The organism is Mesorhizobium sp. M8A.F.Ca.ET.202.01.1.1 (genome assembly GCF_004791595.1).
Lineage (GTDB): Bacteria > Pseudomonadota > Alphaproteobacteria > Rhizobiales > Rhizobiaceae > Mesorhizobium.
In genome coordinates, this window is sequence record NZ_SRUN01000005.1 from 230,687 (window position 1) to 286,549 (window position 55,863).

The window sequence follows — 55,863 nt, forward strand, 5'->3', positions numbered from 1 at the left end:
TGCCGAATTCGGGATGGGCTGTCTCATCGCTGCAAAGGCGCAGACAGTACCAGGCGGTCGCCTGGTTGCTGGTCACCACCGGGCGGCCGATCGCCTGTTCCATGCCGGTGACCGCGAGCGCAGCGCGCAGCGCCGTGCAGGACACGAACAGCGCATCGGCCTGCGGATGCATTGCCTGGCGTGCGAGGTCGACAAGCGCTGCCGGGGCAATGCGCGCCATCTCGCGGTCATCCTCGAAGCCGAGACAGGTAAAGCCTAGGATGTCGAAGCCGCGTTCGGCGAAATAGGTCGCCATCGGCCTGGCGGTTTCCATGGTGTAGGGCGTGAGGATGCTGATCCAGCGCACGCCGAACGCGTTCAGCCCGCGCACGCCGGCCATTGTTGGCGTGACGACGGGCACGCCTGGCTTGGCGGCCTGGATCGCCGTCTCGATCTCGGCATCGCCAATCACCACCGAGGCCGACGTGCAAGAATAGCAGACGGCGTCGAGCGGCTCGTCAGGCAGGATCAAGGCCGCGCCCGCCGTCAGCGCCGGCTGCATCTTGCGCAAGTTCTCAGGCGTCGTCGGATTGGCATAGGGGATGCGCGCGACATAGACGCCAATCCGTTCGCTCGCCACCATGCGGCGAAAATCCGGCTCGGTCGTATGGTCCGTGGCAAGGATGATGAGGCCGACGCGCCGCTCCAGCGGACGCTCATCGAGCGCTGGCCGGTTGGGCACAAGCTTGATCTGCGGCAAGGGCTTCATCTTTTATCTTTCGATCTTGCCGTAACGGCGTTCCAGCCAGCGCAGCAGCACGACCGAGATCAGGCTGATGGCGAGGAAGAAGGCGCCGACAAGCGTGATCGGCTCAAGGTAGCGATAATAGGTGTTGGCGACGCTTTTTGCCTGGTTCATCAGTTCCAGCACGGTGATCGCCGAGAGCAGCGGCGTCTCCTTGAACATGGCGATGAAGTAGTTGGCCAATGCCGGGATCATCGGCGGAATGGCCTGCGGGATGATGATGTGGGACCAGGTCTGCCGGGCGCTGAGATTGCACGCCTTGGCGGCTTCCCACTGGCCACGCGGCACATTGTCGATGCCGGCGCGGTAGACCTCCGCCGTGTAGGTGCCGTAATGCAGCCCGAGCCCGATGACGCCGGCGACCAGCGGCGGCAGCAGGATGCCGATGTCGGGCAGCACATAGAAGATGAAATAGAGCTGCACCAGGAGCGGTGTGCCGCGGATGAATTCGGCCACCCAGCCGACAGTGCGCGACACCGCCTTGTTGGGCGAGCGGCGCGCCAGCGCGATGCCCAAGCCGACGATCGCCGCCAGCACCGAACCGAGCAACGTCGCCAGGATGGTGATCTTCACCCCCTGGATCAACGTCGGCAGGATCTGCCGGACAAAATCCCAATCCCAATCCATCAGCGGACCCAATTCATCAGGAATGCGCTGGCCATCAGACGCGCACTCCGTCGAGGCCGCGCGCCATGCGGCGTTCCAGCGAGCGCACACCCCACGAGATGAGCAACGCCAGGATGAAATAGATGACGAGAATGGTGGTGAATGGCACCATAGTGTTGCCGGTCTGGGCGCGCACCACCTGCGCCTGGAAGGTCAGGTCGGCGAGCGAGATCAGCGAGACGACCGATGTCGCCTTGAGCAGCTCGATCGCATTGTTGCCGAAGGTCGGCAGCATCACCAGAAACGCTTGCGGCAGGATGACATGGCGCATGCCTTGCCAGCGGCCCAGATTGAGCGCGATGCAGGCCTCATGCTGTTCGCCGCCGATCGATTGCACGGCGCCGCGCACCACCTCCGCGGCATAGGCGCCGACATTCAAGCCCAGCGCCAAGACGCCGGCCTGCAGCGGGGTCAGCTCGAAACCCACCAGCGGCAACACGAAATAGGCGAAAAACAGCTGCACGAAGATCGAGGTGCCACGGAAGAATTCGATATAGGCCGTTGCCAGGGCCCGCAGCACGAAGAAGCGCGATAGGCGCCCCATGCCAGCGAGAAAGGCCATGATCAGGGCAAGCACCGACCCCATCAGCGTCAGCTCGATGGTGACAAGCGCTCCCTGCAATATCAGGCCGAAATAGCCGGACCACTGGGTCATCTGGGTTCCAACGTTGGCGGTTAGCTTCCTTCTCCCCGTTCAACGGGGAGAAGATGCCGACAGGCAGATGAGGGGCAGTGCCAGCGTAAGCAAAGCTTGTGCTGCCCCTCATCCGGCCCTTCGGGCCACCTTCTCCCCGTTCACGGGGAGAAGGAAAAAGGAAGCGCTACTTCGCGGCGCAGAGCTTGTCGCGTGTGGTCGACATCGCCGCCGCCGCGGAGAAACCGTAGGGCTCGATGATCTTGGCGAACTCGCCCGACTTCTTCATCTTGGCGAGTTCGACGTCGAAGGCGTCGCGCATCGCCTCGTCGCCCTTCTTGAAGGCGGCGCCGTCGCAATAGACCGGCGCACCCTGCACCGGGGCGATGACTTCGAGGTTCGGATCGGCGGCCTTCTTCATCAGATCATTGATCGAGAGCACGGGCAGCGAATAGGCGTCGATACGGCCGTCCTGCACCATCTTCAGGCCGCTCTGGCCGTCCGGCACGACGATGACACGTTCACGCGGCACGCCGGCGTTGAGCGCCAGCTTCTCCTCGGTGCCGCCGCCCGGCGCGCCTATGGTGGCGGACGTGTCCTTGGCGACATCCTCGTAGCTCTTGAAGCCTTTCGGATTGCCTTTCTTCACCAGCATCGCCTCGGCGTCGCACAGAACCGGCTCCGAATAGGCAACCGCCGCGCAGCGCTCCGGCTTCATGAACAGGCCGGCGGTGACGACGTCGAAGCGGCCGGCCTGCAAGCCGGGGATCATGGCGCCGTATTCCGAGATCGAGGCGACGACGTCGGCGACGCCAAGCCGCTTGAAGATTTCGCGCGCCACATCGGGCGCGGCACCCGAAACCTTGCCGTCGGCGGCGACCGCCGTATAGGGCGGCTCATTGGCGATGGCGAGGCGGGCGAAGCCCTGCGACTTTAGCTGCTCGAGCTTCTTGTCCGCGGCCGAGCCTACGCTCGATGTCGCGAGCACCGCCGCAATTGCAAGGCCGGCGACGCCAGCCAAAATGCCAAGTTTCTTCATTGTTCCCAACTCCTTGTTTCTCTTCTTGGTTTGCCTGTGGGCGGTTCGCACGCCCCGCATGGCGGTCAGACACGGTGTCCGGCCGCGATGATCTTCTTCAGGAACCCTTGCGTGCGTTCCTGCTTGGGATTGCGGAAAATCTCGTCGGGCTTGCCTTCCTCGACTATTCGGCCGCGATCGAAGAACAGCACCCGGTCGGCGAAGTCGTGGGCGAAACCCATCTCGTGGGTGACCAGCAGCATGGTCATGTCTGTCTCGGCGCAGAGCCGCCACAAGACGTTGAGCACTTCCTCGACCAGTTCCGGGTCGAGTGCCGATGTCACCTCGTCGAACAGCATGATCTTCGGCTGCAAAGCGAGCGCGCGGGCGATCGCCACGCGCTGCTTCTGGCCGCCTGATAGCTTCGCCGGCATCGCCTTGGCCTTGTCGGCCATGCCGACCATGTCGAGCAGTTCCATCGCGCGTTTTTCGGCGGCGGCGCGCGGTGTGCCCTTGGTCAGCATCGGGGCCAGCGTCACATTGTCGATGACGCTCTTGTGCGGAAACAGGTTGAACAGCTGGAAGACCATGCCGGTCTTCTGGCGCATTTTTGCCAGATGCCGCTCGTCGGCCGGCAGCAGCTGGCCGTTGCGCTCCATGTGGTAGAGCTGCTCGCCGTCGATCTGGATGTGGCCGCCGTCGATGCGCTCCAGCGTCATCAGGATGCGCAGGATCGTGGTCTTGCCCGAGCCAGAGGGGCCGATCAGCGCCAGCTTCTCGCGCGGCATGACCTGCATGGACAAGCCGTCCAGCACCTTGAAGGCGCCGAAGCTCTTCGAGATGGCGTCGACCTTGATGATGGGCGCGGTTGCGGACAAATGAATTTCCCCGTGCTGGAGAAGCCTGTGCCCTTAACGATGGGGAACACGCCAAATCATGTCAATTGGTAAAATAATATCATGACAATTATTCTGATTGCGCACATTTTCCGGTCAATCGCAGCTGGCTTTTTGGGCACCGTTGCCCCAGAACCACCTGGCGATAGTGATTGGCGCGCTCAGATTGCGAGCAGCAGATGCTCCGGATCGCCAAGCAAGAGCTTGGTGACAACGCCGAGACCGGCGCGCAGTTCCCCTTCGGTGGTCGAACCCAGCGAGATGCGCACTGCCGGATGCCAGGGCGCATCCGATATGCGGAACGAGGTGCCCGGGGCTATGGCCACGCCTTGCAACCGAGCTTGGGCGACAAAGCTCTCCTCGGAACGGTCGGCCGGCAGTTGCAGCCAGATATGCAATCCGTCGCGACGGGCACGGTAGTCGACGCCGGCCAGTACCTCGCCAGCGATATCCTGCCGGCGACGCAACGCCGCGCGCTGCCAGCGCACCAGCTCCATCGCGGTGCCGTCGGTTACCCATTTGGTGGCGATCTCGGCCACCATTGGTGTCGCCATCCAGTTCGAGACGAGATGCCGGTTGGCGACGGCCGCAACGTAACGGTCGGGCGCGGCGAGATAACCTATGCGCAGGCCGGGCACGGTGATCTTGGTGAAGGAGGTGACGTAGAGCGTCCGCTCCGGCGCGAAAGCAGCGACCGGCGGCGGTCGATCCTCGACCAGGGGACCGAGCACATCGTTCTCGATGATGGCGATGTCATGCTTGCGCGCCACCGCCGCGATCTGCTCACGGCGCGCCCCATCCATGAGCGTTGCCGTGGGATTGATCACCGAAGGCTGCACGAATACGGCGCGGATATCGGACAGCCGGCAGGCCTCGTCCAGCGCTTCCGGAATCAGGCCGTTTTCGTCGATCGGCAGGCCTTCGAGGTTGAAACCGAGATAGCGGGCGAGCGGCACCAGCGTGTGATGGCCTATCGCCTCGGTGGCAACGGTGGAGCCCGGTGGCGCGACGCTCATCAGCGCCACCGTCATGCCGGCGGTGGCGCCATTGGTCAGGCTGATGTTCTGCGCGGAGGCTTCGAGGCCGCACAGTTTCAGCCATTCGACCGCCACGGCGCGGTGGCGCGGGAACACCATGTTTGGCCGGAACGACAGTGCCGAACTCGACGGCAGGTTTTCGGCAAGCCAGCCCAGCGCCTGCTTCATCCGCTCCAGGTGCATCGGCTCGCAGACCGGTTTCAGGATCGAGAGGTCGATGACCTCACCGAGGCGCTCGGGCAGATAGGGCGGGTCCGGCTCGCGGCGCTGTGTCTGGACGAAGCTGCCGCGCCCGATCTCGCCCGAAATCAGGCCGCGGCGGATCAATTCCTCATAGGCCCGGCTGACCGTTTGCACCGAGAGCTTGAGATCGTCCGCCAGCCGGCGATGCGTCGGCAGCCTCGCGCCATTGGCCAGGCGTCCGTCATGGATGGCGCGCGCGAACTGGTCGGCCAATGATTGATAGGCTGGCCGGCGGATAAGCGCGGGATCGGGTTGCCACAATGTCATGACTTATTAGAGATCGAAATCAGTGCAATTGACAATCGAAATAATGCGCCCTCATGGTAGGATGGACGAAAAAGTGGGCGCTGATGACTGCTGCGAAACTCGACCCGATCGATCTCAAAATCCTCGACGCCATCCAGCGTGACGGACGCATCACCAAGCTGGCGCTGGCCGAGCAGGTCGGGCTGTCGCCGACGCCGTGCTGGATGCGGCTGCGCAAGCTGGAAAAAGCCGGCATCGTCTCGGGCTATCACGCCCGCATCGCCATGCGCGTCGTGGCGCCTGTCGCCACAGTGCTGATGGAGGTGACGCTGGCCAGCCACCGTCAGGCCGATTTCGACCGCTTCGAGCGCGTCATCCGCGATATCCCCGAGATCGTCGCCTGCTGGTCGGTGGGTGGCGGCGTTGACTATGTGCTGAAGGTGATGGCGCGCGACATCGACGCCTATCAGCGGCTGGTCGACGGCTTGCTCGATCGCGAGATCGGCATCGACCGCTACTTCACCTACATCGTCATCAAGACGGTGAAGGATGATATCGCTCTGCCCATTGCGGACCTGTTGCCGGCATCGGCATAGCGCCGGAGAAACGGGCTGCCCTCACGGCGCAATAGAGAGATTCTCTCTCTGATCAGGCGCCCAAACAGCCTCTCTGTCTGCCGGTGAAGGATAGTCTCCTCGCATCAAACCGACCGGGAGGCTTCGACCATGTCCGCGCATTTCGCCCGCTCGCATCGCCACGAAGCGCTCGACCGGCTCGCCGACCGCCGGCTGCTGCGCGAACTCGCTTACGTCGACGGCCATTGGACGGCGAGCGATGCGGCCGAGAGTTTCGAGGTCACCGATCCGGCGACCGGCACCACCGTCGCCTTCGTCGCAGCACTCGACAGCCGTCAGACGACAAAGGCCATTGACGCCGCGGCGCGCGCCTTTCCGGCCTGGCGGACGCTGTTGCCGCAGGAGCGCTCGAAAATCCTGCGAAAATGGTTCGAGCTGATCATCGCCGCCAAGGCTGATCTGGCTCTGCTGATGACGCTTGAGCAGGGCAAGCCGGTCAAAGAGTCGCTCGGCGAAATCGACTACGCCGCCTCCTTCATCGAATGGTATGCCGAGGAAGCGAAGCGCCTCAACGCCGAGAGCGTCACCAGCCATCTGCCGAACGCGGAAATGATGGTGCGGCGCGAACCGCTCGGTGTCGTCGGCGTGGTCACGCCGTGGAATTTTCCGTCGGCCATGTTGACCCGCAAGGCGGCGGCGGCGCTTGCCGCCGGCTGCACCATCGTCGCGCATCCCTCCTCGGAGACGCCACTTTCGGCGCTGGCGCTGGCCGAACTCGGCGAGCGCGCCGGGTTGCCGGCCGGCGTCTTCAACATCGTCACAGGCAAGGCCGCGACGATCGTTGGACGCATGTGCGAAGATCCGCGCGTGCGGGCCATGAGTTTTACGGGCTCGACCGAGATCGGCCGGCTGATCGCCGCGCAAAGTGCGCCGACGATGAAGCGGCTGGTCATGGAACTCGGCGGCCACGCGCCGCTGATCGTCTTTGCCGATGCCGATATCGACAAAGCGGTGACCATTGCCGTCGACGCCAAATTCGCCACATCAGGCCAGGATTGCCTGGCCGCCAACCGCATCTATGTCCAGCGTCCGCTCTACGACCGCTTCTGCGCCGCATTTGCCAAGCGCATAGACGCGCTGCGGACCGGCAATGGCCTCGGCGATGACATCGACATCGGGCCGCTAATGCATGAGCGTGCTGTCAAGAAGGTCGAAGAGCAGGTCGCTGACGCCATGGCTCTTGGCGCGCGCTGCCTTGCCGGCTGCAAGCGGCATCAGGCCGGGCCGCTGTTCTACCAGCCGACACTGCTCGCCGACGTCGCCGACGAAGCGCTGATCATGCGCGAGGAGACCTTTGGTCCGGTCGCCGCCGTCACATCCTTCGACGACGAGGACGAGGTGATCGCCCGCGCCAATGCGACCGAATATGGCCTCGTCGCCTATGTCGTGACCGAGAATGGCGCGCGTCAGCAGCGCATGGGTCGCGCGCTCGACTACGGCATGGTCGCCATCAACCGTGTGAAGATCACCGGCGCGCCGATCCCCTTCGGCGGCGTCAAGCAGTCCGGCATCGGCCGCGAAGGCTCGCGCCACGGCTTGGAGGCCTTCACTGATCTCAAATATCTATGCCTCGACGTGGCTTAGGCCACCCTGGAATTTTCAAGGAGTAAAAGAATGCTCGATCAGTCCAACGAACTCGCCGCCTGGGATCGCGACCATTTCTTCCATCCCTCGACCCACATGGGCACGCACGCTCGCGGTGAATCGCCGACAAGGATCATGGCCGGCGGCGAAGGCGTCACCGTCTGGGACAACAACGGCAGGAAGAGCATCGATGCCTTCGCCGGCCTCTATTGCGTCAATGTCGGCTATGGCCGCCAGAAGATCGCTGACGCCATCGCCACGCAGGCAAAGAACCTCGCCTATTACCACGCCTATGTCGGGCACGGCACCGAGGCCTCGATCACATTGGCGAAGATGATCATCGACCGCGCGCCGAAGGGCATGTCGAGGGTCTATTTCGGCCTGTCCGGTTCGGATGCCAACGAAACCAACATCAAGCTGATCTGGTACTACAACAATGTGCTGGGCCGGCCGGAGAAGAAGAAGATCATCTCGCGCTGGCGCGGCTATCACGGCTCGGGCGTGATGACGGGATCGCTGACGGGGCTGGACCTCTTCCACAATGCCTTCGACCTGCCCCGCGCGCCGATCCTGCACACCGAGGCGCCCTATTATTTCCGCCGCGCCGACCGCTCGATGAGCGAGGAACAGTTCTCGCAGCATTGCGCCGACAAGCTGGAGGAGATGATCCTCGCCGAAGGGCCTGAAACCGTCGCCGCCTTCATCGGCGAGCCAATCCTCGGCACTGGCGGCATCGTGCCGCCGCCTGCCGGCTATTGGGAGAAAATCCAGGCGGTGCTGAAAAAGTACGACGTGCTGCTGGTCGCCGACGAAGTGGTGACGGGCTTCGGCCGGTTGGGCACCATGTTCGGCTCCGACCATTACGGCATCAAGCCCGACCTGATCACCATCGCCAAGGGCCTGACCTCGGCCTACGCGCCGCTATCGGGCGTCATCGTCGCCGACAAGATGTGGCAGGTTCTGGTGCAGGGTTCCGACAAGCTCGGCTCGCTTGGCCATGGCTGGACCTATTCGGCGCATCCGATCTGCGTCGCAGCCGGCGTCGCCAATCTCGAGCTAATCGATGAGATGGACCTGGTGCGGAATGCCGGCGAGACCGGCGCTTATTTCCGTGCCGAACTGGCCAAGGCCGTCGGCGGCCACAAACACGTCGGCGAGGTGCGCGGCGACGGTATGCTGGCGGCGGTGGAATTCGTCAGGGATCGCGACGACCGTGTCTTCTTCGATCCTTCGCTCAAGATCGGACCGCAGGTCGCCACGGCCCTTGCCGCCAGCGGCGTCATCGGCCGCGCCATGCCGCAGGGCGACATACTTGGCTTCGCGCCGCCGCTGTGCCTGACCCGCGAGGAGGCCGACATCGTGGTGGCCAAGACCGCCGATGCCGTGAACAGCGTATTCGCCAATCTCTGAGACCGACCCATGAATGCCATGACCAAAACCCTCCCCGCCACCATGGCCGCCGTGCTGCTCACCGGGCATGGCGGACCTGAAAAACTCGTCTACCGCACCGATGTCAAAGTGCCTGCCCCCGCTTCAGGTGAAGTGCTCATAAGGGTCAGCGCTTGCGGGATGAACAACACCGATGTCTGGGTGCGCCAGGGCGCCTATGGTACCGAGGAGGATGCGGGCGCGGTGTCGACCTGGCGAAGGCAGGGCAATACGCTGACCTTCCCGCGCATCCAGGGCACCGACACTGTCGGCACCATCGCCGCCGTCGGCGAAGGTGTATCACCGGACCGTATCGGCGAACGGGTGATGGTCGATTTCTCCATCTACAACCGCGACGACGATTCACTCGCCGACATCGACTATATGGGCCACGGCCGCGATGGCGGTTATGCCGAGTATCAGGCCGTGCCAGCCGACAACGCGCATGTCGTCGACACGGAGATGAGCGACGTCGAACTCGCCACCTTCTGCTGCGCTTATCTCACCGGCGAACAGATGCTGGAACGCGCCGGCTTGAAGGCTGGCGAGCGCGTGCTGGTCACCGGCGCCTCGGGCGGCGTCGGTTCCGGCATCGTGCAACTGGCGCGGGCGCGTGGCGCCATTCCCTATGCGGTCGCCGGCAAGGGCAAGGAACAGGCCGTACTCGACATCGGCGCCGAGGCGGTCATCACCCGTGGCGTCGCGGACCTGCCGCAAGCCGTGACCGAAGCGACCGGCGGCCAGCCGATCGACGTGGTCGCCGATCTCGTCGGCGGCGCGATCTTCAACGACCTGCTGCGCATCCTGCGACCCGAGGGCCGCTATACCACGGCCGGCGCGATTGCAGGCCCGGTCGTCCAGCTCGACCTCAGGACCATGTATCTCAAGCAGCTGCAACTGCATGGTTCGAGCCAGGGCACGCGTGCCGATTTCCGTCGCATCGTTCGCTACATCGAGGGGGGCAGGATCAGACCGTTGGTCGGTGGCGTCTACAAGCTCTCCGATTTCCACCACGCGCAGGCCGATTTCGTCGCAAAGGATTTTGTCGGCAAGCTGGTGGTGGTGCCGGACGCTGTCGCAGAGCGATCGGCGTAATCGCAAAATCCTGGTCCCTTCGCCTGCCTTCTCATCGCTGCCATAATGGGAATGGCTTGCAGTCCAGCCGGCATGCCGCCACAAATGGTGACGCCCGCCGCGCCGCTGGTCCGGGCCTCTGGTCACGGGATACAGGCGAGACATGACAGCCCGAATGATACTGCTCGACGCCAAGCCGCTTGGCGCGGCTGACGTCGCCGAGATCTCGCGGCGCAATGCGCGGCTGATGCTGGGCGAGGAGGCGATGCGGCGCATCCGGGCGAGCCGCGCGCTGATCGAGCACCTCACCGGGCTCGGCAAGCCGATGTACGGCGTCACGACAGGCCTCGGCGCCTGTGTCGACACGCCGCTCGCGCAGGCCGATCTCATCGCCTTCCAGCACAGCGTGCCGCTCAGCCACAGCATGGGCATCGGCCCTGCCCTTCCGACCGAGGCGGTGCGGGCGCTGATGACCGCGCGCATTTCGGGCATGGCCGCCGGCGGCACCGGCACTTCCGAACGCGTGGTGATGGGCCTTGTGGCGGCGCTCAACGCCGGCGTCCATCCGGTGATCCCCACCTGGGGATCGATCGGCGCGGCGGACCTTGCCCATCTTGGCCACATGGCGCGAGCGCTGCGCGGCGACGGCGAGACGGAGTTCCAAGGCAGGATCATGCCGTCGGGCGAGGCGCTGGCGCTGGCCGGGCTCGAACCGCTTGACCTGCGCGAGAAGGACGGCCACGCCATCATCGTCGCCAACAGCCTGTCGACGGGCACCGCGTGCCTGTGTCTCGAGGATGTCGCGCATCTCATCGATTGGGCGCTGGCCGCGGTGGCGCTCAACTATGAGGCGTTCCGTTCTTCGCTGACCGCGATCGACGAGGATGCCCTGGCCGCGCGGCCGGCTTTCGGCCAGCGCGAGATCGGCGCACGGCTGCGCGCGGAACTCGCGGGAAGCGGCCTGTGGAAGGACAGAGCGGCGCGGCGGCTTCAGGATCCGCTTAGCTATCGCTGTGTGCCGCAAGTCTGGGGCGGCCTGCTCAACGCGTTCGAACAGGCGAAGCTCGCGACGGAGATCGAACTCACCCATTCCGGCGACAACCCGGTGATCCTGCCCGAAGACGAACGCGTCGTCTCGAACGGCAATTTCGACCTCACTGCCATGACGCTGGCCTGGGAACAGCTCGGCCAGGCGCTCGCGCATTGCGCGGTGGGCACCGCCAACCGCTGCATGAAGCTGATGTCGCCGACAATTGCCGAGCTGCCGCGCTTCCTGTCGGCCAGGGGCGGCAGCCGCCAGGGCTATGCGGAACTGCAGAAGCCGCTCGCCGCGCTGGAAGCCGAAATCCGGCATCTCGCCAATCCGATGTCGCTCAGCCCGCTGGCCGTGTCGGACGGCATCGAGGACCAGTCGTCGATGGCGCCGCGCGTGGTGGCCAAGACCGCCGAGATCGTCGACCGCCTGCGCTATCTCGTTGCGATGGAACTGATCTTCGCGGCGACGGGCGTGGAGTTGCGCGGCGTCGTCGACAGCATGGGCGAAGGACCCCAGCGCACCTTTGCTGCGGTGCGTGCGCTCGTCAGCCCGCTCGACGACGATCGTGAGATGAGCGCCGACATGACGCGGGTCGCCCGTATGGTGGCCGGTCCCCGGGACTGAGAACTCCGGACTATTTCTGAAAAGGTCCCCTCAGATTGAGGTTCTCGGCCAGAAGGCAGAAGCGGTCGATCAACCGGACAAGCTCGTCGCCCTGTTCGACGACAATCGCGCCTCGCTCTGCAGACGGGGTATCGGAGAGAGCCTTCCACAGACGGCCTTGCCGATCGCAGAGATCCGCCAATTCGGCGCAGTCGCTGGAGGTCAGTTTCAAAAGGTGGTCCGCCGTCACAGGTCCAATGCCTGGAGGCGTGGTGGCGCCAAGGGAAAGGTAGCCTTGCGGCACTGTGCCTTTCGCATTCGTTACCGATTTGCGGCAGATGACATCGAATATCTGGTCGACAGCCTGCTTGGCGCCTGCGACGCGCGACGGATGGTCCGTATCGGCGGCAGCGTGCGGCAGGAGCTCAAGCCTGGCGCCATGCTTCTCGACGAGGCCGAGATAAGGCAGCATCGGCCCGGACAGGCGGCCAGTCGAGGCATCCCTGAACAGATCGGCATCGATGGCGGCGTGGCGTAGCCGGCCTGTATTCAGAGCTCCATCAAGAGCCTCGATGTCGACAAGTTCACCGCGATCGTAGTTGACCAGCACCGCGCCCTTGTTCATGCGGGACAAGACGTCCGCGCCAATGAGCCCGGCATTGGCGTAGCGCCCGGTCTGCGCATCCTGCTTGCCCAGGCCAACGTGAACGCTGAGCACATCGGCGCCTCCGGCCGCCTCGACAAGGTCCGCGGCAAAGGCAAAGCCCTCGGCTTCTATCCAGTCGCGGTGCCGTGGCCGCGCGTGGATCACCACGCGCATGCCGAAGGCGCGGGCAAGCTTGGCCACCTCGCGGCCGATATTGCCGTAGCCGATGATCGCGATGGTCTTGCCTTCGAGCTTTTCGGTGGGGAAATCGCGCAGGTCCCTGCCGGTGTCGAAAGCACCACGCGCCACACGGCTATGAAGCGTGTCGACCGGGAGATCCGGCAGCACTTTCAGGATCGCCTTCATCACCATCTGCGCCGTGGCCCGGCTGTTGATGCCCGGCGTGTTCATCAGCACCGCGGTGCCGCCCTCGCCACTGCCGCCACCCCAGGAGCGCGAGCCCATATTGCCGGTGCCGGCGCCGATGCGCACGCCCGCGAGCGGAAAGACGGTTTCGGCGGGCAGGAAGGTCGCGGCGGCAATGACGGCATCATAGCGTCCGTCGCTGGCGGCTTCGATCAGCTCTTCGTGAGTGCTGAGATCCGGCTGGTAGAAGAAATGAACGCGCCCGCGTTCGAGAGCGGCCTTGTCGCCAAGGGCGGCCGCATGAAAGCGGCCGCCCTTGGCTTCGATATGGGCCCGCACCTCCGAAGGGTCCGGTTTTCCGTCAGCGTCGAAGCGCAGGCCGATCAGATCGCAGACCAGGACGGCGTAGGCGCGTTGCGGATCGATCGACTCAACGGCGTGTGTGTCTGTGGTCGCGGTCACGTCGTTCCCCTCATGCAGGACGGAAGGCCCGCGGGTAGAGCAGGCGCTGAACACTCCGACCCTATCCGCCCGGAACGGCGTGAGATCGATCACCGGCGGCAGACCAGCAGCGAGTTGCGACACGATCTTGCCGGTGACCGCGCCGCCGATCAGGCCCTGATGGCCATGGCCGAGAAGGCACGCGGCACCCCTTTCAGGTACAGTGCGATGTGCCATTGGCCCCTTGTACGGGCAAGCTGGACGCGCGTAAAATCCGGCTATCTGATTGAGTCTGCTACATTCGTTCGGGCTAATGTCCGGATCGGTCTGGGTATTTTCCTTGCACACGGATGCAACCAGCGCGGCCAGGCGCGGCAAATCATTTGCCCATGTGGCGGAAGCCTCCTGGGGCAAGGGCCTCAGCACCTTGCTGCGCATCGTGCGCATGACGCTGCGCCATCCCTGGCAGGTTGCCATCACCCTCGTCTCGACCTTTATCGCTGCGACGCTGCAGCTCTTCATTCCGCGCCTCCTTGGGCGCGCCATCGATCAGGCGCAAGGCGTGATGGCCGCGGGGGCCGGCACCGCGGCCGAGCAGGCGCTCTGGAATACGGCCCTGACACTGCTGGCCGTCAGCATCCTGCGCGGCCTCTTCACCATGGCGCAGAACTACTATGGCGAGGCCGTCGGCCATCAGACCGGCTATGAGCTGCGGCTCGCCTTCTACGAGAAGATCCAGCGGCTCAGCTTTTCCTTCCACGACAAGGTCCATACCGGCGATCTCATCACACTCGGACTGCTCGACCTCGACGGCGTGCGCATGTTCTTTTCCACCGGCATCCTGCGCGTGGTGCTGCTCGGCGTGCTGATCGGCGTCGGCGCCTATCTGTTGATCAGCACCGATCTCGTGCTCGGGTTGTTGAGCCTCAGCTTCGTGCCGTTCGTCGCCTGGCGCTCTTCGGTGACGCAACTCCGACTGCGCAGCACCTGGCTGACGCTGCAGGAGCGGCTGTCCGTGCTGAGCCGGGTGATGGATGAGAATCTCGGCGGCATCCGTGTCGTGCGCGCCTTCGCGGCGCAGCGGCATGAGCTGGCAAAATTCGACCGCGCCAAGCAGGATGCGCTGGAACTCGCCAATGAGCGCGTCGACATCCGCGTCTCGAACACCAGCGCCATGAACTTTTCCTTCCTGGCCGCCATGGGCCTGGTTCTCTGGTTCGGCGGCCAGAAGGTGATCGCGGGGCAGATCAGCGTCGGCGCACTGGCCCAGTTTCTCACCTTCATGACCATATTGCAGATGCCGGTGCGCCAGCTCGGCCTGATGGTCAACTCCTTCGCGCGCGCCTCGACCTGTGGCACGCGGCTGTTCGAACTGCTCGATGCCGAACTCGACATCAAGGACGCGCCCGACGCCAGGGAGCTCGTCATCACCGACGGCGTACTGCGCTTCGACAATGTCGGTTTCCGCTATGAGGGCGCGGGCGAGCGTCCGACGCTTTCGGGCGTTTCGTTCGAAGCCAGGCCGGGCGAGACCGTCGGTATCGTCGGCCCGCCGGGCAGCGGCAAGTCGACCATCGCGCATCTGATCCCGCGCTTCTACGACGTGACGTCGGGCGCGATCACCATAGACGGACAGGACATCCGCAAGGTCACGCTGCAGTCGCTGCGCAAGGCGGTCGGCGTCGTCCAGCAGGACGCGTTCCTGTTCACCACCTCGATCGAGAACAACATCGCCTATGGCAATCCCTGGGCGCGCGAGACCCGCATCGGCCAGGCCGCCGAGTATGCCCAGCTGCACAACTATATCATCGGCCTTCCAGCCGGCTACACCACGGTCGTCGGCGAACGTGGCGCGTCGCTTTCCGGCGGCCAGCGGCAGCGCCTGACCATAGCGCGCAGCCTGATGTTGCGGCCATCGGTGCTGGTCTTCGACGATTCCACGGCCGCCGTCGACGCCGGCACCGAGCAGCGTATACGAGCGGCGATGAAGCGCTTCGCCCGGGATCGCGTGACGCTGATCATCTCGCATCGGCTGAGTTCGCTGATGCATGCCGACCAGATCCTGTTCGTCGAGGGCGGGCGGATCGTGGAACGCGGCACGCATGAGGAATTGCTGGCGCTCGGCGGACGCTACCGCGCGCTTTACGACCTGCAGCTACGGCCGGACGACGATCGGCTCGAGGGAGCCGCCTGATGTCGACGCAGGACGACGACGAGAAGGAAGACACAAGCGGCCGCCCGACCAAGGCGGTCGTCGGCTCGCACCGCGATGAGGAAGAGGTCTTCGGCAAGGCCTACGATCCGCGCATCGTCAGGCGCATCTGGAGCTTCGTAAGACCGTATCAGGGCCGGATTTTCATCTCCGTCGCGGCCGTGCTGGTGTTCACGCTGACACAGCTGGCGATCCCGCTGGTCATCCGCTACGCCATCGATCACGGCATGGCGCCGGGCAGGCTCGACCGCTCGGTGATGATCTCCGCGATCGCCGCCTTCACCGTGATCATCCTCATCAACTATGCCGCCAGCCATGTGCAGGAAAGCGTCGTCGGCAAGGTGGCGGAGAACGTGCTGTCCGACCTGCGCCGCGCCATGTTCAGCCACCTGCAGCGCGTCTCGCTGAGCTTCATGGACAAGACCGAGGTCGGCAGGCTGATGTCGCGCCTGCAGGGCGATGTCAATTCGATGCAGGAGTTCCTCGAAACGTCCGTCATGTCGGTAGGCGATATCGTGCTTCTTTTCGGCATCGTCACCGTCCTGCTCTGGCTCGATTTCCGGCTTGGCCTGCTGACGCTGTCGACCATGCCGATTCTGTTCATCGTGCGCCTGTTCTGGCTGCCGCGGGCCAAGGTCGCCTTCATGGCCGCGCACGAAACCAACTCGATCGCCAACGGCGCGCTTGCCGAAGGCATCCACGGCGTGCGTACGGTGCAGAGCCTGGAGCGCCAGCATGTCAATTTCGACCTTTACGACGAAAAGGTTCTGGCCAATCTCAACGCCCATCTGCGGTCGGCGAAATATGCACAGGTGATGGTGCCGATCGTCGACACGCTGACCGGCATCGCCATGGCGACCGTCATCGTCGTCGGCGGGTCGATGGTGCTGTCGCACAGCCTCGATATCGGCGTGATGGTGGCGTTCCTGTTCTACATCCAGCGCTTCTTCGATCCGATCCGCTCGCTCACCATGCAGTACAGCGTCATGCAGCGGGCCATGGCTTCGGGCCAGCGCATCTCCGAAGTGCTCGACGTGCCCGTCGACGTCAGCGACAAGGACGGCGCCATCGCGCTGTCGCGCGACATGGATGGTTCGGTCGAGTTCAGGAACGTCACCTTCGGCTACCGTCAAAATCAGCCGGTGTTGAAGAACATCTCCTTCCGCGTCAATCCGGGCGAGACGGTCGCGCTTGTCGGCCCGACCGGATCGGGCAAGTCGAGCTCGATGGCGCTGGTGCACCGCTTCTACGATGTCTGGTCGGGCGAGGTCCTGGTCGGCGGCCATGACGTGCGCGACCTGACGCAGGATTCGTTGGGCGACCAGGTGGCCATGGTGCTGCAGGAGCCGTTCCTGTTCTCCGGCACGGTGCTGGAGAACATCCGCTATCACAAGACCGGCGCCAGCCGCGAAGAAGTGGTGCGCGCAGCAGTTGCCGTCGGCGCGCACGACTTCATCGAAGACCTGCCCGACGGCTACGACACCGAACTCGAGCAGCGCGGCGGCAATCTCTCGCTCGGCCAGCGCCAGCTGATCAGTTTTGCGCGCGCGCTGGTGGCCGATGCCAAAATCCTTGTGCTCGACGAGGCCACCGCCAGCATCGATTCCTACACCGAGATGCTGATCCAGAAGGCGCTGATCAAACTGCTCGAAGGGCGCACCGGGCTGGTCATCGCGCATCGCCTGGCCACCATCCGCGGCGCAGACCGCATCATCGTCCTGCAGAATGGCGAGATCGTCGAAAGCGGCAACCATGAGCAGCTCATGAAGACGAAAGGTCTCTACGCCCGCCTCTACAACATGAACTACGCTTCCTTCGACGACATTTCCGACGAAGAGATGGGAATGGATGCGGCGGCCGGCAAGGCGACGTGAGCCGGTGCTGGCATGGCGCGAACCGGACGGATTGCTCCATATCCTTGCCGAGAAGACCTTATTTGCGAGATCTCCTGATGTGGCCGCTGACTGCACGCCGTCCCGGGACCGTGAAGCCCGATTTCGTGAAGGAACATGTGCAGCGAGGCGCGCGTTCTTTTCCATATGTCTCGAATGAAAAGGAGACATGCTTATGAAAAAGCCAAGTGTATTCCTCTGTTCCATCGTGTTGACGTTGGCGACGAGCGTTGTCCCGTTTGCCACAGGCGCCGATGCCACCGTTGTCAGGCACCACTATGTCCGCGTCACCACCGCCCATAATGGCAACACGCACGCCGCGAACCGCGGACACAGACACCATTATGGTTGGGTCGGTAGCAGTTGGACCGGCGAGAATTCGACCGACAACAGCAACTGGATGGACAGCTATTACAATGGCTACGGCAGTTACCGTGGGTATGCCGGCGACTTTTGCGGAACCATCGCATGGACGCTCGAGATATGCAGTCCCCACGGCCCGTAATTCCTGACCGCCGGTGAGACCAACGAAGGTTTACGCCATTTCGGGACGTCTTGACGCCTCGCGGATCGCCTTGTGCACGCCGCGTTGCAAATCCATGAAGGCGGGCGTTTCCATCACCTCTTCGCGGCGCGGGCGCTCGATGTCGACGTTGAAGGTCTGCATGATGCGTCCCGGGCCGATCCCCATGACGACGATGCGGTCCGACAGATAGACGGCCTCCTCGACGTCATGCGTGACGAATAGCACGGTGAGCCTGTGCTCTTCCCAGATCTGGGTCAGGAGTTCCTGCATCTGGTGCCGCGTCAAGGCATCGAGCGCGCCGAAGGGTTCGTCCATCAGCAGCATTTTGGGGCGATAGGAGAGCGCGCGCGCGATGGCGACGCGCTGCTTCATGCCGCCCGACAGTTCGGACGGGAAGCGATCGGCGCTTTGCGACAGCTTGACGAGGTCGAGATGCTCGAGCGCGATCTCGCGGCAGGCGGAGCGATCATAGCCGGCGGCCTTGAGGGCAAACTCGATGTTCTGCCGCGCCGTCAGCCAGGGAAGCAGCGTGTAGGACTGGAAGACGACACCACGGTCGAGACCCGGTTGCAGAATCGGCGCGCCGTCGATGCTGAGATCGCCGGCGTCAAAATCCTGCAGTCCGGCGACGATCGACAGCAACGTGCTCTTGCCGCAGCCCGACGTGCCGACGAGGGAGACGAACTCGTTGTCGGCAAGGTCAAGATTGATGTCCCGCAGCACTTCCGTGCGCCGCTCGCCGGCGCCGAAGCTCTTGTCGAGACCGGCGATGCGCAATTTGGGAACAGTCATCGGCGGTTCCTCATTGCGAGTGGCCATCCTGCCGGAACAGCACCTTCTCCAATGCCTTCATGACCTGGTCGGTGATGAGGCCAAGCACGCCCAGGAGCAGGATGTAGCCGATGATGGTGTTGGTCTGGAAATAGCGCTGCGATACGGTGATGCGATAGCCCAGACCGGATGTCGCCGCGACGAGTTCGGCCAGAACCAGCCATGTCCATGCCCAGCCGAGGCTGATGCGCAGCGTGTCCCAGATGCCCGGCAAGGCGCTGGGCACGACGATGCGCGTCAGGATCTTGCGGTCCGGCAGGCCGAGCGTGCGCCCGAGGCCGATGAAGTCGGCGGGGACCCGTTTCACATTGTCCATGATCATCAGCACCTGCTGGAAGAAGGTGCCGATGAAGATGATCAGGAATTTCTGGGTATCGCCGGTGCCGGCCCACAGGATGGAGAGCGGTACGAAAGCGACAACCGGCATATAGCGGATGAAATCCACCAGCGGCTCGATCGCAGCCTCCCAGGAGCGGAAACTGCCGATCAGCACGCCGATCGGGATGGACAGTGCCGAGGCGAGAAGAAAGCCGATGGAAATGCGGTACATGGAGGCCCGGAGGTCCAGCCACAAGGTGCCGTCGGCCGCGAGCTTGGCGATCTGGGTCGCGACGCTGCCCGGCGACGGCAGGAAGATGGGTTTTACCCATTCCAGCCCGGTCGCCGCCCACCAGGCGAGGCCGAGGCCGACAAAGACGGCCACCGCTATCGCCAGGAAACGTGACCGGGCGATCGGCACGCCGATCCCGGAGGATCGGCGACGCGTGGCCTTCTTCGTGACTGGCTTCGCTGCGGAACGGGCCAGATCGGTTTTCGCGGTGGGTTCTCCCGACATCTGCGTTACCACCGCGATCCGGCCTTCGTCATTCCGCCGCCTTGACGAAGGACGGGTCGATCATCTGCTCCGGCGTCACATCGGCCTGAAGCAGCTTGGCGTTCTTCGCCGCCGCTTCGACATCGGCGAATGTCTTGGTGGTAAAATCGCCGGTGAGCGCCGTCTTGTTTTCGGCCAGGGAATAGTAGCGCACGCCGTCAAAGGCGGTGTTGAGGTCCTTGACGTCGGAACCGACCGCCTTGGCGATGATGGCGCGACCGCCTGATGTATCGGCATTGTAGTCCTTGAGCGCGGCGTCCCAGCTCTTGATCATGGCCAGCACCTGGCCGGGCCGCGACTTGATCACTTCGTCGCGCACCACCAGCACGTCGCTGATCAGGCCGGGATCCTCGCCGGCGGTGAACAACAGCTTGACGTCCTTGTTCTGCGCCATGGCGACGGTGAGGTACGGCTCGTAGGTAACCGCGACCGGCACCTGGCCCGCGATCAAGGCGCCGCCGGCATCTGCGGCAGGCATGGGAACCGGCTGGATATCAGCGACCGACATGCCGTTCCTGGCGAGCGCGTATTTGAGCAGGATGTCGCTCGTCGTGCCTTCCTCGAAGGCGACTTGCTTGCCCTTGAGACCGGCGATGGAGGTGACGTCCTTGCCGGCGACGATGGCGTCTGCCGTCATGGAGACATCGAGCAGCAGCACGATCTTCACCGGCAGGCCGGCCGCAACCATGCCCATCGCCGTGTGGGTGGCGATGTTGGCGGCGTCAAGCTGGCCGCTGGCGAGTGCGGCGTTGATACCCTTGTCCTCGGCGAAATTGACGATCTGGACGTCCGACAGGCCGTTCGTCTTGAACAGGCCCTTGGCCTCGGCGACGTGCCACTGGCCATAGCCAAGCCAGGGCTCGATGCCGATCTTGAACGATCCGGCCTCGGGCGTCGTGGGAATGGCCGCATCGGCGGCATGGGCTGTCGGGGCGGCGGTGAGCCCGACGGCAACGGCCATCACCAACGCGCGAAATTGTCCTGCTAGGTTAAGCGTCATCTTTCGTTCCCCTTGGTGATCAGACCGCTTTTTTACCCAGGCATCCGGTCTGGTGAGACTGCGGGTTCTGCTCTTGCGGCACTGTGCCTCGGCGTCTTGCCCGCCACTTCGTGGTTGAAGTGCTGGCACATTTCAGCGTCAGCGGAAGCGGATGTCAAGGCTAAAATACATACATGCATATACAAGTTGAAGTGACTCAAATTTTGCGTTGATCCGGCGCGTCCCCTGCCTGACTACTCATGCTTTTCAGGATCGATCCGATCGAGAAAACCGGTCATCCGGTCGGTTCCGCCATCGGGCTCGCTGCCGACCATGACCGCGACCGAAAACCCGATGAGAGACGAGACCGGCGTGTGGCTGCGCGCGCCGGCCCGCAGGTTCATCACCAGGGTCGGCGACAGGAACAGCCCAGAGCGCAGCACCGTTCGCCAATCCGCCGGCAGCATGCCGCGACGCTTGAGTTCCAGCAGCAAGGGCCGCCACAGTTCCATCGCCTTCACCTCCAGAAGGTCGCGGCGGATCGGGCTCAAATCCCAGTCCGTGTCGACATACAGAAAGTCGCCATCCAGCCGCGCCCGCGCTTGAAAAGCCTGGGTCGCCATGGCCGGATCGTAGAGCCAGAAGGGATGGGCGAAGATGTTGTGGAACGTCGCCTTCACCTCGGCCAGCAGCGTCGGGATGTGCGAGCCGGCAAAGGCCGGATCGAAGAAGGACAGTTCCGCCCGTCCCGCCGTCTCCACGTACCAGACATTGGCATTGTGGGCGTCGCCATGCGCGACCACGCCGCCGGCATCGGCAAGCCGGTCCGGCCGCAGGCGCTCCGCGGCGGCGTCGAAGAGCTCGCCGATGCTGCTGATGTAGCGCTGCCCGTTGATGACGAATTTCAGCCGGGAAAACCGATCCCAATCCAGTTCCGCGCCGGGAAAGACAAACGACTTGCCGACGTAGAAATCGGCCAGGCGGCCACCTGGCGACAAACGCGTATCGGCGTCGATCAGCCGCTCATGAAACAGCCGGTGGATCGGCTCGGCCGACACCTGCGCGACGGTCACCGGATGCAGCGTTTCGAGATAGACATCGAGCAGCCTGGCGGACAGGTCACGCTCGGCAAGAACCGCCTCGCGCCGCCTGCCGGCATCGTCCTTGGTGTCCAGCGCGAACAGAACATCCGAAAATCGAGGATCCACGCGGCGGCTATAGACAAGGATCTGCTCGCCGGGCTGGGCGGACATATGCACGGGCTGGTCGACCGGCAAGCCGGCGCGCGACAGGATTTCGGCCCGGTAATACTCGCCGGCCATCGCCTCTTCCCCTTCTTCCTGATGGAATTTGAAGAAATACGGTTGGCCGTCACTGTCAAAGAAGCCATTCAGGGAGTTGAGGCTGTATTTGTCGACATTGATGCGGACGTTGCCGGGGTTCATCCCGAACAGGTCCCCCAGCAACGCAGTCAGCGCGCGTTGCGCTTCGGCTACATCATGCTGCGCGAGAGCCCGTATCCGGGCCGTGCGGCTCAGTGCCGGCGTCATCCCCAGGCTCCGCAAACCCGTGCGTCCACCAGCCGAAGCACTCTTATCGATACAGGTATATACATTTGAACGAAGCCTCGGCTTGCATTGGTTCGTCGACGTCAGCTTGCCCTGGAAGGCGAGTAGCGGCTGCCTAGCGAGTAGCGGCTGCCGGCATAGGTCAGCTTGCTGATCGTGGCCACGACCGCCCCAGTCCATGTCCGGCGATGCAGGAGAAGGCAGCAACTGCCGACATCGATGCCCAGATGCTGCGCCGACTCCCTGTCGGCCGGGACGGCGGAGATGATATGCTCGACCTCGGTGACCGGGGTCTTCTGCATCAGGTAGTCATAGGTCGCCGTCCTGGTGAAATCCTGCTTGTCATAGTCGGGGATCAGGCCCGGATTGACAAAGCGCTCTTCCAGTTGCACCGGCAGGTCGTTCTCGAAATTGACGACGACGGAGTGATAGATCGAGGTGCGCTTCGCAAACTCGAACGACAGCGCGAGTTCCTTCGTCGGCACGATGGTTTCGAGGACCAGGACTTCGGAGCGATGCCTGTTGCCGCGCTCGACGATCTCGGCGGCGATGTTGTTGATCTCGATCAGAGTCGATTGCGGCCGGGGTGGCGCGATGAATGTTCCGACGCCTTGCAGCCGGATCAGGAATCCCGCGGCGGTCAGTTCCCGCAAGGCCCGGTGAACCGTCATCCGTGACACACCCAGCGAAACCACCAGCTCGTTCTCGGACGGCAGCTTGCGGTCCTTGCCCCATTTGCCCGTTCCGATGTTGGTCAGGATGTAGTCCTTCACCTTCTCGTAAAGGGGGCTCGCCGTATCGGGCAAATCGATCATTTCAAAAATCCTTTCCGGCAGGTTGCCGCATGCGGATGATTGTTTTCAAGCCATCGCTCTTCCCGGCCAACAGCCGCTCATAGGCGGCTGGAATATCGTCCAGGCCTATCTCGCGGTCGACCAAGGCCAGAAGCGGCTCGCTGAGTTCACCCAGCATGCGGACAGCGTCGGGCAATTCGTCGGCGAAGGCGTGACATCCCAGCAATGCAATCTCGCGCTCGACCAGAAGATTGGGGTCGATGTCGAGGCGGCCATGAAATATCCCGACCATCGCCACCGCGCCACCTGGATCGAGAACGCCGAGCAACTGGTTGAACGCAGCGATGCTGCCCGTCGCCTCGACGGCCGCCAGCAGCGGGGCATTGGCGATGGCTGCGGCAATGGCATCGCGGTCGAGATCGACGATCGTGGCGCTCGTTACCCGCGCCACGCGGGCACAACGTGCCTGGTTGCGGTCGGCGACAAGCACGGTTCCGGCGAAGGTTCGGGAGAGCAGCAACGCGGCAAGACCACCGATCGGCCCACAGCCGACGACAAGCACCGAACCGACCGTTTTCGGCAGACGCCGCACCGCGTGCAGCGCGACCGCGAGGGGTTCGGCCATGGCGGCGACCCGTTCGTCAAGGCCGGCGTCGATGACATGGAGCAAACGTGCGGGCAACACCGCCTGTTCGGCGAAACCGCCGTCGCATATTTCGCCGACGAAGCCCAGCGCAGCGCAGAGATGCCGCTTGCCGGCACGGCATTGCGCGCAATCCCCGCACCAGAAACGGGAATCGGCGACGACTCTGTCGCCGACAGCGATTGTGTCGACGCCCTCGCCCAGCGCCATCACCGTGCCGGTCAGTTCGTGGCCAGCCGTCGAAGGCGAACGGCTTATCCACTGGCCGGTGCGGAAATTGTGCAGGTCCGAACCGCAGATTCCGGCGGCATCGATCCTGAGCTTTGCCCAGCCGGCATCCGGGATACCTGGCGCGGCGACATCCTCGACGCGCAGATCCCCCGGTCCATAAAGTCGCGCCGCCTTCATCGCGATGGCCCCCCTTAGCCGGCGAGATAGCGGTCGCGGATCTCCGAAACCGCGTTTTCATGCGAGCTGAAGCCCTCGTAGCGGGCGAGCCGGCGGGCATGGAGCGCCAGTTCCGGATAGGCGGCCGAGGTCACATAGCCAACCGACGAGCGCTTGACGAAATCCGTCACCGAGAGCGGCCCATAGGTGCGCGCCCAGCGGCTGGTCGGCAGCACCGCATTCGGCCCGAGGACGAAATTGGCAAGGGTCACCGGCGTGTGCGGACCCATCAGGATTTCCGCCGCCTCGGTGATGTGGCCGAGATGCGCGAACGGCTCCTTCGAGAGTATCTCGAGATGTTCGGGCGCATAGTCGTTGATGAAGCGGTAAGACTCTTCCAGCGACCCGGTCAGCACGATGCCGCCGCGCTCTCCCGTCAGCACCGCGCGCGAGAATTCCACACGCTGCTCGGTCATGCGCGACCAGTGCTGCGGGATAGCGGCCAGGGCGGCCTCGGCAACCTTGCGGCTGTGCGTCACCAGATAGGCGGAGGAATCCGGCCCGTGCTCGGCCTCGATCAGCAAATCGAGCGCGGCAAGGCCGCCGTCGACGCTGTCGTCGGCAAAGATGATGGCTTCCGACGGTCCGGCCGGCAGACCCGTGTTGATGATCGAGGACAGAACGCTCTTGGCTGCCACCACCCAGGGGCTGCCCGGGCCGACGATCTTGAGTGCCGGCTTCACCGTTTCGGTGCCGTAGGCGACCGCGGCGACGGCCTGGGCGCCGCCGCATTTGTACACGGTCTCGACGCCGGCAAGGCGAGCGGCGACCAGTGTGGCCGCGTCCACGGAACCATCCGGGGTTGGCGGCGTCACGATGGCAATCCGCGGCACGCCGGCAATGACGGCTGGTACCGACGTCATCATCGTCACAGACGGAAAGGCGCCCTTGCCGCGCGGCACGTAAAGCGCGACGGAGGCGATCGGCGTGTACCTGTCGCCGGCATAGGCGCCCGGGCGGACTTCCTTGAGCCACATGGTTTCCGGCTTCTGCTCTTCATGAAAATGCCGGATGTTGTCGATGCCGAACCTGATGCTCTCGACGACATCCTTCTCGACCTTGTCGAACGCCGCGTCGAACTCCGCTTCCGACACCTTCAGTCCGCCTTCGGCCACATTGGCCTTGTCGAGGTCCCTGGCGAAGCGGATCAGGGCGGCGTCACCCTCGTCCCTGACCGCCTGGATGATCGGACGAACCTTTTCGATGAAGACCGACAGATCGCCCTCGGCGCGTTTCAGCAGCCCGGCCCGCCGAGTGGCATCGAGGGATGACAGATCGTGGAAGCTGATGTCGGACATGGATTTTTCCTTCAGTTCAGAGCGCAATGTGCCGACCGGTCACATCTGCGCAAGACATTCAATTCGAAACATCGACGATCTACGTCAGACCGAGGCAAGGAACCCGCCGTCCACCGGAATGGACTGGCCGGTTATGTAGGCGGCGGCATCGGAGGCAAGGAACACGGCGATGCCGTGCAGATCGCGCAGATCGCCGAAACGGTGCTGCGGAATCTTGGCGAGCATGGATTGCCGCCATGCCTCATTGCCGTAAAACACCTCCGTCATCGCCGTCCTGAAATAGCCCGGGGCAATGGCGTTGACCCTGATGCCAAGCTGCGCCCACTCCGCCGCGAGAGCCCGTGTCATGCCGAGCAGACCCGACTTGGAAGAGCCATACGGCACCGCCGTTGGAATGCCGACTTCTGACGTCAGCGAACAGAGGTTGATGATGGCGCCGGGCCGGCCAGCATCCCGCATCTGCCGCGCCGCCGCCTGGGCACAGAAGAACGCCCCCTTGAGATTGGTGTCGACGATCCGGTCCCACAGCGCCTCGTCGACATCGAGCGATGGCCGGACCTCTTCCACCCCGGCATTGTTGACGAGAATGTCGAGGCCGCCAAGCAGGCGGGCTGCCTCGGCAACGGCCGCGCGGCACTGGCCGACATCGGTCACGTCAAGGGCAATGGCGTGCGCAACCCCGCCGCCCGCGCGAATGGCCGCCGCTGTCTCATCAAGCGAGTCCACGCTACGCGCCGTGACCGCGACGTCGGCGCCGGCGGCGCTCAGCGCCTCGGCGATGCTGCGGCCAATGCCGCGGCTGGCACCGGTGACCAGCGCCTTCCTGCCAGAGAGGTCGAAAAGAGCAGCGTTGCGCATGTGATCCTCCTTGGCCGCTCCGGTTGCGTGGCACGGAGACTATCAGATCGACTTACATAGACAAGCATATACAAACAGCCTCGAGTGCGATAGTGGTGACGTCGTCCGCCGCACGCGCGACCACATAGCTGGCTCTTTAATACGAGATGCCACGGGCGGCGATTGTTCGAGGTTTGTCTGGCGACAATAATCGGCCGGCGATGGAGGAGACCAGACATGTCCAACGCTTCAGACATGGTCCGCACCGAAGTCACGCGCCTGTCGCCTTACAATTCCGGGCTGACCATCGCCGAGGTCATGCTGCGATACGCCCCGGCCAGGATCGCCAAACTGGGCTCGAATGAAAACCCGATCGGCCCGAGCCCGACCCTGGCCAAGATGATGCAGGGCGGCTCCGAAATGTTCCGCCTTTATCCGGATCCGGCCGGGCGCGAACTGCGGCAGGCCATCGCCGCCAGACATGCGGCCGGCGAGGATCAGGTCATCCTCGGCAACGGATCGGAAGATCTCCTCTCCGTCATCAGTCGTGCCGTCCTGCGGCCCGGCGACGTCGTCGTCACGCTCTATCCATCGTTCCCGCTGCACGAGGACTATGCGACGCTGATGGGTGCAAGCGTCAACCGTGTAACCGTCAACGGCGATCTCAGCATCAATCTCGACGCGCTGATCGAGGCGGTGCGCGAACGGCCTCGCATGCTGCTGTTCTCGAATCCGATGAACCCGGCCGGCAGCTGGCTCTCCGGCGGCGATCTGTCGAGGCTCCTGGACGCTGTCAGCGACGAGACGCTGATCGTCGTGGATGAAGCCTATGCCGAATATGCCGAAGGCGACGACTATGTCTCGTCCCTGCCCTGTCTGAGCAAACGCGATCAACCCTGGATCGTGCTGCGGACATTTTCCAAGGCGTTCGGACTGGCAGGGCTGCGGATCGGCTTCGGCATTGTCGGCGACCCGCAATTGCGCGCGTTGCTCGACAGGGTGCGCACGCCTTTCAATGTCAATGGCGTCGCGCAGGCCGCCGCGCTTGCGGCGCTCGCCGATGAGGAGCACTTGGCCAAGGTCGTCGCGCTGGCCAGGACGGAGCGGGCACGCGTCGAGCGTTTCCTGGCGGGCAAGGGCCTCGAAGTCGCTTCGTCCAGAGGCAACTTCCTGTTCTTCGACTGCCGGCAAGATGCCACTGCCTTCGTCGAAGGCCTGCTGCGCGAAGGTGTTATCGTCAAACCCTGGAAACAGGAAGGCTTCGACACCTATGTGCGCGTCAGCATCGGTTCGCCGTCGGAGGACGACCACTTCATGGCCGCCCTGTCGCAACTGTTGTGATTTCCCGACGCCACGCAGAATTGCCTGGCGTACCCGACACCAAAGTCTGGGTCTGCCGCGCGTGCCGGATATCGGGCAATTGAAAGCCAGGTTGCCCGTCAAGCCCGCCGCCCTATCGTAAGAGCCCGTCATATGCTGGAAAGCAGCCCGCTCAGAAGTCTCTATCGCGATACGGCTGGCGGCGCCGGCAACTACACCTCCCTTGCCGGCGCACAGCGGGCAAAGGTCGCTATTGTCGGCGCTGGCTTCACCGGCCTGTCGACCGCCTTGCATCTGGCGGAAGCTGGTGACGACGTCTGCGTGCTCGAGGCCCATCAGCCGGGCTGGGGGGCGTCGGGCAGAAATGGCGGCCAGGTCAATCCCGGTCTCAAATACGATCCCGACACGATCGAGGCGATGTTCGGCCCCGATCTCGGGCAGCGGATGATCGACTTCTCCTACGGTGCGCCGGATTTCACCTTCGGCCTCATCAAGCGCCTGTCGATCGATTGCGAGGCCCGGCAAAACGGCACCATACGCGCGGCCATCCGGCCGAAGCCGGCAGCCGCGGTGCGGGCCACGGCAACGCAATGCAAGCGGCGGGGGATGCCGGTCGGCTTGCTCGACGCAAAGGCGATGGCGGCGCGAACCGGCACCGACAGATACATATCCGGCATGTTCGATGCCCGCGGCGGCGACCTTCATCCCTTGAAATACACGCTCGGCCTGGCTGCCGCCGCGCGGAAGGCCGGCGCGCGGATATTCGGCGGCAGCGAAGTCCTCTCGCTGAACAGGCAGGCCGGACGCTGGGTCCTCAAGACGGCAGACGGCTCTGTCAGCGCCGAGAAGGTCCTTGTCGCGACCAACGGCTATACCGGCGACCTGTGGCCGCGCCTGGAGCAGTCGCTCGTTCCGGTGTTCAGCGCCATCGCGGCGACCGAACCGCTGTCACCAACGGTCGCGGCCGCAATCCTCCCTCAAAGGCCCGTCGTTTACGAAGCCGGCAATATCACCGTCTATTACCGCGTCGATGCGCAAAACCGGCTTCTCATGGGCGGCCGGGGACCGATGAGACCCATCGGCGATGCTTCCGCCATCCGCTACCTTACCGACTATGCGCTACGGCTCTGGCCGGTGCTTGCTGGAACCGCGTGGACACATGGCTGGAACGGCCGGGTCGCCATCACCAAGGATCATCTCCTGCACGTTCACGAGCCGGAGGACGGCATCCTGATTTGCCTTGGTTACAATGGCCGTGGCGTCGCCATGGCCTCTGCGATGGGCAATGCGCTGGCAAATCGCCTTCGCGGCGACGCGACCACGCCCTTCCCGATGCCGATATCGGGGCTGAAGCCAATCCGGTTCCATCGCTTCTGGCCGCTTGGCGTCAAGGCGGCGATCCTTTCGGGCCGGGTGAAGGACCGATTCGGCCTCTGACGAGAAGAGCCCGCCCGGCATCTCCTAGCGAACCTTCGGAAACGTGTCGCCGGCCGGCGCGTTGGCCCAGCTCTGCAAGGTCTGGCCGCCGTCGATCAGCCAGTCGACGCCGGTGACGTGCCTTGCCTCGTCCGAGGCGAGGAAAGCCACCGCCGCGGCGACATCGTCCGGTTGGCCGATGCGGCGCAACGGAATCCGGTCGGCGAAATGCTGGACGCTGCTCTTGAAATCGCCCTCCCCAGAAGCCGGCACGCCGAGCGTCGTCTCGATGACACCCGGACAGATGGCGTTGACCCGGATGCCGTAAGGCGCGGCATCGAGCGCCGCGACCCGCGTCAGTCCGACCACGCCATGTTTCGACGCGACATAGCCGGCGCCGCCTGACAGGACGTCCCAACCGGCCATCGACGATCCCATATTGACGATCGAGCCGCCGGTTCCGGCCTTGATCATGGCCTGGAGCGATGCCTGCAAGACGAGGAAGATACCGCGCAAATTGATGCGGATGACGGCGTCCCAATCCTCCACCGGCAGCTCGTGCACGGGAGCGACGACACCGGAAATCCCGGCATTGTTGAACACCACATCCAGCCCGCCGAAGGCCTCGACGGCCGTTTCGACGGCGCCGCGCACGCTGTTCTCGTCGGTGACGTCGGCCTCGATGGCGATGATTTTTTTGCCAAGCGAGCTGGCCAGTTGCCGCGCCGCCGCGCCGTTGCGGTCGACGATCGCGACCCGCGCGCCTTCGTCGAGAAAACGCCGGACCGCGGCGCTGCCAATGGCGCCGGCACCGCCGGTGACGAGGACTTTCTTCCGGTCGAACCGCTTCATCCCTGGGTCTCCGGCTTTGGATAGGAACGCCATGAGTGCCGCGGCTCGAAGCCGATCGTTTCGCGCGCATGGGCCGTATCGAGCACCGAACCGAAGCCGGCAATCGGCCGCGACAGCGGGACAGCTGGATAGACCCGGCGCACGAGCGGCTCGCTTTCCTCCTCCATGAAGGTGTCGGCGGCGCTGAGCAGGACGCGCAGATGGCCACTGCCTTGCCACTCGAGCGCCCGCAGAAAGCCTTGACCGGCATCGCGCGCGTCGAGATAGCTCCACAGGTCGCGGGCACTGTCGGCGGTGGCGCGGCGCGGACCGACGCCGGCGAAGAAGGACTGCGGGGTCTGGATCCACGGCATGCGGATGCTGACGGCTGAAAACGCGCCGCGGCGCACCGCGGCGTCGACGATCTCCTCACCCAGCCATTTCGACAGGCCGTAGGGATCCTGCGCACCGACCGGATGGTTCATATCGACCGGCAGATAAGGCGGAATGACCGTCTTCTCGAAGAAGGGATAGCCGAAGACGCTGAAGGACGAGGCATAGACGAGGCGCCTGGCGCCGGCCAGGGCAGCGGCCTCGACGACATTGTAGGCGGTCGCGATGTTGGTCTTGAACACCTCGCCGCCGGCCCGCCCGGTTGGGCGCGGGATCGCCGCCACATGCACCACGGCATCGCAATCGCGTACCAGCTGCAGGGTCGATCCCAGATCCGTCAGATCGGCGGTGGCGTGCCGCCATGCCGCGCCGGCGGGCGCCACCGCGTCGATGCCCAGCACATCGTGGCCGGCCGCAACCAGGGCCTCGGCCACATGGCGCCCAAGCAGACCGCTGGCCCCGGTGATGATTGTCTTCATATCACAGCCCTCGGCCCGGCAAACTTGGCGATCTGAATATCATTGATGGTCATACAAATCGAGCACATGATTGCCACCTCTTGTCAAGGCCATGTCGCGCCGGACAAATAGCGCATACGCTGGTGCGACCAACGTGCGCAAGGCTGGCGGTCACCGCTTTGCGTCGAACGGGATTGACTTGGCATTCGCCAGGGTTTTTTGTATGAGCATCAACGATCGACCCAAGGAGACCGCCATGGCCGTGGACGTCTTTTCCTCACACCGGCACGACGACGCGATGCGCCTCGATCGGCACCGTGCGGCGATCGTGGTCATCGATATGGTCAATGAATTCTGCAAGCCCGGCGGGGCCATGGTCCTGCCTGGCTATGAGACGCTGGTCCCACCGCAACTGGCTGTCATCGAGGCTGCGCGCGCCGCCGGCGTCCCGGTGATCTGGGTTCACGACGCGCACCGGCCGGGCATGCGCCGCGAGCGCGAATGGGTGAAGCGCACGCCGCATTGCGTGGAAGGAAGCTGGGGACCTGAAATCATCGAGGACCTGGGTGCCCGCGACGATGAGATCCACGTGATCAAGCGCCGCTACTCGGCCTTCTTTCAGACCGACCTCGACCTGACGCTCAAGGACATGCAGGTCGACCAGCTGGTCATATTCGGCGTGGTCACCAATATCTGCGTGCGCTCGACCGTCCACGACGCTTTTTTCCAGGGCTATGAAGTGGTGGTGCCAAGCGATTGCTGCGCGGCGACGGGACCGCGCGAGCAGGAAAGCTCGCTCTACGATATAGCGACTCATTTCGGCGTGGTCAGCGGTTCGGCTGATGTCGTCGCGGCTCTTCGCGATGGAGCCTCACTGCAACCGGCTGAAGTTGCGGCTTGAGCCCTGGAGTGAGCAACATCCAAGACAGGCAACAGGAGTCCGGTTTGACGACCGAAAAGAAATCCGAGAAAGACGCGACACCGAAGCGGCAGCGCGGCAAGGCGCCGCCGCTGAGCCGCGAGCAGGTGCTGCAGCAATACGCGCAGACCGGATACGCGTTGGACCTCCATCCGGCTCACGTCATCCGCAAGGCGCATCAGCGCGCGACGCTGCGGTTCCAGCAGGTGATGGCGGGCGAAGACCTTTCGCCGACCCAGTTCGCCGCGCTTGCCACGATCCTCAAACATGGCGAGGTCTCGCAGAACCACCTCGGCCGGCTGACGGCGATGGACCCGTCGACCATCAGCATCGTGATGCGCAAGCTGCTCAAGCACGGACTGATCACGCGCAGCGCCTCCGACACCGACCAGCGCCTGTCGATGATCGCTCTGACCGAGAAGGGGACCGAGTATACGCTCGAACGGCTTGAACGCAGCGTCGAAGTCGGGCGCCGCTTCCTGTCGCCGCTTTCACCCGCCGAGCAGGCGACGTTGCTCCGCCTGCTCACGCGCATCAACGACGACGATCCATCGAATGGCGACAGCGGCAAATAGGCCGCGTCGGGACGTTCCATACCAGCAGAAGTGAGAACCGATGTCGTCCGACCCCAAGTCGTCTGCCAACACGCTCGTCGTCCGCAATATCGGCCTGATGCTGAGCGGTGACCTCGGCCGACCGATCCTCGAGGCCGACACCATTGTCGTTGCCGACGGGCGCATTTCCGCCATCGGCAAGGCAAGCGAGGTCGACGGCGGCAATGCGGCGACGATCATCGACGCGATGGGCTGCGCCGTGGCGCCGGGGCTCATCGACAACCATGTCCATCCGGTCGCTGGCGATTGGACGCCGCGGCAAAACCAGATCGGCTGGATGGATTCGACCGTGCATGGCGGCGTCACCACGATCATTTCGGCGGGAGAGGTCCACACACCGGGCCGCCCGCGCGACCTGGTCGGGCTGAAGGCGCTGGCGATCGCGGCGCAGAGGACCTTCTCCAACTTCCGCCCCAACGGCATGAAGATCCTGGCCGGCGCTCCCATACTGGAACCAGGCCTAGTCGAGGAGGATTTCCGCGCCCTCGCCGAGGCCGGCGTGACGCTTGTCGGCGAGGTCGGGCTCGGCGGCGTCAAGGACGGTCCGACCGGCCGCCAGATGATCGGCTGGGCGCGCAAATACGGCATGACCTCGATGACCCATACGGGCGGCCCATCCCTGCCCGGCTCCGGCCGCATCGGCGCCGATGTCGTGCTGGAGGTCGATGCCGACATCGTGGCTCACGTCAATGGCGGACCGACGGCACTGCCGGAAGCTGAGATCCGGCAGATCTGCGAGAACGGCTCGCGCGCGCTGGAAATCGTCCACAACGGCAATCTGCGCACCGGCCTGTTCGTGCTCGAGCTGGCAAGGCAGCGCGGCGAACTTTCGCGCGTCATCCTCGGCACCGACAGCCCAGCCGGATCGGGCGTGCAGCCGCTCGGCATCCTGAGGACGCTGACGACGCTCGCTTCGCTGGGCGGTATCGCCCCTGAAGTGGCGTTCTGCCTTGCCAGCGGCAACACGGCGCGCGTGCGCGGACTGGCTGACCGCGGCATCATCGAGGTCGGCCGCGCCGCCGACCTCATCTTCATCGACCAGGCGATTGGTGGCGCCGGTGACGGACTGCTGGACAGCGTGGCGCTCGGCAATCTGCCGGGTATCGGCATGGTGATCATCGACGGCGAGGTGCGCACCAACCGCAGCCGCAATACTCCGCCGGCGATGCGGGTGCCGGAAGTCAGGGCGGCGTAGCGGCAGCCACCTGCGAACGCATCAACTTACGCCGTCCTTGCCGACGATCTTGTCCGTGGTCAGCCCGCCGACACGCGGATGCGGCCTGCCGGAATCGGTGACGGCGATGGCGACGACGATCTCGTCGGCACGCGGTGCGTCGGGAACGCGAACCTCCATGCCGTCGAAATGGCTGCGCACCCGCGCCGCGTCCTTGTGGCCGAGCGGAATGTCGAGCGGCACGCCAAGGCCACCGCGCTTCTTCGATGAGGGGATGAGCGCGGCCCCCTTGCCGAGCACATCGCGGAACGGGGCGCCGAGCGTTGGATGAAGGATGGCGGCGGCATGTTCAAGCTCGCCATCGGCGCCGACGGCGGCGGCCTTGCCGAAGCTCTCGACCTGGTCACCGCCAATGCCGAGGGCCGCGACGGCCCGCCTGGGCAAGATGTCGCCCAACGCCTCACCAACGACACTCAGCGCCGACAGATCCTCGACAAAAGTGCCGGCATAGGGATTGCGGATCACCGCGATCACCGCGGCGCGACGGGTTGGCGGATCGACGGGGCGGCCGCCTTCGATCAGGGTTTCCTCGACGATGGTAATGACGCGGCGGATTTCAGGGCTCATCGCAAGCCGTCCTCGCCCTTGATATCGGCTGCCGCCAGGCCGCCGACCCGAGCGTGAACGCGCGCCCCGGTGGTCATCGCCAGGATGACAGCCATCTCGTCGCTGCGCGGCGCATCGCCGACGCCGATCTCGATGGCGTCGAAATGGCTGCGCACATAGGAGGCGTTTATGTGCGTTATCGGAATGTCGATGCGCGTTCCCGGGCCACCGACCTTCTTGGTCGACGGCACGATAGCCTTGGCGTTGCCGAGAAGTTCGCGCATCGCGTAGCCGCCCGGATTGTGCCAGAGCGCACCGTGTTCGAGCTCTCCGGCGGCGCCGACGACGGCGCCCTTGCCATAGCCTTCGATGGCTGAAACCCCCTCGCCCATGGCGTCGATCAGGCGCCGGGCCATGTCGAGGCCGAGCGGCTTCAGGTCCTCCATGAATCCGGTGATCTCTTCCACGTAGCGTCCGGCAAATGGGTTGGCGATGACCGCCACGATCGCGCCGCGCTTGGGCGGGCGGGCCGCGAGGGGGCCGCCCTCATGGAAGATCTCTTCGACCTGAACCAGAAATTTCCTGACCACAACAGCCGGCATGGCGCGTTTCCTTCGTCCCGTCGTTCTGATGAAACTCGTTAGAGTACCAACAATTATGCATCGCCGATATTTGTCAAGCGTCGACAAGGACCATGCGGACAAAGCGGTGAGAAAACTGCACCGGAGGACGATTGACAGCCTGTTTGGCCGCTCATAAACTCATATGACCATCAACGAACTCGCCAGTGTCCCGGCGATATTTAGGGGATGGTCAAGGCGTGGCTTCAAAAGCTGAAAAAAGCTGAAGGGGAATGACATGACAAGGGCACTCAAGAGTTTGTTTCTGGCCGGCACGATGCTTGCCGTTTCGTTGGGATCGGCCGCCGCACAGTCCAAGGTTTCCGTGGCCGCCATCTCGGGATATTTCGCACAGGGCTTCGGCGTTTCGATCGTCAACGGCCTCAACAAGGCCAAGACCGATTTCGGCATCGACCTCAAGCTGGTCGACACCGGCAATCGTGCCCTCGACTATGAGGAGCAGTTCGAAAACCTCGCCAAGGGCAAGCAATACGACCTCATCTTCGTGATGGGCTGGGAGTTGGTGGACTCGTTGCAGAAGGTCAGCAAGGAATATCCCGACCAGCGCTTCGTGTTCATCGACGGCGTGCTCGACAATCCCAAGATGATCTACGCCAACTTCGCCGAGGAGCAGGGCTCGTTCGTCGCCGGCGCGCTGGCCGGCATGGTCGAGGCCAAGGGCAGTGAATTTCCCAAGATCGGCGACGGCAAGGCAATCGGTTTCGTCGGCGGCCGCGATATCCCGGTGATCCGCAACTTCCTCGGCGGCTACGAGCAGGGCGCAAAATATGCCGCGCCCGATGTGAAGGTGAATTCCGTGTTCGCCGGAACCTTCGACGACCCGGCCAAGGGCAGCGAACTTGCCCAGGCGCTTTACGGCCAGGGCTCCGACATCGTCTACAACGTTGCCGGCCCGACGGGTGAAGGCGTGATGCAGGCAAGTGCCGCCGCCGACAAATATTCGATCGGCGTCGATATCGACATGTGCGGCACGGCTCCCGGGAATGTGCTCGGCAGCATGTTGAAGCGGGGCGACATCGCGGTCTACACGCTGATCAAGGACGAAGTCGGGGGCCACAAGGTGACCGCCGGCACCCGCACGTTCGACCTCGCTTCGGGCGGTGTCGAGTTCAAGGTGTGCGACGATATTGCCCCCACGATCCCGGCCGACGTGACCGCCAAGCTGGACGACATCAAAAAGGGCATCGTCGACGGCAAGATCGCGATCACCAAGGCGAAATAGGCCAACACCAGCGCATCCCTCCCAAGAAAGCGCTACGCTGATCCGCCGCGGCTTGCCGCGACGGATCAGCGTCCAGTTTATGTGAGCCCCCAATCTGGGAGAGCATCGTGTCGAACGCGCCGGGGTCACCGCCCCTCCACAGCACCTCCGCGATGGCCGTCGAACTGGCTGCCATCACCAAGCGGTTTGGCGCCTTCATCGCCAATGACGGCATCGACCTGGTCGTACGCCGGGGCGAAATCCACGCCATCATCGGCGAGAACGGCGCCGGCAAGACGACGCTGATGAACATCCTGTTCGGCCTGCTCCAGCCGGACGAGGGCTCGATCCGGCTGAATGGCGAGACGACCGTGGTCGCCGATCCGGCCGCCGCGATCAAGGCCGGGCTCGGCATGGTGCACCAGCATTTCAAGCTGGTGCCTTCGCTCTCGGTCGCCGACAACGTCTTTCTCGGCATGGAAATCCGCCGTCATGGATTGATCGACCATGCCGCCCAGATCGAACGCACACGCGACCTGTCGAAGCGTTTCGGGCTGCATGTCGACCCGACGGAGCGCGTCGGACTGCTCTCGGTCGGCATCGAGCAGCGCATCGAAATCCTCAAGGTTCTGGTGCGCGGCGCCCGCACCATCATCCTCGACGAGCCGACCGCCGTGCTGACGCCGCAGGAGAGCCGTGAGCTGTTCCAGACACTGCGCAGTTTCGTGGCCGAAGGCATGACGGTGATCTTCATCTCGCACCATCTGGAAGAGGTGATGGAGGTGTCCGACACGGTGACGGTGCTGCGCAACGGCAGGAAGGTGGCAACTCGTCCGACATCGGAACTCAGCAAGGACGAATTGGTGCGCATGATGGTCGGCCGCGAGGTCAGTTTCGACCGCCGGCCGCGCGCGGCGCTGCATGGCGGCGCCGTCCTCGAGGTCAAGGATCTGTGGGCGCGTGACGACCGCCGGCTGCCGGCTGTTCGCGGCGCCAGTTTCACCGTTCGCGCTGGCGAAGTGGTGGGAATCGCCGGCGTGGCCGGCAATGGGCAGACGGAGTTGGCGGAGGTGCTTTCCGGCCTGCGGCCGGCAAGCCATGGCGAGGCATGGCTGAAAGGCCGGGATCTCACCATGCTTTCCCCAGCCGCGATACGCGAGGCGGGCCTTGCCCATGTGCCGGGCGACCGCATGGTGCGCGGGGTCGATCGCAATGCGTCGATCGCGGCAAACACGCTGATGGGCCGCCAGCATCGTGCACCGTGGAGCCGCGGCGGCGTGCTGGACTGGAAGGCGATCGCCGGGAATGCCGGAGCGCTGATCAAGAGCTTCGATATTCGCGCGCAAGGGTCGGGCGATCCCGTCAAGCGGCTGTCGGGCGGCAATATCCAGAAGGTCGTGCTGGCGCGCGAATTCACCAATGGTGCCGACTTCCTGCTGATCGATCAGCCGACGCGCGGCGTCGACATCGGCGCCCAGGAGGCCATCCATGACGAGATCATGCGCCAGCGCGCGGCCGGCCGTGCGATCCTGCTGATTTCCGTGCAGCTTGATGAGCTGGCGGCGCTTGCCGATCGCATCCTGGTGATGTTCAACGGGCGGATCATGGGCGAAGTCGCCGGTGATGATGCCGACGAGGACCGTATCGGCATGATGATGGCGGGCGTGTCGCCTGAGCTGGAGCCCGCATGATGAATGACCGCTTGCGCGCCTTTTCCGGTCAGATCATCGCCATCGGCGTTGCCTTGCTGCTGGGAGCCATCATCATCCTCATGGTCGGCGAAAGCCCGGTCCGTGTCTTGATGACGCTGCTGCGCGGCGCCTTCGGCGACCAGGAGAAAATTGCCGGTACCTTGCTGCAGACGACACCGATCCTGATTTGTGGCGTCGCCGCCTGCATCGGGCTGCGCGGCGGCATGTTCAATGTCGGCATCGAGGGCCAGCTTTTCCTGGGCGGATTTGCCGCCGCCTGGGTCGGCTTCAGCTTTTCCCTGCCGCCAGGCATCCATACGCTGGCTGCGCTGGCGCTCGCGATCGCCGCAGGTGCCGCCTGGGTCGCCATCCCTGCCTATTTCCGCGCCCGCTACAACACCAACGAAGTGGTCTCGACGATCCTGTCGAACTACATCGCCGTTCTGCTCACCTCCTATTTCACCATCTTCCTGTTCAAGCGGCCCGGCGGCTGGTCGGAGACACCGCCGATCCTGGCGACGGCCTATCTGCCTGAGATCTTTTCATTCTCGCGGCTGAACTGGGGACTGGCGATCGGCCTGCTGCTGGCGGTCGGCGTCGCGCTGGTCTTCCGCTACACCAGCTGGGGCTACGGCGTGACCATGGTCGGTTCGGCGCCGAAATTCGCCGAATATGGCGGCGTCAACGTGAAACGTCAGGGCTTCGTGGTCCTGCTGCTTTCGGGCGCCGTCGGCGGACTGGCCGGCGGCGTCGAGACGCTCGGCGTGCACCACCGGTTCATGGAAGGCTTTGCGCCTGGCTTCGGCTTCGACGGGCTGATCGCCGCCCTGCTCGCCAACGGCTCGCCGGTTGCCACCATCGTCACGGCGCTGTTCTTTGGCGCGCTGCGCAGCGGGTCGCTGCTGCTCGAGGTCGATACCAGCGCGTCACGCGAAATCATCACCGTGATCCAGGCGTTGATCATCCTCAGCGTATCGGCGCAGGTTCTGATCAAACGCCGCGGCGACAGCCAGGCGGGGGAGCGGCGATGGAAATTCTAGATAAGCTCATCAACGTCGCGCTGATCGCGGCGACGCTGCGCACCACCGCGCCCATTCTCCTGGTCGCTCTTGGCGGGTCGTTCACCACCAAGGCCGGCATCTTCAACATCGGTCTCGAGGGGCAGATGCTGGCCGGCGCCTTCTTCGCCGTCATCGGCTCGATCTGGACAGGTTCGGCCTTCGCGGGTGTCGCCTGCGGTGTGGCCGCAGCACTTGCCTTCGCGCTCGCCTTTGCCGTTCTGGTGGTGACCTTCCGGGCCAATGAAGTGGTCGTCGGGCTGGCGCTCAACATCCTCGCCGGCGGCATGACGATCTCGCTGATGAAAGCGATTTTCGGCACGCGCGGATCGATCGTCGGTCACGGCATTGTCGGCCTGCCGAAGGTGCAGATACCCGGCGCGCAGGCACTGCTCGGCTCATGGGCGCCGCTGATCTCGGGGTTCACGCCGATCGTCTATGTCGCGTTCATCGCGGTGCCGCTGCTGGTGCTGTTCTACAACCGCACCCGGCTCGGGCTCTATATCCGCGTCGTCGGCGAGAAACCCGAGGCGGCCGAGGCGCTCGGCATCTCGATCACCCGCGTCCGCTACATCGCCTCGCTGCTGTGCGGATTGCTGGCGGGGCTGGCCGGCGCGCATCTGTCGCTCGGCTACATCACCATGTTCACCGAGAACATGTCTTCCGGCCGCGGCTTCATGGCGGTGGCGATCCTGATCTTCTCCAACGGCGATCCGCTCAAGGTGCTGGCCGGCTGCCTGCTGTTCGGCTTCGCCGACGCCTTCTCGCTGCGCCTGCAGACCTTCGGGTTTCCGTCCTATCTGGTGCTGACCGTGCCCTATGTCGTGGCACTGACGGCGCTGTTCGTGCTGTCCTACCAGGCACGGCCAAAGATCATCAAGGAGACGCTGGCGTCGATGCAGAAACTCTTGTCGACGGACAGGAACAGCGCCTCGGTCGACAAAAATCCGCAATGAAGGAACTCCCATGGAACGCATAATCCTCGACGTGGATTCCGCCGGCGACGACATTCTGGCCGTGCTGTTTGCCGCGGCGAACCCGAATGTCCGGCTCGAAGGCGTGACCACGGTGACCGGCGCGGCAGGCCCGATCGAGCAGGTCACCAATGTCGTGCTCAACACGCTGACGCTTGCCGGGCGCGACGACATCCCGGTTCATGCCGGCGCCTGGCGGCCGATCGTCGGCAATGCCAAGGCCGACATGGAGGCGCCGGTCCATTTCGAGAAGCGGCTCGTTGCCCGCTTCGGCGACCGGCTGAAGAAGTTCAACCCGCCGGCGCCGACCCCGTCGCGTCAGGCGACGCCGGGGCATGCCGTCGATTTCATCATCAATACCGTAATGGCCAATCCGGGCGAGATCACGCTGGTGACCACAGGCCCATTGACCAATGCGGCGATGGCGCTGCTGCAGGAGCCGCGCCTGACCGGCGCGCTGAAGCGGCTCATGGTGCTGGGCGGCAACTTCCAGACGCCCGGCAACATCACGCCGCTGTCGGAATACAACATATGGGCAGATCCTGAGGCCTCGCGCATCGTGCTCAACGCCGACGTCGACAAGATCCTGGTGCCGCTCGACATCTGCGAGGACAACCGCGTCGCCGCCTCGATGCTGACGCGCGACGACATCGCCGACATGCAGGCCGTGGCGCGGAAGAATGCCGTCCTGGAGATGATCACCGACAGCTTTCCGATCTACATCGACATCTGGCGCGAGTTCTTCGACCTCGTCGGCTTCCCGATGGATGACGTCATCACCGTGGCGCTGGCCTTCGACCCGGCCTTGGCCACGATGACCGAACCGCTCTTCGTCGATGTCGTGCTGGACGGGCGCCTCGCGCGCGGACAGACGGTTGCCCATCGCGGCCGGCAACTGCTGCCCGGCGGCGGACCGAAGACCACGCGCATCTGCACCGATCTCGACGGCCGCCGCTTCCTGAACATCTTCAAGCAAACCATCGCGCGCTACGAACAAGCGGCGTGAGGACCGATAAAAATGACCCTTGCAACTCCCATCCTGTTCGACTGCGATCCCGGCCATGACGACGCCATTGCGCTGGTCATGGCGCATCGCTCGCCGGCTATCGAACTCGTCGGCGTCACCACGACATGCGGCAATGCCGAGGTCGAGAAGACGACCGCCAACGCCTTGCGCATCCTGGAGTACATCGGCGCCGGCGACGTGCCGGTCGCGCGGGGGTGTCACCGTCCGCTCGCGCGGCCGCTGGTGCTCGGCACCGCCGACGGACCGAGCGGCCTCGAGGGCTCGCCCTATCTGCCGCAGGCCACGATCAAGCCGGTCGACCGGCACGCCGTCGATTTCCTGGCCGACAAGCTCCGCGCCGCGCCCGAGCCGATCCTGGTCGTCGCCACGGGACCGCTGACCAATATCGGCCTGATGATCCTCAAGCACCGCGATGTGCTGCCCAAGATCAAGGAACTGATCTGGATGGGCGGTGTGTTCTACCGCAAGAGCGAGATCATCACGCCGACGGAATTCAATGCCTTCTGCGACCCGGAGGCGCTGAAGATCGTGCTGGACAGCGGCGTACCGATCCTGATGGTCGGCCTCGACGTCACCATGCAGGTGCTGATCGAGGCGCCGCAATATGCCGAGCTTGCCACGATCGACACGCCGCTCGGCAAGCTCGTCAACGACTGGCTGCTGTTCTACGAGAAGCTGCACCGCAACTCGATGGGCGTCGGCGGCGCCATGCACGACCCGTTGGCTCTGGCGCTCGCCATCGACCCGACGCTGGTGCGCACGCGCCCGGCCCATATCGGCGTCGATCTGTCGGGCACCTATGCGTTCGGCGCGACGGTTGCCGATTTCTGGAGCGAGCGCGGTGAAAAAGACAATGCGCGTATCGCCCACGAAGTCGACGCGGACCGTTTCTTCAAGCTGATGTTCGACCTGCTGCGGGATTAGAGACCGCGAGGAAGCGCTGACCGCCCGGCGGATTTGTCGGGCAGCGGACGGAACAGCGAAAGGTCCTATGCTCCGGCTTCAGCGTCGGACAATCTGCGGGCGTGCCATCTCAGATGGTCGTCCATGAATGTCGAAATGAAGAAATACGAGTGATCGTAGCCGTCCTGCATGCGCAGCGTCAGCGCAATGCCGGCCTTGGCGCAGGCCGCTTCCAGGAGCCAGGGCCTCAGTCCGTCGTCGAGAAATCCATCCGATGTCCCTTGGTCGACGAAAAACTCGGGGAAGCGGTGGCCATCCTCGATGAGCAAGGTGGCATCGTAGCGCCGCCATGATTTCTCGTCGGAACCGATATATTTTTCGAAGGCCGGCTTCGACCAGCCGGCGGTGCTGGGCTGTACGATCGGCGCGAAGGCCGAACAGCTCTTGAAGCGTTCGGGATTCTTCAGCGCGATGGTCAATGCGCCATGTCCACCCATCGAGTGGCCGAAGATCGCCTGACGCGTCATGTCGGCCGGAAATTCCGCCGCGACCAGCGCCGGTAATTCCTCGGTGACATAGGAATACATGCGATAATTACTGGCATAGGGTTCCTGCGTGGCATCGAGATAGAAGCCGGCGCCGCTGCCGAACTGCCAATTGTCCTTCTCGTCGGGAATATCGGCGCCGCGGGGGCTGGTGTCGGGACAGACCATGATCAGGCCGAGCTCGGCGGCCATGCGCCTGTACTCTCCCTTGTCCATGACATTGGCGTGGGTGCAGGTGAGACCGGAGAGGTACCATACGACAGGGCAAGGTCTTTCACGGGCCTGCGGCGGCACGAAGACGGCAAACGTCATGTCGCAGGCGCAGACTTCCGAAGCGTGGGAATAGACGCCCTGCACGCCGCCATGCGACCTGGCAGCGGCGATGATCTTCATCCGATCCGACATGTGTTTCTTCTCCGCCAACGGAAAACGTGATTCACCACCGCTTGTCTACGGCATCGGCTGGGACCACGGCAACCTTGACGGATTGGACATTTGGATTGCTGGTCACGTCCGATTGCCACCCGGACGGCCAAGAGGTTCAGGCAGCGCCTGGAAGTCGCACCACCGCGCGCCTGACGAGGTTGGCGCGCGGGATTTATTCCGGAGCACGCTACTCGGCGGCGATCCTGGCGCGCTGCCTGCCGAAGAGCGCCAGGCCGACATCGTCAACCGCAAGGCCGACGCGGGCCCGGATCGCTTCGGATGCCAGCACGCCGTCGACGAAATCCTTCTCCGAGGCGTAGACGGCCGTCGGCAGCGCAAAGGCTTCAAAGAAGCCGAACAGCGGCCGCAGCTGATGCTCGACGATCAGCGCATGGCGGTCGCCGCCGCCGGTCGCCGCCAATAGCACCGGCTTGCCCCTGAGGGCGGCCGGGTCGACGAGATCGAAGAAATGCTTGAACAGACCGGTATAGCTGCCCTTGTAGGTGGGCGAGCCGACCACCAGGACATCGGCGGCCAGGATCCGCTCGAGAACGGCGCGGGCCTGTCCATCCAGGTCACGCGTCCCTTTGGCACTGCCAAGACTGGGACCGAGATCGACGATGTCATGGGTGCTGGCGGAGAGGCCGTATCGCCCGGCAATTTCCGTCACGATATGGTCAACGAAGCCACGGGTCTTGGAGGGCCGCGTGAAATTGCCGGAGAAGCCGACAATGGCCGGATTGGTCATGATGGACGCCTTGTTGTATGTTCGAGCCAGTGTGCCAGAATGTCCATAGTTTTTATAGACATTGGTACCGAACGAAAGGAATTGACGATCGCCGTAGGACGAAATCGGAGAAGATTTTTCTTCCCGGGACGCGCTGAAGAAGAAGCATGGCGGTGTCTGGCAGCGCGCTTATCAAGCTGCTCGACGGGGTTGCCTGCGGGGGCGAGTCCGGCCATGAAGCCGGCCGGCAGGCACGGAAGTGTATCGCCATGCTCTCATTCCTAAAAGACTGCCTCCCGAAATTGGCCGTCCGGGAGATGACTATCCCGCGACCCGCACAATGAGCTTGCCGAAATTCTTTCCTTCGAGAAGCCCCAGAAACGCTTGTGGCGCATTCCCTATGCCGTCCACGATATCTTCCCGGTACCGCACACGCCCGGACGCTATCCATTCGGCCATCTCGCGATAGAAGGCTGGGCGTGATCGACAAATTCGCGCTGGATAAAGCCCCTTATCGTCAGGCTGCGATGCAGCACCTGCTGCATCAGCGCCGGAAGCCGGTCGGCGCCGGAATCCGCAGGGATGTTGTACTGCGCGATCAATCCGCAGACCGGAACGCGCGCGAACTCGTTGAGCAGTGGAAATACCGCATCCCAGACAGGACCGCCGACATTCTCGAAGTAGACGTCGATGCCTCCAGGACAGGCAACCTTCAGTTGCTCGGCAAAATTATCGGCGCGATGATCGACGACCGCGTCGAAGCCGAGCTCCTGGTGCACGAAAGCACATTTTTCGGGGCCGCCGGCAATGCCGACCGCACGAGCTCCCTTGATGCGCGCGATCTGGCCGACGGCCGATCCGACCGCGCCGCTGGCGGCCGCCACGACCACGGTCTCGCCGGCTTTTGGCCGTCCTATGGTGAGCAGGCCGGCATAGGCGGTGAAGCCTGGCATGCCGAGCACCCCGAGGGCGGTGGTGACGGGCGCCGCCGCTGGTTCGAGCTTGCGCAACCCGACGCCGTCGGAAACGGCAAAGCTCTGCCATCCCGAGTGGGACAGCACGATATCGCCCTCGGCGAAGCCGGCATGGCGAGATTTGACGACGCGCGCCACCGTGCCGCCCTCCATCACGCCGTCGATCTCGACCGGCTTGGCGTAGGACCTGGCGGCGTTCATGCGGCCGCGCATATATGGATCAAGTGACAGATAGAGGATCTGCAACAGCAGTTCGCCCTCCCCCGGCTCGCCGATGGCGACGGACTCGACGCGGAAATCGCTCCGCTTGGGCCGGCCTTGCGGCCGCGCCGCGAGCACGATGCGGGTGTTCGTCAGCGTCGACATTGCATAGCCCTCCTCGGATGATGTTCTACGCGAAGAACCTGTTGGGAGGCCGCTTCAGGCCGAGGTTCTCGCGCAGGGTCGATCCTTCATATTGCTGCCTGAATATGCCCCGCCGCTGCAGTTCAGGCACGACCTTGCCGACAAAATCATCAAGTCCGGCGGGCAGATAGGGAAACATGACGTTGAACCCGTCGGAGCCCTCGGCGACGAGCCATTCCTCCATGTCGTCGACGATGGTCCCTGGCGTGCCGACGAAGGCAAGGCCGGAATAGCCGCCCAGCCTTTGCGCGAGCTGCCTGACGGTGAGCTTCTCCTGGCGCGCCAGTTCGATGACGCGCTCGCGGCCGCTCCTGCTGGCGTTGGTTTCGGGAATGTCCGGCAAGGGCGCGTCCGGGTCGAAACCGGACGCATCATGCCCGAGCGCGATCGACAGCGAGGCGATGCCGCTTTCGTAATAGACGAGGCTGTCGAGCCTGGCTCGCTTGGCCTGTGCTTCCTCGGCGCTGTCGCCGACGATGACGAAGGCGCCGGGCAGGATCTTGATGTCGTCGCGCGAGCGGCCGAGTTTCTGCGCCCGGCCCTTGACGTCGGCAAAGAAACGCTGCCCGGCGGCGAGGTCGGCATGCGCGGCGAAGATGACCTCCGCCGTCTCGGCCGCCAGTTGCCGTCCGGCTTCCGACGCGCCGGCCTGGACAATGACGGGCCAGCCCTGCACCGGCCGAGCGATGTTGAGGGGGCCCCGCACCGAAAGATGCTCGCCCTTGTGATCCAGCACATGCAGCCTCGCCGGATCGAAATAGAGCCCGCTTTCAGGATCGCGGATGAAGGCGTCGTCGGCAAAGCTGTCCCACAGCCCCGTCACGACATCGTGGAACTCCCGCGCCCGCCGGTAGCGCTCATCATGCTCGACATGTTCGTCGAGACCGAAGTTCAGCGCCGCGTCGGGATTGGACGTGGTGACGATATTCCAGCCGGCGCGGCCGCCACTGATATGATCGAGCGAGGCGAAGCGGCGCGCGACATGATAGGGCGCATCGAAGGTCGTCGATGCCGTGGCGACCAGCCCGATATGATCGGTGACGGCGGCCAGCGCCGACAGCAGCGTGAACGGCTCGAACGACGTCACCGTATGGCTGCGCCGCAACGCTTCGATCGGCATGTTGAGCACTGCCAGATGATCGGCCATGAAGAAGGCATCGAACTTCGCCGCCTCAAGCGTCTGGGCGAAGCGCTTCAGATGGGCAAAGTTGAAATTGGCGTCCGGATAGGCGCCGGGATAACGCCAGGCGCCTGTATGCAAACTGACCGGGCGCATGAACGCGCCGAGCCGCAGCTGCTTTTTATGTGTCATGGGCTGGGCATCCCGGGCGGCATTGAGTGATCGGTCGAAGTTCCGGCATGGCGGGATTGACCGCGATCCGCCGGAACTTCGGTTCAGTCGGCGACCTGCTATGCCGCCGTCGGATAGTCCGTATATCCCCTCGAACTGCCCCCGTAGAACGTATTGCTGTCGGGGGCGTTCAGCGCGATGCCTTGTTGTAATCTGCCTACGAGATCGGGATTGGCGATGAACAATTTTCCGAAAGCGACCAGATCGACACGCCCTGCCTCAACCGCGGCTTCCGCGAGTTCCCTGTCATAGCCATTGTTGACCAGCCAGGCGCCGGCGCCGCCCGCATCGCGGTAGGCCGCCTTGAAGGCGGCATAGTCGAACGGCCGCTCGCCTTGCTGGAAATCACGGGCCCCACCTGTCGCGCCTTCAATGACATGGACATAGGCCAATCCATGACGGCCGAGTTTCCTGGCCACGTATTCGAACAACGGCTGGGGTTCGGGATCGGAGGAGTCATTGGCCGGCGTCACCGGCGAGAGCCGAATGCCGGTCCGGCCGGCGCCGACTTCCCCGACGACCGCCTCCACCACCTCCAACAGGAAGCGGGCACGGTTCTCGATCGAACCGCCATAAGCATCGGTCCGATGATTGCTGCCCGAACGCAGGAACTGGTCGAGAAGATAGCCATTGGCCGCGTGGATCTCGACGCCGTCGAAACCGGCGACCTCGATCGCCGCTTTCGCGGCGCGCCGAAAATCCTGCACGATACCCTGGATCTCGCCTTCCTCAAGGGCCCGCGGCTCGGACGTCTCGGCAAAGCTGCCGCTGCCGTCGGCACCCACCAGGAATGTCTTGGATTTCGCGCGGATCGCCGACGGCGCAACTGGCATGCCGCCTCCCGGCTGCAGCGATGTGTGGGAAATCCGACCCACATGCCAGAGCTGAACGACGATCTTGCCGCCTTCGGCGTGCACTGCGTCGGTGACCTTCTTCCACCCGGCGAGCTGTTCTGGCGCGTAAAGACCCGGCACGTTCGCATAGCCCTGGCCCTGATGAGTGATCGCGGTCGCTTCGGTCACGATCAGGCCCGCGGTGGCACGCTGGCGGTAATAGGTGACGGACAGATCCCCTGGAACCGCATTCGGCGAGCGATTGCGCGTCAGCGGCGCCATGACGATGCGGTTGGCGAGGGCGAGGTCGCCGGCCGCTATCGGGTCGAAAAGTGTGGTCATCGGAAGGCCTTTCATACTCAAGCAAATGCAGGTTCAGATATCGGAGAGCGAAGCGCGGAAAGCGGCGATCGTTTCGTCGTTCCGCCTGTAGAAGACCCATTGACCAAGGCGGCGTGTGGTCACCAGATCCGCCGATGAAAGCGTGGCGAGATGGGCCGACACGGTTGATTGCGACAGACCGCAACGTTCGAACTGCCCCGCGCAAACGCCCATGGCCAGTGGATGTTCCTGGCTCGTGAAATGCATTTCCGGCTCTTTCAACCAGTTCAACATTTGGCGCCGAACCGGATGGGCCAACGCCTTCAGGATGGCATCGTGATCCATGAATTCCCCGTATATCGCCAGTAGCCGATATTTATATCGCACCTATGCGATCCGTAAGGAACGACATTCTGTTTTTGGCGACCGATGCGAAACACTTGCCCTGGCGGCACAGCCTGCATGGCGGTTCAAAGGCGTTTGTTCGGAACCTGATCGGCCCGCGGCTGTTTTGCGTTCAGGCAAACACGGAGGCAGCCATGGCACGCGACAGGACCGAATATGAAACCGGCGCACGGAAGTATCCCGCCAGGACCGGCCCGGATCCGAGCGACGATTTCTCGCCCGATGCGGCGGGCAACAAGCCGCCGGCAGGCGGGATGGGGCTCACGCGGCAGGCGGATCAGACAAATGAGAAAACACATCAGTCCGAAGGCCAGAACCCGCCTGGCAAGGCGACACCCAGCCCTGCAACCGAAAAGACATCCGGTGCGGGCCCGGCGATCTCCGAACGTTCGAAGGACGCGAAGTCTCCAAAATCGGGCCGCCAACCCGGCGCCTATGTCAAGGACTGACGCGGACGGGCGGCGACACCTCTCGACAAGCTTATGCGTCGCGCTGACCTTTCGGTTTGGCGCGCGAACTTTCTTCAGCCCAGGAGAACCACCATGGAGACGAAATCCCGGACCGCCGGTGAAGCCGCCAAGCAGCGCCATATCCAGCGCGGCGTCGATGCCAAGGACAAATCGAAGCGCAACGGCAAGGCGGAGCACGCCATGCAGGCAGGCGCGCGCACCTATCCCGAGCCGCCCTTCCCCAAGCAACATCAGGCCAAACCCGGGCATGAAGCGGCGATCGAACCTGCCCCACTCTACGATGCTCCCTATTATCTCGGATCAAGGAAACTCGAGGAGAAGGTGGCTCTCATCACCGGCGGCGATTCCGGCATCGGTCGTGCGGTGGCGGTATTGTTCGCCCGCGAAGGCGCCGATATCGCGATCGTCTACCTGGCCGAGGACAGGGACGCCGAAGAGACGAAATCCGCCGTCGAAAAAGAAGGTCGACGCTGCATCCTGATCAAGGCCGACGTCAGCGAACGGCAGGATTGCCACGATGCCGTGGCGGCCACGGTCAAAACATTCGGCCGCATCGACGTGCTGGTCAACAACGCCGCTTTCCAGATCCATTCCAGCGACTTCAGCGACCTGACCGAAGAACATTTCGACACGACGCTGAAGACCAATCTCTATGGCTATTTCCATATGGCACAGGAAGCGGTGCCGCACATGAAGCCAGGCTCGGCGATCGTCAACACCGGTTCGGTTACCGGCATAGACGGCTCGAAGCAACTGGTCGACTATTCGATGACCAAGGGCGGCATCCATGCCTTCACGCGCGCGCTTTCGGGCAATCTCATCGCCAAGGGCATCAGAGTGAACGCGGTCGCGCCTGGCCCGGTGTGGACGCCACTCAATCCGTCCGACAAGCAAGCCGGCGACGTCTCGAAATTCGGCGCGGACACGCCGATGAAACGGCCGGCACAGCCGGAGGAACTGGCTCCGGCCTATGTGTTCCTGGCCTCTCCGCACTGCTCGAGTTACATCACCGGCGAGATCCTGCCGATCGTCGGCGGCTACTGAGGTCATCGCAATGTATTTCATTGCCTTGGCGACCGATTATGACGGGACGCTCGCGCATGACGGGGCTGTCTCCAAGAAGACGCTCGCCGCGTTGGAGCGGTTCAAGAAAAGTGGCCGTAAACTGCTTCTGGTCACCGGACGCGAGCTGCCCGACCTCAAGCGCGTGTTTCCCGATGTCGGCCTGTTCGACAAGGTCGTCGCCGAGAACGGCGCCCTGATCTATACCCCGGCGAGCGAGGAGGAGCGGGTGATCTCGCTATCGCCGGAGCCCAAATTCGTCGCCAGACTGAAAAAGCAGGGGGTGAAGCCACTTTCGGTGGGACGTTCGATCGTCGCCACCTGGGAGCCACATCAGGCGACCGTGCTCGAAGTCATCAAGAAGATGGGGCTCGAGCTCGAAATCATCTTCAACAAGGGTGCGGTGATGATCCTGCCGAGCGGGGTCAACAAAGCCACCGGGCTGGCTGCCGCGCTCGAGGATCTTCGCCTGTCGCCGCATAATGTGGTGGGTATCGGCGACGCCGAGAACGATCATGCCTTCCTGCAGGCCTGCGGCTGCAGCGTTGCGGTCGACAATGCCATTCCCGCGGTCAAGAGCACCGCAACCCTGGTCACGCGCGGTGCACGCGGCAAAGGCGTCGAGGAACTGATCGCCAAGCTGATCAAGCGCGACCATGGGATCGTGCCGAGGCGCCACGACGGCATTGTTCTGGGATCGTCAGGTGGCGACGACATCTATCTGTCGCCGACCGACAGCGTGCTCATCGCCGGCAGTTCGGGCATCGGCAAATCCACCCTGGCCACCGCGCTGACGGAACGCTTCGTCGAGAACCGATTTCAGTTTTGCGTCTTCGACCCTGAGGGCGATTATGATGGCCTCGAGGGTGCGGTTCGGCTGGGGGACGGATCGAGCGCGCCCACAAAGGCGCAGGTGCTGGATCTGGTCGCCAAGGCCGACAGCAATGTCGTCGTCAACGGGCTTTCGCTGCGTGTCAACGAACGGCCTGATTTCTTTGCCGACCTGCTGCCTGGCCTTGGCAGCTTCCGCCGCCGCACCGCGAGACCGCATTGGCTGGTCATCGACGAAGCGCACCATCTTCTTCCGAAGCGCCGCGACGATACGCGCTCCGTGCTCTCCCTGGAACTGCCGGGCACAATCCTGATCACCGTCCATCCCGAAGCGATTTCGACCGACGCCCTGCGCCTGGTTACGGCCGTTATCGCCCTTGGACCGACGGCGAAGGACGTGGTGAAGGCCTTCTGCCGCGAGACCGGCATCGAGCCACCGAAGGACATTCCCACGCCCAAGGGCGACCGGGTTCTTTTCTGGCGGCCGCAGGTGCGCAAAAAACTCACGACGGTCAAGGTGATCGAACCTCGCCAGTCTCTCAAGCGCCACAGCCGCAAATATGCCGAGGGCCAACTCGATGAGACCGGCAGCTTCTATTTCCGCGGTCCCGACGATGCAATGAACCTGAGGGCCCATAATCTGATGATCTTTGCCCAGATGGCCGAAGGCATAGACGACAAGACCTGGGAGTTCCATCTGCGCGCGGGCGACTATTCGAAATGGTTCCGCCACCAGATCAGGGACAAGGACCTCGCCCGCGAAACCGCCGAGGCGGAAAAGGACAGGAAGCTTTCGGCGGAAGAGAGCCGCAAGCGGGTGCTCGATGCCGTACGGCGGCGCTACACCGCACCAGCGACGGCGCCCGAGGAGTAGCAGCCAGGCCGCGGTCATGGGCGATGTCGGGAACGGCGGTTCGCCGACCGCGTTGGAACCCGGGCGCCGGCCTAACGTTCAACCTCCAGCGAGAAGGAGTAGCGATCATGCCACGAGGCGAGAAATCCAAATACACCGACAAGCAGGAACGCAAGGCCGACCATATCGCCGAAGGCTATGAGAAGCGTGGCGTCTCCGACAAGGAAGCCGAGCGCCGCGCATGGGCAACGGTCAACAAGGACGATGGTGGCGGCAAGAAGGAAGGTGGCTCCGGGCGTGGCAAGCACACGGGCCATCCAGCAGCGCACAAGGGCGGCAAGAGCGGCGGAAAGGCGTCGGCTTCCCGATCGGCCGCGAGCCGGTCCGAATCGGCAAAGAAGGCGGCGGCGACGCGCAAGAGGAATGCCGAACACCACGCCCACTGAACGGCTCAATGAAGGACAGGTTTGCCCTCCCCCTGGACACGCCTCCCATGGAGGCCAAGGCCGCCGATGCCCTCCCGGAAGGCGAAGGCCTTTGGCAATACGAGCCCAAATGGGACGGGTTTCGCTGCCTCGCCTTCAAAGGCGACAGGGATGTCGACCTGCGCGCGAAATCCGGCAAACCTCTCGGCCGTTACTTCCCGGAGCTCGTCGCCATGCTGCAGCAGGTCGAGGCCCGCAACTTCGTTGTCGATGGCGAAATCGTCATCGAACTCGAAGGCCAGCTTTCTTTCGACGCACTGCAGATGCGGCTTCACCCGGCCGAAAGCCGTATCCGCAAGCTGAGCGTGCAAACGCCGGCGCGGCTGATCCTGTTCGACATGCCGGTTGCGCCGGACGGGACGATCCTGCTTGACGAACCGTTGTCGAGCCGCCGCCGGGCGGTCGAAGGCTTCGTTCGGGATAGCGCCAAACCCGGCTTGCGGCTCTCGCCCAGCGCGACCGATCCGGCGGCCGCCAGGCGCTGGCTGGAAGGGGCCGGCCACGGCCCCACCGATGGCGTCGTCGCCAAATTGCTGGCCGACCCCTACCGGCCTGGCGAACGCGCGATGGTCAAGGTCAAACGGTTGCGTACGGCCGACTGCGTGGTAGGCGGATTTCGCTATCTGGCCGGCAGCAAGGAGGTCGGCTCGCTCCTGCTCGGCCTCTACGAGGAGAGCGGCAAACTCAACCATGTCGGCTTTACCTCGACCATCGGCAGGGACGACCGGGCCGGCGTCACCCGAAAGCTGGAAAAGCTGCGTGGCGGACCTGGCTTCACCGGCAAGGCGCCAGGCGGACCGAGCCGCTGGAGCACGCAGCGCAGCGGCGAATGGGAACCCTTGCGGCCGGAACTGGTGGTCGAGGTCCGCTTCGATCACGTCACCGGCGACAGGTTCCGGCATGGCACCAAATTGTTGCGCTGGCGGCCGGACAAGGCGCCGCGCCAGTGCACCATGCGGCAGATCCAGTGAGGGAGTTCGCCCCGCGGCGGCGCGTGGGCCGAGCCGGAGGCAGCCTCTTTGCGAGACGGCTGGAACAACCGTCCCGATAGCAAGTTGAGTCCCAGCTACACCGATGGTGGGCTTCACGACAATTGGAGATGACAATTATGGCGACTGCGAAGAAAGCGGCAACGAAGGGCCTTGAAGCCTTGTTCCTCGACGGGCTGAAGGACATTTACTATGCCGAGAAGAAAATCCTGAAGGCGCTGCCGAAAATGGCAAAGGGCGCCGAATCCGAGGACCTTGCGGCGGCGTTCGAGAAACATCTGGCGGAGACCGAGGGCCAGGTCGATCGCCTCGAACAGGTCTTCGAGCTTCTCGACAAGCCGGCCCGGGGCAAGACCTGCCCCGCCATCGACGGCATCCTCGAGGAGGGTTCGGAAATCCTCGAGGAATACAAGGGCGCCCCCGCGCTGGACGCCGGGCTGGTTGGGGCGGCGCAGGCCGTCGAACACTACGAGATCGCGCGCTACGGCACGCTGATCGCCTGGGCCGAACAGCTCGGCAAGGGCGAGGTGGTCAACCTCCTCAACGCGACCCTCGAGGAGGAGATGGCGACCGACGAGGCCCTTTCCAGCCTTGGCGAGGGCGGCGTCAACGAGCGTGCCCTGGAACAGGCCGCCTAGCTGGCAAGTTTGTGCCCCGGGCGCCAGGCGACCGGGGCAACTCCTCAGGATTTCGGAGAACGACGATGGACCCCCGCAAAACAGAGCAACCGGCGGTGCAGGCCGAAGACCCCGACGAAACCGAAGGTCCCGCCATGGGGCAGCAGGACTGGGACGCGCTCGCAGGGGCGAAAATCCTTCCCGACAATGCGGCGGTGGAAGACGGGGCCGAGGAGGAAGGCGACTTGCCCGAGGAAGACGACGACAACCCCTACCAGGAAAGCGACGAGGCATTGCCCGACGATGTCGAGGAGGCGGTCATTTCACGCGATCCTTCGAGGGAAGGCGGCCGCTTCGACGAAGAGTGACCCCAACGACGTGCGCAATCCGGTCAGCCGGCCGCATGCATCGGGGGCTCTTCATTCTCGTCGGGATTGGGTAGCGGCGCCTCGTCGGGCAATCGGTCCGGCTCCGGTTCGCCGATCGGCTCGGGCTTCCAATTGGGAGCCGGCATGGGCACATCGCGGTTGGGATCGGGTTCTCTCGGATCGGGCATCAAAATCCTTTTCTCTCGGTTTGCTGGCCGGCAGTGAACCGGGCGGCTTTCGATGAGTGGTGTGACATGCAGAACCCATCCCGATTGCTCGGGACGGGCTCAGTGCCATCAAGCTCTGGCTAGCGATTCTTGTGACTTTGCTGGCCAGCCTTCACATGCTGTTCATGGGTCCCGCCGCGCGTGCCCGACCCGTCACCTTGCTGGCGTTGGCTGCCGCCCGCCGCCTGCTGCTGACGGTTCTTGTCGTCCATGTTCTTATGGCTCTGCTGGCCTGCTTTCACATGCTGCTCATGGCTTCCACCTTGATTGGGCATTCTTGATCTCCTTTGGAGTTTTGAACGAGGCGACAACCGCCTCGATTGTCAAAGCTACTGGCGGCCCGGGCGTTCCCTCACGTAATATTTCGTGACTGCCGCCGCCGATCATGGAGAAGTCGTCGGGAACAAGATTTCCGTCTCGAAGCTGGGCAGCTTCTGTCGAAGCGCATGCGTCAATCCCGTAGTGCCAGGCCAGTTGGATGGCGGCCAGTCTTCAGCTGGGGATCATACCGGCGCAGGAATTTGCGCAGCGGCAACTCGAACAGGATGTACATCCGCCAAGCGAAAAGAACTGATGTTGCGGTGCCGATCACGATGATGAGGTCGGCAGGAATCGGAAAAACGGTCCACACCACCAGAAGCAGCGTTATCGGCAGTGTGTGGATCAGATAAAGCATATAGGAGGCATCACCGAGAACCGTCCATGCGCTCGGCTGTGCGTCGATCTGCATAGTGCCGAAGACGATCATCGCCGCCGGGAGACCGTAAACCAGCACGCGCTGGAACCCGTTATCGCCGGCGAGAAACTCCATCGTTCCCCCTTGCGGCGCCATCCCGATGAATCCCACCGTGATCATCGCCGCGGCGCCGATCGGCAGGCACCATACCGCCGGTTTCCACTTGGGTGCATAGGCGAGAGCGATGCCAAAGCCGAACTCGATGATCAGCGGGTTGCCAAGAAACTGCAGCACCGGGCCCGCCGAGCGAAACATCATTGCGAGGCCGAAGATACCGAGGAGACCCCATAGCAGCCGCCGGTCGACGAGAACCACGGTTGCGGCGGCGTAGAACAGCATTTCGAAGCACAGCGTCCAGGCCGCGGGCAATGCTGGCGCGGTCATTTGATCCGTAGCGGGCCACAGCAGGAGGGTCGCCACCGCGTCCCGCCAGCCGAAGCCGGTTTTGTAGGCGACGATCGCATAGGGGATGCTGATCAGCAGATAGAGCGGAACGATGCGCCGGAACCGTCTCCAAGCGAAGGATCGCCAGGTCAGGCCAGGTGCCGTCCTGGCAATAATCACCCCGGATATGACAAAAAAGATGTCTACGCCCGCGAAGCCGGCCACCTGCAAATCGTGAGGCAACAGGCCATTGGATCCGGTGGCCGTAACGGCGGTCTGGGCCGCGTGGACATATACGACCATCAGCGCGGCAACGAAGCGAAGTACCTGCAAGGACCAGATCAAGGGCGCCAAGCCTATGTCCGTTGACCCCTTGGCAGTCGATCGCGCAGGTGCCATCCAATCGACGATCACAACCGGAATCTTCTGGTCGATGGCGGCTGCCCGCGCTGCCGGGGTTAGTTAAGCTGATTCAGGATTCCAGAACTGTTCGCCAACACCATATTTTCATAGATCACGAGGGCTGTCGTGCAGATCGCCGCGACCGAGATCGGCACGCCAAACGGCACAACGCCTTTGCGATCGAGATGCTGGACGTAGATGCGGAAGGCGCCCGCGGGCAGCAGGAATGGATTCTTCATTGCCCCTGCGGTGACGAGGGCGAAAACCAGGAGCAGCACGGAAAAAACGACGAGGTCTTCGCCGCCGGTCAGAAAAGGCACGACCGCCATCAGCTTGACGTCGCCGGCGCCGATCTTGCGCAAGAGCCAGAACGGGAACAAGGCTACAAACAGCACGAGGCCGGCAGCCGCGCTCAAGCCCATGTCCAACCAGGATCCGGATCGGAGCACAAGCAGCAACAGGGACCCCACTCCCAGGCAGAGCAGCAGCAGCACATCGCGATTGGCAATCCTCTGCGTCGTGAAGTCGAGCCACGCAATCCTGGCGAGCAGCGGGATGGCGAGGGCCTTCAACAGCAGCGCTTCGACGAGCAGCATGCTAGCGCTCGATGTTCTGCACGCTCGACGACAGCAGCTTCAGATTGTTGGCTACGGTCGGATCGTTTGGTGCCAGCTCATAAGCCTTGAGGAAATTGCCGCGCGCGTCCTGCAGTTTGCCGCGCAGCAGATCGGAATAGCCGACATTGTTGTAGTATTCGGGCGACGGCCCCATCAGCTTGAAGGCGCGGCCATAGGCACGGTCGGCGAGGTCGAAGCGGTGGATCCGGTCGCACGAAGCGGCCAGTCCCATCCAGGCGCCGCCGTCATTGGGGGCGAGTTGCGTCGCCTTGAAGAACAGCGCGCCGGCGTTGCCATAGTTTTCCGCGCGGAACTGGTTCTTGGCTTCGGCCACGGCCTGGTCCGATGCGTAATATTCGACGTCGCTGACC

At 63.9% G+C, this 55,863-nt stretch carries 55 protein-coding genes and 1 pseudogene (2 of these 56 only partly in view); 26 read left to right on the plus strand and 30 right to left on the minus strand.

The features are described 5' to 3' along the window. The 6 genes from eutA to EN845_RS14130 form a co-directional block, all read right to left on the minus strand. On the minus strand, nucleotides 1–748 hold the 5' portion of the coding sequence (gene eutA / locus EN845_RS14105) for an ectoine utilization protein EutA (protein WP_127870506.1). The gene continues 32 nt to the left of window position 1, outside the view; only the first 748 of its 780 coding nucleotides appear in the window; it begins with the start codon at nucleotides 746–748; its stop codon lies beyond the left edge, outside the window. A gap of 3 nt (nucleotides 749–751) precedes the next feature. Further along, entirely contained in the window at nucleotides 752–1,411 is a 660-nt protein-coding gene (ehuD, locus tag EN845_RS14110; RefSeq protein WP_127870505.1) for an ectoine/hydroxyectoine ABC transporter permease subunit EhuD, read from the minus strand. A 34-nt stretch (nucleotides 1,412–1,445) separates the two neighbouring features. Then, nucleotides 1,446–2,105, minus strand: coding sequence for an ectoine/hydroxyectoine ABC transporter permease subunit EhuC (gene ehuC, locus EN845_RS14115; protein WP_127870504.1), 660 nt, complete (start codon nucleotides 2,103–2,105; stop codon nucleotides 1,446–1,448). Nucleotides 2,106–2,271: 166 nt separating this feature from the next. Then, nucleotides 2,272–3,123, minus strand: coding sequence for an ectoine/hydroxyectoine ABC transporter substrate-binding protein EhuB (gene ehuB / locus EN845_RS14120; protein WP_127870503.1), 852 nt, complete (start codon nucleotides 3,121–3,123; stop codon nucleotides 2,272–2,274). Between the two features lie 65 nt (nucleotides 3,124–3,188). Further along, nucleotides 3,189–3,980, minus strand: coding sequence for an ectoine/hydroxyectoine ABC transporter ATP-binding protein EhuA (ehuA, locus tag EN845_RS14125; RefSeq protein WP_135907108.1), 792 nt, complete (start codon nucleotides 3,978–3,980; stop codon nucleotides 3,189–3,191). A 179-nt stretch (nucleotides 3,981–4,159) separates the two neighbouring features. Further along, complete coding sequence (locus EN845_RS14130; RefSeq protein WP_127870502.1) at nucleotides 4,160–5,545, minus strand: PLP-dependent aminotransferase family protein; 1,386 nt, start codon at nucleotides 5,543–5,545, stop codon at nucleotides 4,160–4,162. A gap of 83 nt (nucleotides 5,546–5,628) precedes the next feature. Here EN845_RS14130 and EN845_RS14135 point away from each other — a divergent pair, with 83 nt between their 5' ends. The 5 genes from EN845_RS14135 (at nucleotide 5,629) to hutH (ending at nucleotide 11,905) form a co-directional block, all read left to right on the plus strand. After that, the gene (locus EN845_RS14135; RefSeq protein ID WP_127870501.1) at nucleotides 5,629–6,120 is read left to right on the plus strand and encodes an Lrp/AsnC family transcriptional regulator; all 492 of its coding nucleotides are present in this window, start codon (nucleotides 5,629–5,631) and stop codon (nucleotides 6,118–6,120) included. A 129-nt stretch (nucleotides 6,121–6,249) separates the two neighbouring features. After that, a complete protein-coding gene (locus tag EN845_RS14140; RefSeq protein WP_127870500.1) occupies nucleotides 6,250–7,743 on the plus strand; it encodes an NAD-dependent succinate-semialdehyde dehydrogenase in 1,494 nt (497 codons plus the stop codon). Nucleotides 7,744–7,773: 30 nt separating this feature from the next. Continuing rightward, the gene (locus EN845_RS14145; RefSeq protein WP_127870499.1) at nucleotides 7,774–9,153 is read left to right on the plus strand and encodes an aspartate aminotransferase family protein; all 1,380 of its coding nucleotides are present in this window, start codon (nucleotides 7,774–7,776) and stop codon (nucleotides 9,151–9,153) included. Nucleotides 9,154–9,162: 9 nt separating this feature from the next. Beyond that, nucleotides 9,163–10,266, plus strand: a complete 1,104-nt coding sequence (locus EN845_RS14150) for an alcohol dehydrogenase family protein (RefSeq protein ID WP_127870498.1) — start codon at nucleotides 9,163–9,165, stop codon at nucleotides 10,264–10,266. 142 nt (nucleotides 10,267–10,408) lie between these two features. Further along, nucleotides 10,409–11,905, plus strand: coding sequence for a histidine ammonia-lyase (gene hutH / locus EN845_RS14155; RefSeq protein ID WP_127870497.1), 1,497 nt, complete (start codon nucleotides 10,409–10,411; stop codon nucleotides 11,903–11,905). A 10-nt stretch (nucleotides 11,906–11,915) separates the two neighbouring features. Here hutH and EN845_RS14160 read toward each other — a convergent pair whose 3' ends face one another. Further along, nucleotides 11,916–13,574 (minus strand): 2-hydroxyacid dehydrogenase, encoded by a 1,659-nt coding sequence (locus EN845_RS14160; RefSeq protein ID WP_245511739.1) that lies wholly within the window; start codon nucleotides 13,572–13,574, stop codon nucleotides 11,916–11,918. A gap of 103 nt (nucleotides 13,575–13,677) precedes the next feature. On the opposite strand from EN845_RS14160, the gene EN845_RS14165 reads away from it, so the two are divergent. From EN845_RS14165 to EN845_RS14175, 3 genes are all read left to right on the plus strand, one after another. Continuing rightward, nucleotides 13,678–15,531, plus strand: coding sequence for an ABC transporter ATP-binding protein (locus EN845_RS14165; RefSeq protein ID WP_127870496.1), 1,854 nt, complete (start codon nucleotides 13,678–13,680; stop codon nucleotides 15,529–15,531). Then, nucleotides 15,531–17,423, plus strand: coding sequence for an ABC transporter ATP-binding protein (locus EN845_RS14170; protein ID WP_127870495.1), 1,893 nt, complete (start codon nucleotides 15,531–15,533; stop codon nucleotides 17,421–17,423). The genes EN845_RS14165 and EN845_RS14170 overlap by 1 nt, the downstream gene beginning before the upstream one ends. A gap of 193 nt (nucleotides 17,424–17,616) precedes the next feature. Then, nucleotides 17,617–17,946, plus strand: a complete 330-nt coding sequence (locus EN845_RS14175; protein WP_127870494.1) for a hypothetical protein — start codon at nucleotides 17,617–17,619, stop codon at nucleotides 17,944–17,946. A gap of 30 nt (nucleotides 17,947–17,976) precedes the next feature. Here EN845_RS14175 and EN845_RS14180 read toward each other — a convergent pair whose 3' ends face one another. From EN845_RS14180 to EN845_RS14215, 8 genes are all read right to left on the minus strand, one after another. Then, on the minus strand, nucleotides 17,977–18,759 hold the full coding sequence (locus EN845_RS14180) for an ABC transporter ATP-binding protein (protein ID WP_127276163.1): 783 nt from the start codon (nucleotides 18,757–18,759) through the stop codon (nucleotides 17,977–17,979). A gap of 10 nt (nucleotides 18,760–18,769) precedes the next feature. Then, complete coding sequence (locus EN845_RS14185) at nucleotides 18,770–19,633, minus strand: ABC transporter permease (protein WP_127276161.1); 864 nt, start codon at nucleotides 19,631–19,633, stop codon at nucleotides 18,770–18,772. A 28-nt stretch (nucleotides 19,634–19,661) separates the two neighbouring features. After that, nucleotides 19,662–20,672 (minus strand): ABC transporter substrate-binding protein, encoded by a 1,011-nt coding sequence (locus tag EN845_RS14190; protein WP_135907109.1) that lies wholly within the window; start codon nucleotides 20,670–20,672, stop codon nucleotides 19,662–19,664. Nucleotides 20,673–20,905: 233 nt separating this feature from the next. Beyond that, nucleotides 20,906–22,201 (minus strand): hypothetical protein, encoded by a 1,296-nt coding sequence (locus EN845_RS14195; RefSeq protein ID WP_167531356.1) that lies wholly within the window; start codon nucleotides 22,199–22,201, stop codon nucleotides 20,906–20,908. A 101-nt stretch (nucleotides 22,202–22,302) separates the two neighbouring features. Next, a complete protein-coding gene (gene hutC, locus EN845_RS14200; RefSeq protein WP_127870491.1) occupies nucleotides 22,303–23,034 on the minus strand; it encodes a histidine utilization repressor in 732 nt (243 codons plus the stop codon). 1 nt (nucleotide 23,035) lies between these two features. Beyond that, nucleotides 23,036–24,064, minus strand: a complete 1,029-nt coding sequence (locus EN845_RS14205; RefSeq protein ID WP_127870490.1) for a zinc-binding dehydrogenase — start codon at nucleotides 24,062–24,064, stop codon at nucleotides 23,036–23,038. A 14-nt stretch (nucleotides 24,065–24,078) separates the two neighbouring features. After that, the gene (gene hisD / locus EN845_RS14210) at nucleotides 24,079–25,401 is read right to left on the minus strand and encodes a histidinol dehydrogenase (RefSeq protein ID WP_127870489.1); all 1,323 of its coding nucleotides are present in this window, start codon (nucleotides 25,399–25,401) and stop codon (nucleotides 24,079–24,081) included. Nucleotides 25,402–25,485: 84 nt separating this feature from the next. Further along, nucleotides 25,486–26,259 (minus strand): glucose 1-dehydrogenase, encoded by a 774-nt coding sequence (locus EN845_RS14215; protein WP_127870488.1) that lies wholly within the window; start codon nucleotides 26,257–26,259, stop codon nucleotides 25,486–25,488. Nucleotides 26,260–26,475: 216 nt separating this feature from the next. Between EN845_RS14215 and EN845_RS14220 the strand changes: the two genes are divergently transcribed. Both EN845_RS14220 and EN845_RS14225 read left to right on the plus strand, forming a co-directional pair. Beyond that, nucleotides 26,476–27,579, plus strand: coding sequence for a histidinol-phosphate transaminase (locus tag EN845_RS14220; protein ID WP_127870487.1), 1,104 nt, complete (start codon nucleotides 26,476–26,478; stop codon nucleotides 27,577–27,579). 132 nt (nucleotides 27,580–27,711) lie between these two features. Then, on the plus strand, nucleotides 27,712–28,995 hold the full coding sequence (locus tag EN845_RS14225; RefSeq protein WP_127870486.1) for an FAD-binding oxidoreductase: 1,284 nt from the start codon (nucleotides 27,712–27,714) through the stop codon (nucleotides 28,993–28,995). Between the two features lie 24 nt (nucleotides 28,996–29,019). On the opposite strand, the gene EN845_RS14230 is transcribed toward EN845_RS14225, so the two are convergent. Together EN845_RS14230 and EN845_RS14235 are read right to left on the minus strand one after the other, a co-directional pair. After that, nucleotides 29,020–29,826, minus strand: a complete 807-nt coding sequence (locus EN845_RS14230; RefSeq protein WP_127870485.1) for an SDR family NAD(P)-dependent oxidoreductase — start codon at nucleotides 29,824–29,826, stop codon at nucleotides 29,020–29,022. Then, nucleotides 29,823–30,677, minus strand: coding sequence for an NAD(P)-dependent oxidoreductase (locus tag EN845_RS14235; protein WP_127870484.1), 855 nt, complete (start codon nucleotides 30,675–30,677; stop codon nucleotides 29,823–29,825). Before EN845_RS14235 ends, EN845_RS14230 begins: the two co-directional genes overlap by 4 nt. 235 nt (nucleotides 30,678–30,912) lie before the next feature. Here EN845_RS14235 and EN845_RS14240 point away from each other — a divergent pair, with 235 nt between their 5' ends. Genes EN845_RS14240 through EN845_RS14250 form a run of 3 tightly spaced genes read left to right on the plus strand, consistent with a single transcriptional unit; the run spans nucleotide 30,913 to nucleotide 33,384 of the window. Beyond that, nucleotides 30,913–31,557 carry an isochorismatase family cysteine hydrolase gene (locus EN845_RS14240; RefSeq protein ID WP_127276138.1) on the plus strand — a complete coding sequence of 215 codons (645 nt, stop codon included), beginning with the start codon at nucleotides 30,913–30,915 and terminating at the stop codon, nucleotides 31,555–31,557. 44 nt (nucleotides 31,558–31,601) lie between these two features. Further along, nucleotides 31,602–32,150, plus strand: a complete 549-nt coding sequence (locus tag EN845_RS14245) for a MarR family winged helix-turn-helix transcriptional regulator (protein WP_127276136.1) — start codon at nucleotides 31,602–31,604, stop codon at nucleotides 32,148–32,150. A 40-nt stretch (nucleotides 32,151–32,190) separates the two neighbouring features. Continuing rightward, nucleotides 32,191–33,384, plus strand: coding sequence for an amidohydrolase family protein (locus EN845_RS14250; protein ID WP_127870483.1), 1,194 nt, complete (start codon nucleotides 32,191–32,193; stop codon nucleotides 33,382–33,384). A 21-nt stretch (nucleotides 33,385–33,405) separates the two neighbouring features. Here the strand turns inward: EN845_RS14250 and EN845_RS14255 are convergent, their stop codons facing one another. Together EN845_RS14255 and EN845_RS14260 are read right to left on the minus strand one after the other, a co-directional pair. Next, the gene (locus EN845_RS14255; protein ID WP_127870482.1) at nucleotides 33,406–33,990 is read right to left on the minus strand and encodes an amino acid synthesis family protein; all 585 of its coding nucleotides are present in this window, start codon (nucleotides 33,988–33,990) and stop codon (nucleotides 33,406–33,408) included. Continuing rightward, nucleotides 33,987–34,571 (minus strand): amino acid synthesis family protein, encoded by a 585-nt coding sequence (locus EN845_RS14260; protein WP_127870481.1) that lies wholly within the window; start codon nucleotides 34,569–34,571, stop codon nucleotides 33,987–33,989. Before EN845_RS14260 ends, EN845_RS14255 begins: the two co-directional genes overlap by 4 nt. A 256-nt stretch (nucleotides 34,572–34,827) precedes the next feature. Here EN845_RS14260 and EN845_RS14265 point away from each other — a divergent pair, with 256 nt between their 5' ends. The 6 genes from EN845_RS14265 to EN845_RS14290 all read left to right on the plus strand — a co-directional run bounded on the left by EN845_RS14265 (nucleotide 34,828) and on the right by EN845_RS14290 (nucleotide 41,485). Next, on the plus strand, nucleotides 34,828–35,832 hold the full coding sequence (locus tag EN845_RS14265) for a BMP family ABC transporter substrate-binding protein (protein ID WP_127870480.1): 1,005 nt from the start codon (nucleotides 34,828–34,830) through the stop codon (nucleotides 35,830–35,832). 104 nt (nucleotides 35,833–35,936) lie between these two features. After that, nucleotides 35,937–37,502, plus strand: coding sequence for an ABC transporter ATP-binding protein (locus EN845_RS14270; protein ID WP_127278031.1), 1,566 nt, complete (start codon nucleotides 35,937–35,939; stop codon nucleotides 37,500–37,502). After that, nucleotides 37,499–38,542: an ABC transporter permease gene (locus EN845_RS14275; RefSeq protein WP_167531357.1), complete on the plus strand. Its 1,044-nt coding sequence runs from the start codon at nucleotides 37,499–37,501 to the stop codon at nucleotides 38,540–38,542. Before EN845_RS14270 ends, EN845_RS14275 begins: the two co-directional genes overlap by 4 nt. Then, a complete protein-coding gene (locus EN845_RS14280; RefSeq protein WP_127870479.1) occupies nucleotides 38,530–39,516 on the plus strand; it encodes an ABC transporter permease in 987 nt (328 codons plus the stop codon). The genes EN845_RS14275 and EN845_RS14280 overlap by 13 nt, the downstream gene beginning before the upstream one ends. 10 nt (nucleotides 39,517–39,526) lie before the next feature. Then, the gene (locus EN845_RS14285; RefSeq protein WP_127870478.1) at nucleotides 39,527–40,540 is read left to right on the plus strand and encodes a nucleoside hydrolase; all 1,014 of its coding nucleotides are present in this window, start codon (nucleotides 39,527–39,529) and stop codon (nucleotides 40,538–40,540) included. A gap of 12 nt (nucleotides 40,541–40,552) precedes the next feature. Beyond that, nucleotides 40,553–41,485, plus strand: coding sequence for a nucleoside hydrolase (locus EN845_RS14290; protein WP_127870477.1), 933 nt, complete (start codon nucleotides 40,553–40,555; stop codon nucleotides 41,483–41,485). A 65-nt stretch (nucleotides 41,486–41,550) separates the two neighbouring features. Here EN845_RS14290 and fghA read toward each other — a convergent pair whose 3' ends face one another. The 6 genes and pseudogenes from fghA to EN845_RS14320 form a co-directional block, all read right to left on the minus strand. Further along, nucleotides 41,551–42,414, minus strand: coding sequence for an S-formylglutathione hydrolase (gene fghA / locus EN845_RS14295; protein ID WP_167531358.1), 864 nt, complete (start codon nucleotides 42,412–42,414; stop codon nucleotides 41,551–41,553). 208 nt (nucleotides 42,415–42,622) lie between these two features. Continuing rightward, on the minus strand, nucleotides 42,623–43,183 hold the full coding sequence (gene msuE / locus EN845_RS14300; protein ID WP_127870476.1) for an FMN reductase: 561 nt from the start codon (nucleotides 43,181–43,183) through the stop codon (nucleotides 42,623–42,625). A 300-nt stretch (nucleotides 43,184–43,483) separates the two neighbouring features. After that, nucleotides 43,484–44,502 (minus strand): annotated as a pseudogene (locus EN845_RS14305) (NADP-dependent oxidoreductase). A 25-nt stretch (nucleotides 44,503–44,527) separates the two neighbouring features. Then, nucleotides 44,528–45,853: an LLM class flavin-dependent oxidoreductase gene (locus EN845_RS14310; RefSeq protein WP_127870475.1), complete on the minus strand. Its 1,326-nt coding sequence runs from the start codon at nucleotides 45,851–45,853 to the stop codon at nucleotides 44,528–44,530. 98 nt (nucleotides 45,854–45,951) lie between these two features. After that, on the minus strand, nucleotides 45,952–47,067 hold the full coding sequence (locus EN845_RS14315; protein ID WP_127870474.1) for an alkene reductase: 1,116 nt from the start codon (nucleotides 47,065–47,067) through the stop codon (nucleotides 45,952–45,954). Nucleotides 47,068–47,100: 33 nt separating this feature from the next. Beyond that, complete coding sequence (locus tag EN845_RS14320; RefSeq protein WP_127279601.1) at nucleotides 47,101–47,391, minus strand: metalloregulator ArsR/SmtB family transcription factor; 291 nt, start codon at nucleotides 47,389–47,391, stop codon at nucleotides 47,101–47,103. Nucleotides 47,392–47,465: 74 nt separating this feature from the next. Between EN845_RS14320 and EN845_RS14325 the strand changes: the two genes are divergently transcribed. The 7 genes from EN845_RS14325 to EN845_RS14355 all read left to right on the plus strand — a co-directional run bounded on the left by EN845_RS14325 (nucleotide 47,466) and on the right by EN845_RS14355 (nucleotide 53,126). Beyond that, nucleotides 47,466–47,900, plus strand: coding sequence for a hypothetical protein (locus EN845_RS14325; protein ID WP_245464446.1), 435 nt, complete (start codon nucleotides 47,466–47,468; stop codon nucleotides 47,898–47,900). A gap of 93 nt (nucleotides 47,901–47,993) precedes the next feature. Then, nucleotides 47,994–48,965, plus strand: coding sequence for an SDR family oxidoreductase (locus EN845_RS14330; protein WP_127870473.1), 972 nt, complete (start codon nucleotides 47,994–47,996; stop codon nucleotides 48,963–48,965). Nucleotides 48,966–48,975: 10 nt separating this feature from the next. After that, nucleotides 48,976–50,688, plus strand: a complete 1,713-nt coding sequence (locus EN845_RS14335; RefSeq protein ID WP_127870472.1) for an HAD-IIB family hydrolase — start codon at nucleotides 48,976–48,978, stop codon at nucleotides 50,686–50,688. Nucleotides 50,689–50,795: 107 nt separating this feature from the next. Beyond that, nucleotides 50,796–51,113, plus strand: a complete 318-nt coding sequence (locus EN845_RS14340; protein ID WP_023771230.1) for a hypothetical protein — start codon at nucleotides 50,796–50,798, stop codon at nucleotides 51,111–51,113. A gap of 8 nt (nucleotides 51,114–51,121) precedes the next feature. Next, nucleotides 51,122–52,123 carry an ATP-dependent DNA ligase gene (locus EN845_RS14345; protein WP_127870471.1) on the plus strand — a complete coding sequence of 334 codons (1,002 nt, stop codon included), beginning with the start codon at nucleotides 51,122–51,124 and terminating at the stop codon, nucleotides 52,121–52,123. Between the two features lie 137 nt (nucleotides 52,124–52,260). Next, a complete protein-coding gene (locus EN845_RS14350; protein WP_127870470.1) occupies nucleotides 52,261–52,779 on the plus strand; it encodes a ferritin-like domain-containing protein in 519 nt (172 codons plus the stop codon). A gap of 65 nt (nucleotides 52,780–52,844) precedes the next feature. Further along, nucleotides 52,845–53,126 carry a hypothetical protein gene (locus tag EN845_RS14355; protein WP_127281180.1) on the plus strand — a complete coding sequence of 94 codons (282 nt, stop codon included), beginning with the start codon at nucleotides 52,845–52,847 and terminating at the stop codon, nucleotides 53,124–53,126. Between the two features lie 23 nt (nucleotides 53,127–53,149). Here the strand turns inward: EN845_RS14355 and EN845_RS14360 are convergent, their stop codons facing one another. From EN845_RS14360 to EN845_RS14380, 5 genes are all read right to left on the minus strand, one after another. Next, the gene (locus EN845_RS14360; RefSeq protein ID WP_127281181.1) at nucleotides 53,150–53,314 is read right to left on the minus strand and encodes a hypothetical protein; all 165 of its coding nucleotides are present in this window, start codon (nucleotides 53,312–53,314) and stop codon (nucleotides 53,150–53,152) included. A 119-nt stretch (nucleotides 53,315–53,433) separates the two neighbouring features. Continuing rightward, nucleotides 53,434–53,628 (minus strand): hypothetical protein, encoded by a 195-nt coding sequence (locus tag EN845_RS14365; protein ID WP_127870469.1) that lies wholly within the window; start codon nucleotides 53,626–53,628, stop codon nucleotides 53,434–53,436. Between the two features lie 176 nt (nucleotides 53,629–53,804). Further along, nucleotides 53,805–54,827, minus strand: coding sequence for an acyltransferase (locus tag EN845_RS14370; RefSeq protein WP_245511740.1), 1,023 nt, complete (start codon nucleotides 54,825–54,827; stop codon nucleotides 53,805–53,807). Between the two features lie 104 nt (nucleotides 54,828–54,931). Next, entirely contained in the window at nucleotides 54,932–55,471 is a 540-nt protein-coding gene (locus tag EN845_RS14375) for a prepilin peptidase (protein ID WP_127870468.1), read from the minus strand. 1 nt (nucleotide 55,472) lies between these two features. Further along, nucleotides 55,473–55,863, minus strand: the 3' portion of a protein-coding gene (locus tag EN845_RS14380) for a tetratricopeptide repeat protein (RefSeq protein ID WP_167531359.1). 170 nt of this gene lie beyond the right edge of the window; 391 of the gene's 561 nt are visible here — the last part of the coding sequence; its start codon lies beyond the right edge, outside the window — the gene reads right to left on this strand; it ends in the stop codon at nucleotides 55,473–55,475.

What these genes read in the sequence shown, in the direction of transcription:
- EN845_RS14195 (WP_167531356.1), bottom strand. Translation starts at nt 22,201, where the DNA reads ATGACGCCGGCACTGAGCCGCACGGCCCGGATACGGGCTCTCGCGCAG.
- EN845_RS14185 (WP_127276161.1), bottom strand. Translation starts at nt 19,633, where the DNA reads ATGTCGGGAGAACCCACCGCGAAAACCGATCTGGCCCGTTCCGCAGCG.
- EN845_RS14320 (WP_127279601.1), bottom strand. Translation starts at nt 47,391, where the DNA reads ATGGATCACGATGCCATCCTGAAGGCGTTGGCCCATCCGGTTCGGCGC.
- EN845_RS14215 (WP_127870488.1), bottom strand. Translation starts at nt 26,259, where the DNA reads ATGCGCAACGCTGCTCTTTTCGACCTCTCTGGCAGGAAGGCGCTGGTC.
- hutH (WP_127870497.1), top strand. Translation starts at nt 10,409, where the DNA reads ATGACAGCCCGAATGATACTGCTCGACGCCAAGCCGCTTGGCGCGGCT.
- EN845_RS14315 (WP_127870474.1), bottom strand. Translation starts at nt 47,067, where the DNA reads ATGACCACACTTTTCGACCCGATAGCGGCCGGCGACCTCGCCCTCGCC.
- EN845_RS14275 (WP_167531357.1), top strand. Translation starts at nt 37,499, where the DNA reads ATGATGAATGACCGCTTGCGCGCCTTTTCCGGTCAGATCATCGCCATC.
- EN845_RS14335 (WP_127870472.1), top strand. Translation starts at nt 48,976, where the DNA reads ATGTATTTCATTGCCTTGGCGACCGATTATGACGGGACGCTCGCGCAT.
- ehuD (WP_127870505.1), bottom strand. Translation starts at nt 1,411, where the DNA reads ATGGATTGGGATTGGGATTTTGTCCGGCAGATCCTGCCGACGTTGATC.
- EN845_RS14360 (WP_127281181.1), bottom strand. Translation starts at nt 53,314, where the DNA reads ATGCCCGATCCGAGAGAACCCGATCCCAACCGCGATGTGCCCATGCCG.
- EN845_RS14240 (WP_127276138.1), top strand. Translation starts at nt 30,913, where the DNA reads ATGGCCGTGGACGTCTTTTCCTCACACCGGCACGACGACGCGATGCGC.
- EN845_RS14160 (WP_245511739.1), bottom strand. Translation starts at nt 13,574, where the DNA reads ATGGCACATCGCACTGTACCTGAAAGGGGTGCCGCGTGCCTTCTCGGC.
- EN845_RS14190 (WP_135907109.1), bottom strand. Translation starts at nt 20,672, where the DNA reads ATGACGCTTAACCTAGCAGGACAATTTCGCGCGTTGGTGATGGCCGTT.
- EN845_RS14345 (WP_127870471.1), top strand. Translation starts at nt 51,122, where the DNA reads ATGAAGGACAGGTTTGCCCTCCCCCTGGACACGCCTCCCATGGAGGCC.
- EN845_RS14330 (WP_127870473.1), top strand. Translation starts at nt 47,994, where the DNA reads ATGGAGACGAAATCCCGGACCGCCGGTGAAGCCGCCAAGCAGCGCCAT.
- EN845_RS14175 (WP_127870494.1), top strand. Translation starts at nt 17,617, where the DNA reads ATGAAAAAGCCAAGTGTATTCCTCTGTTCCATCGTGTTGACGTTGGCG.
- EN845_RS14150 (WP_127870498.1), top strand. Translation starts at nt 9,163, where the DNA reads ATGAATGCCATGACCAAAACCCTCCCCGCCACCATGGCCGCCGTGCTG.
- EN845_RS14255 (WP_127870482.1), bottom strand. Translation starts at nt 33,990, where the DNA reads ATGAGCCCTGAAATCCGCCGCGTCATTACCATCGTCGAGGAAACCCTG.
- EN845_RS14375 (WP_127870468.1), bottom strand. Translation starts at nt 55,471, where the DNA reads ATGCTGCTCGTCGAAGCGCTGCTGTTGAAGGCCCTCGCCATCCCGCTG.
- EN845_RS14130 (WP_127870502.1), bottom strand. Translation starts at nt 5,545, where the DNA reads ATGACATTGTGGCAACCCGATCCCGCGCTTATCCGCCGGCCAGCCTAT.
- EN845_RS14285 (WP_127870478.1), top strand. Translation starts at nt 39,527, where the DNA reads ATGGAACGCATAATCCTCGACGTGGATTCCGCCGGCGACGACATTCTG.
- EN845_RS14365 (WP_127870469.1), bottom strand. Translation starts at nt 53,628, where the DNA reads ATGCCCAATCAAGGTGGAAGCCATGAGCAGCATGTGAAAGCAGGCCAG.
- ehuB (WP_127870503.1), bottom strand. Translation starts at nt 3,123, where the DNA reads ATGAAGAAACTTGGCATTTTGGCTGGCGTCGCCGGCCTTGCAATTGCG.
- EN845_RS14310 (WP_127870475.1), bottom strand. Translation starts at nt 45,853, where the DNA reads ATGACACATAAAAAGCAGCTGCGGCTCGGCGCGTTCATGCGCCCGGTC.
- EN845_RS14140 (WP_127870500.1), top strand. Translation starts at nt 6,250, where the DNA reads ATGTCCGCGCATTTCGCCCGCTCGCATCGCCACGAAGCGCTCGACCGG.
- EN845_RS14260 (WP_127870481.1), bottom strand. Translation starts at nt 34,571, where the DNA reads ATGCCGGCTGTTGTGGTCAGGAAATTTCTGGTTCAGGTCGAAGAGATC.
- EN845_RS14170 (WP_127870495.1), top strand. Translation starts at nt 15,531, where the DNA reads ATGTCGACGCAGGACGACGACGAGAAGGAAGACACAAGCGGCCGCCCG.
- EN845_RS14340 (WP_023771230.1), top strand. Translation starts at nt 50,796, where the DNA reads ATGCCACGAGGCGAGAAATCCAAATACACCGACAAGCAGGAACGCAAG.
- EN845_RS14250 (WP_127870483.1), top strand. Translation starts at nt 32,191, where the DNA reads ATGTCGTCCGACCCCAAGTCGTCTGCCAACACGCTCGTCGTCCGCAAT.
- EN845_RS14350 (WP_127870470.1), top strand. Translation starts at nt 52,261, where the DNA reads ATGGCGACTGCGAAGAAAGCGGCAACGAAGGGCCTTGAAGCCTTGTTC.
- EN845_RS14220 (WP_127870487.1), top strand. Translation starts at nt 26,476, where the DNA reads ATGTCCAACGCTTCAGACATGGTCCGCACCGAAGTCACGCGCCTGTCG.
- fghA (WP_167531358.1), bottom strand. Translation starts at nt 42,414, where the DNA reads ATGTCGGATCGGATGAAGATCATCGCCGCTGCCAGGTCGCATGGCGGC.
- EN845_RS14265 (WP_127870480.1), top strand. Translation starts at nt 34,828, where the DNA reads ATGACAAGGGCACTCAAGAGTTTGTTTCTGGCCGGCACGATGCTTGCC.
- EN845_RS14355 (WP_127281180.1), top strand. Translation starts at nt 52,845, where the DNA reads ATGGACCCCCGCAAAACAGAGCAACCGGCGGTGCAGGCCGAAGACCCC.
- EN845_RS14135 (WP_127870501.1), top strand. Translation starts at nt 5,629, where the DNA reads ATGACTGCTGCGAAACTCGACCCGATCGATCTCAAAATCCTCGACGCC.
- ehuC (WP_127870504.1), bottom strand. Translation starts at nt 2,105, where the DNA reads ATGACCCAGTGGTCCGGCTATTTCGGCCTGATATTGCAGGGAGCGCTT.
- EN845_RS14225 (WP_127870486.1), top strand. Translation starts at nt 27,712, where the DNA reads ATGCTGGAAAGCAGCCCGCTCAGAAGTCTCTATCGCGATACGGCTGGC.
- hisD (WP_127870489.1), bottom strand. Translation starts at nt 25,401, where the DNA reads ATGTCCGACATCAGCTTCCACGATCTGTCATCCCTCGATGCCACTCGG.
- EN845_RS14235 (WP_127870484.1), bottom strand. Translation starts at nt 30,677, where the DNA reads ATGAAGACAATCATCACCGGGGCCAGCGGTCTGCTTGGGCGCCATGTG.
- msuE (WP_127870476.1), bottom strand. Translation starts at nt 43,183, where the DNA reads ATGACCAATCCGGCCATTGTCGGCTTCTCCGGCAATTTCACGCGGCCC.
- EN845_RS14205 (WP_127870490.1), bottom strand. Translation starts at nt 24,064, where the DNA reads ATGAAGGCGGCGCGACTTTATGGACCGGGGGATCTGCGCGTCGAGGAT.
- EN845_RS14145 (WP_127870499.1), top strand. Translation starts at nt 7,774, where the DNA reads ATGCTCGATCAGTCCAACGAACTCGCCGCCTGGGATCGCGACCATTTC.
- EN845_RS14230 (WP_127870485.1), bottom strand. Translation starts at nt 29,826, where the DNA reads ATGAAGCGGTTCGACCGGAAGAAAGTCCTCGTCACCGGCGGTGCCGGC.
- EN845_RS14290 (WP_127870477.1), top strand. Translation starts at nt 40,553, where the DNA reads ATGACCCTTGCAACTCCCATCCTGTTCGACTGCGATCCCGGCCATGAC.
- hutC (WP_127870491.1), bottom strand. Translation starts at nt 23,034, where the DNA reads ATGATCGATTTGCCCGATACGGCGAGCCCCCTTTACGAGAAGGTGAAG.
- EN845_RS14280 (WP_127870479.1), top strand. Translation starts at nt 38,530, where the DNA reads ATGGAAATTCTAGATAAGCTCATCAACGTCGCGCTGATCGCGGCGACG.
- EN845_RS14180 (WP_127276163.1), bottom strand. Translation starts at nt 18,759, where the DNA reads ATGACTGTTCCCAAATTGCGCATCGCCGGTCTCGACAAGAGCTTCGGC.